This is a genomic window from Metasolibacillus sp., from assembly GCF_025291715.1.
Classification (GTDB): Bacteria; Bacillota; Bacilli; order Bacillales_A; family Planococcaceae; genus Metasolibacillus; species Metasolibacillus louembei.
Map to the genome: position 1 here is coordinate 1 of NZ_JAMBIZ010000025.1, position 54,216 is coordinate 54,216.

At 38.5% G+C, this 54,216-nt stretch carries 66 protein-coding genes, 1 pseudogene and 1 riboswitch; of the genes and pseudogenes, 23 read left to right on the plus strand and 44 right to left on the minus strand.

Features of this window, described 5'->3' with window-relative positions:
• Positions 1-309 precede the first annotated feature (309 nt).
• Positions 310-1,719, plus strand: coding sequence for a VanZ family protein (locus tag M3Z76_RS14170; RefSeq protein ID WP_293928468.1), 1,410 nt, complete (start codon positions 310-312; stop codon positions 1,717-1,719).
• Positions 1,720-1,832: 113 nt separating this feature from the next.
• Here M3Z76_RS14170 and M3Z76_RS14175 read toward each other — a convergent pair whose 3' ends face one another.
• Entirely contained in the window at positions 1,833-3,536 is a 1,704-nt protein-coding gene (locus tag M3Z76_RS14175; RefSeq protein WP_293928466.1) for a putative bifunctional diguanylate cyclase/phosphodiesterase, read from the minus strand.
• A gap of 450 nt (positions 3,537-3,986) precedes the next feature.
• On the opposite strand from M3Z76_RS14175, the gene M3Z76_RS14180 reads away from it, so the two are divergent.
• Entirely contained in the window at positions 3,987-4,142 is a 156-nt protein-coding gene (locus M3Z76_RS14180; RefSeq protein WP_293928465.1) for a transcriptional regulator, read from the plus strand.
• Between the two features lie 42 nt (positions 4,143-4,184).
• Here the strand turns inward: M3Z76_RS14180 and M3Z76_RS14185 are convergent, their stop codons facing one another.
• From M3Z76_RS14185 to M3Z76_RS14220, 8 genes and pseudogenes are all read right to left on the minus strand, one after another.
• Entirely contained in the window at positions 4,185-5,135 is a 951-nt protein-coding gene (locus M3Z76_RS14185; protein WP_293928473.1) for a tyrosine recombinase XerC, read from the minus strand.
• Between the two features lie 13 nt (positions 5,136-5,148).
• The gene (locus M3Z76_RS14190; RefSeq protein WP_293928464.1) at positions 5,149-6,096 is read right to left on the minus strand and encodes an MFS transporter; all 948 of its coding nucleotides are present in this window, start codon (positions 6,094-6,096) and stop codon (positions 5,149-5,151) included.
• A gap of 58 nt (positions 6,097-6,154) precedes the next feature.
• Complete coding sequence (locus tag M3Z76_RS14195; protein WP_293928462.1) at positions 6,155-6,607, minus strand: DinB family protein; 453 nt, start codon at positions 6,605-6,607, stop codon at positions 6,155-6,157.
• Between the two features lie 159 nt (positions 6,608-6,766).
• The gene (locus M3Z76_RS14200) at positions 6,767-7,186 is read right to left on the minus strand and encodes a hypothetical protein (protein WP_293928460.1); all 420 of its coding nucleotides are present in this window, start codon (positions 7,184-7,186) and stop codon (positions 6,767-6,769) included.
• A gap of 287 nt (positions 7,187-7,473) precedes the next feature.
• A pseudogene (locus M3Z76_RS14205) lies at positions 7,474-7,887 on the minus strand (DNA alkylation repair protein); the annotation flags it as partial.
• 12 nt (positions 7,888-7,899) lie between these two features.
• The gene (locus tag M3Z76_RS14210; protein WP_293928459.1) at positions 7,900-9,630 is read right to left on the minus strand and encodes a SulP family inorganic anion transporter; all 1,731 of its coding nucleotides are present in this window, start codon (positions 9,628-9,630) and stop codon (positions 7,900-7,902) included.
• Between the two features lie 24 nt (positions 9,631-9,654).
• Positions 9,655-9,981 (minus strand): ArsR/SmtB family transcription factor, encoded by a 327-nt coding sequence (locus M3Z76_RS14215; RefSeq protein ID WP_293928458.1) that lies wholly within the window; start codon positions 9,979-9,981, stop codon positions 9,655-9,657.
• A 137-nt stretch (positions 9,982-10,118) separates the two neighbouring features.
• Positions 10,119-11,261, minus strand: coding sequence for a 3-phenylpropionate MFS transporter (locus tag M3Z76_RS14220; RefSeq protein WP_293928456.1), 1,143 nt, complete (start codon positions 11,259-11,261; stop codon positions 10,119-10,121).
• Positions 11,262-11,343: 82 nt separating this feature from the next.
• On the opposite strand from M3Z76_RS14220, the gene yeiL reads away from it, so the two are divergent.
• Positions 11,344-12,012 (plus strand): transcriptional regulator YeiL, encoded by a 669-nt coding sequence (gene yeiL / locus M3Z76_RS14225; RefSeq protein ID WP_293928454.1) that lies wholly within the window; start codon positions 11,344-11,346, stop codon positions 12,010-12,012.
• 26 nt (positions 12,013-12,038) lie between these two features.
• On the opposite strand, the gene M3Z76_RS14230 is transcribed toward yeiL, so the two are convergent.
• The 6 genes from M3Z76_RS14230 to M3Z76_RS14255 form a co-directional block, all read right to left on the minus strand.
• Complete coding sequence (locus tag M3Z76_RS14230; protein WP_293928453.1) at positions 12,039-12,530, minus strand: hypothetical protein; 492 nt, start codon at positions 12,528-12,530, stop codon at positions 12,039-12,041.
• A 70-nt stretch (positions 12,531-12,600) separates the two neighbouring features.
• Positions 12,601-12,912, minus strand: a complete 312-nt coding sequence (locus M3Z76_RS14235) for a DMT family transporter (RefSeq protein ID WP_293928452.1) — start codon at positions 12,910-12,912, stop codon at positions 12,601-12,603.
• On the minus strand, positions 12,912-13,244 hold the full coding sequence (locus M3Z76_RS14240) for a DMT family transporter (protein ID WP_293928450.1): 333 nt from the start codon (positions 13,242-13,244) through the stop codon (positions 12,912-12,914). The genes M3Z76_RS14235 and M3Z76_RS14240 overlap by 1 nt, the downstream gene beginning before the upstream one ends.
• 48 nt (positions 13,245-13,292) lie before the next feature.
• Positions 13,293-13,398: riboswitch (guanidine-I (ykkC/yxkD leader) on the minus strand.
• A gap of 36 nt (positions 13,399-13,434) precedes the next feature.
• Positions 13,435-13,827 (minus strand): hypothetical protein, encoded by a 393-nt coding sequence (locus tag M3Z76_RS14245; protein WP_293928448.1) that lies wholly within the window; start codon positions 13,825-13,827, stop codon positions 13,435-13,437.
• Between the two features lies 1 nt (position 13,828).
• Positions 13,829-14,686, minus strand: a complete 858-nt coding sequence (gene ant(6) / locus M3Z76_RS14250; RefSeq protein ID WP_293928446.1) for an aminoglycoside 6-adenylyltransferase — start codon at positions 14,684-14,686, stop codon at positions 13,829-13,831.
• A gap of 30 nt (positions 14,687-14,716) precedes the next feature.
• Positions 14,717-15,592 (minus strand): tyrosine-type recombinase/integrase, encoded by an 876-nt coding sequence (locus M3Z76_RS14255; RefSeq protein ID WP_293928445.1) that lies wholly within the window; start codon positions 15,590-15,592, stop codon positions 14,717-14,719.
• 225 nt (positions 15,593-15,817) lie between these two features.
• On the opposite strand from M3Z76_RS14255, the gene M3Z76_RS14260 reads away from it, so the two are divergent.
• On the plus strand, positions 15,818-16,612 hold the full coding sequence (locus M3Z76_RS14260) for an enoyl-CoA hydratase/isomerase family protein (RefSeq protein WP_293928443.1): 795 nt from the start codon (positions 15,818-15,820) through the stop codon (positions 16,610-16,612).
• Between the two features lie 3 nt (positions 16,613-16,615).
• On the opposite strand, the gene M3Z76_RS14265 is transcribed toward M3Z76_RS14260, so the two are convergent.
• Positions 16,616-17,422 (minus strand): hypothetical protein, encoded by an 807-nt coding sequence (locus M3Z76_RS14265; protein ID WP_293928441.1) that lies wholly within the window; start codon positions 17,420-17,422, stop codon positions 16,616-16,618.
• 199 nt (positions 17,423-17,621) lie between these two features.
• Between M3Z76_RS14265 and M3Z76_RS14270 the strand changes: the two genes are divergently transcribed.
• A complete protein-coding gene (locus M3Z76_RS14270; RefSeq protein ID WP_293928439.1) occupies positions 17,622-18,239 on the plus strand; it encodes an S-layer homology domain-containing protein in 618 nt (205 codons plus the stop codon).
• 248 nt (positions 18,240-18,487) lie between these two features.
• Complete coding sequence (locus M3Z76_RS14275; protein ID WP_483310172.1) at positions 18,488-19,624, plus strand: aminotransferase class I/II-fold pyridoxal phosphate-dependent enzyme; 1,137 nt, start codon at positions 18,488-18,490, stop codon at positions 19,622-19,624.
• A gap of 41 nt (positions 19,625-19,665) precedes the next feature.
• Here the strand turns inward: M3Z76_RS14275 and M3Z76_RS14280 are convergent, their stop codons facing one another.
• The 3 genes from M3Z76_RS14280 to M3Z76_RS14290 all read right to left on the minus strand — a co-directional run bounded on the left by M3Z76_RS14280 (position 19,666) and on the right by M3Z76_RS14290 (position 22,287).
• Positions 19,666-20,061, minus strand: a complete 396-nt coding sequence (locus M3Z76_RS14280; RefSeq protein ID WP_293928437.1) for a DUF4830 domain-containing protein — start codon at positions 20,059-20,061, stop codon at positions 19,666-19,668.
• Positions 20,051-21,277 (minus strand): AI-2E family transporter, encoded by a 1,227-nt coding sequence (locus M3Z76_RS14285; protein WP_293928436.1) that lies wholly within the window; start codon positions 21,275-21,277, stop codon positions 20,051-20,053. Before M3Z76_RS14285 ends, M3Z76_RS14280 begins: the two co-directional genes overlap by 11 nt.
• 71 nt (positions 21,278-21,348) lie before the next feature.
• A complete protein-coding gene (locus tag M3Z76_RS14290) occupies positions 21,349-22,287 on the minus strand; it encodes an LCP family protein (protein WP_293928435.1) in 939 nt (312 codons plus the stop codon).
• Between the two features lie 165 nt (positions 22,288-22,452).
• On the opposite strand from M3Z76_RS14290, the gene msrA reads away from it, so the two are divergent.
• From msrA to M3Z76_RS14315, 5 genes are all read left to right on the plus strand, one after another.
• Positions 22,453-22,971, plus strand: a complete 519-nt coding sequence (gene msrA / locus M3Z76_RS14295) for a peptide-methionine (S)-S-oxide reductase MsrA (RefSeq protein WP_293928433.1) — start codon at positions 22,453-22,455, stop codon at positions 22,969-22,971.
• Between the two features lie 95 nt (positions 22,972-23,066).
• Positions 23,067-23,780, plus strand: coding sequence for an AzlC family ABC transporter permease (locus tag M3Z76_RS14300; RefSeq protein ID WP_293928472.1), 714 nt, complete (start codon positions 23,067-23,069; stop codon positions 23,778-23,780).
• Positions 23,777-24,103 (plus strand): branched-chain amino acid transporter permease, encoded by a 327-nt coding sequence (locus tag M3Z76_RS14305; protein ID WP_293928431.1) that lies wholly within the window; start codon positions 23,777-23,779, stop codon positions 24,101-24,103. The genes M3Z76_RS14300 and M3Z76_RS14305 overlap by 4 nt, the downstream gene beginning before the upstream one ends.
• Positions 24,104-24,114: 11 nt before the next feature.
• Positions 24,115-24,609, plus strand: coding sequence for a hypothetical protein (locus tag M3Z76_RS14310; protein ID WP_293928430.1), 495 nt, complete (start codon positions 24,115-24,117; stop codon positions 24,607-24,609).
• Positions 24,610-24,682: 73 nt separating this feature from the next.
• A complete protein-coding gene (locus tag M3Z76_RS14315) occupies positions 24,683-24,868 on the plus strand; it encodes a MafI2 family immunity protein (protein WP_483310173.1) in 186 nt (61 codons plus the stop codon).
• 69 nt (positions 24,869-24,937) lie between these two features.
• On the opposite strand, the gene recQ is transcribed toward M3Z76_RS14315, so the two are convergent.
• The 3 genes from recQ to M3Z76_RS14330 all read right to left on the minus strand — a co-directional run bounded on the left by recQ (position 24,938) and on the right by M3Z76_RS14330 (position 28,827).
• Positions 24,938-26,707: a DNA helicase RecQ gene (recQ, locus tag M3Z76_RS14320; RefSeq protein ID WP_293928471.1), complete on the minus strand. Its 1,770-nt coding sequence runs from the start codon at positions 26,705-26,707 to the stop codon at positions 24,938-24,940.
• Between the two features lie 29 nt (positions 26,708-26,736).
• Positions 26,737-27,591: a hydroxymethylglutaryl-CoA lyase gene (locus tag M3Z76_RS14325; RefSeq protein ID WP_293928427.1), complete on the minus strand. Its 855-nt coding sequence runs from the start codon at positions 27,589-27,591 to the stop codon at positions 26,737-26,739.
• A 69-nt stretch (positions 27,592-27,660) separates the two neighbouring features.
• Positions 27,661-28,827, minus strand: a complete 1,167-nt coding sequence (locus tag M3Z76_RS14330; protein WP_293928425.1) for an MFS transporter — start codon at positions 28,825-28,827, stop codon at positions 27,661-27,663.
• A gap of 174 nt (positions 28,828-29,001) precedes the next feature.
• On the opposite strand from M3Z76_RS14330, the gene M3Z76_RS14335 reads away from it, so the two are divergent.
• A complete protein-coding gene (locus M3Z76_RS14335; protein WP_293928423.1) occupies positions 29,002-30,606 on the plus strand; it encodes an ABC-F family ATP-binding cassette domain-containing protein in 1,605 nt (534 codons plus the stop codon).
• A 77-nt stretch (positions 30,607-30,683) separates the two neighbouring features.
• Here the strand turns inward: M3Z76_RS14335 and M3Z76_RS14340 are convergent, their stop codons facing one another.
• Complete coding sequence (locus tag M3Z76_RS14340; protein ID WP_293928422.1) at positions 30,684-31,322, minus strand: NAD(P)-dependent oxidoreductase; 639 nt, start codon at positions 31,320-31,322, stop codon at positions 30,684-30,686.
• A 180-nt stretch (positions 31,323-31,502) separates the two neighbouring features.
• Here M3Z76_RS14340 and M3Z76_RS14345 point away from each other — a divergent pair, with 180 nt between their 5' ends.
• The gene (locus M3Z76_RS14345) at positions 31,503-31,934 is read left to right on the plus strand and encodes an Rrf2 family transcriptional regulator (protein ID WP_293928421.1); all 432 of its coding nucleotides are present in this window, start codon (positions 31,503-31,505) and stop codon (positions 31,932-31,934) included.
• A 122-nt stretch (positions 31,935-32,056) separates the two neighbouring features.
• On the opposite strand, the gene M3Z76_RS14350 is transcribed toward M3Z76_RS14345, so the two are convergent.
• Positions 32,057-32,257, minus strand: coding sequence for a cold-shock protein (locus tag M3Z76_RS14350; protein ID WP_004225195.1), 201 nt, complete (start codon positions 32,255-32,257; stop codon positions 32,057-32,059).
• Between the two features lie 267 nt (positions 32,258-32,524).
• Between M3Z76_RS14350 and M3Z76_RS14355 the strand changes: the two genes are divergently transcribed.
• From M3Z76_RS14355 to M3Z76_RS14365, 3 genes are all read left to right on the plus strand, one after another.
• Positions 32,525-33,127 (plus strand): hypothetical protein, encoded by a 603-nt coding sequence (locus M3Z76_RS14355; protein ID WP_293928417.1) that lies wholly within the window; start codon positions 32,525-32,527, stop codon positions 33,125-33,127.
• Between the two features lie 504 nt (positions 33,128-33,631).
• Positions 33,632-34,159, plus strand: coding sequence for an AAA family ATPase (locus M3Z76_RS14360; RefSeq protein ID WP_293928416.1), 528 nt, complete (start codon positions 33,632-33,634; stop codon positions 34,157-34,159).
• Positions 34,160-34,285: 126 nt separating this feature from the next.
• Entirely contained in the window at positions 34,286-34,441 is a 156-nt protein-coding gene (locus M3Z76_RS14365; protein ID WP_293928415.1) for a hypothetical protein, read from the plus strand.
• Positions 34,442-34,877: 436 nt separating this feature from the next.
• Here M3Z76_RS14365 and M3Z76_RS14370 read toward each other — a convergent pair whose 3' ends face one another.
• On the minus strand, positions 34,878-36,299 hold the full coding sequence (locus M3Z76_RS14370; protein WP_363319895.1) for an SgrR family transcriptional regulator: 1,422 nt from the start codon (positions 36,297-36,299) through the stop codon (positions 34,878-34,880).
• Positions 36,300-36,387: 88 nt separating this feature from the next.
• Here M3Z76_RS14370 and M3Z76_RS14375 point away from each other — a divergent pair, with 88 nt between their 5' ends.
• On the plus strand, positions 36,388-36,909 hold the full coding sequence (locus tag M3Z76_RS14375; protein ID WP_293928413.1) for an MFS transporter: 522 nt from the start codon (positions 36,388-36,390) through the stop codon (positions 36,907-36,909).
• Between the two features lie 4 nt (positions 36,910-36,913).
• Here M3Z76_RS14375 and M3Z76_RS14380 read toward each other — a convergent pair whose 3' ends face one another.
• The 5 genes from M3Z76_RS14380 to M3Z76_RS14400 form a co-directional block, all read right to left on the minus strand.
• Complete coding sequence (locus M3Z76_RS14380) at positions 36,914-37,615, minus strand: class I SAM-dependent methyltransferase (RefSeq protein ID WP_293928411.1); 702 nt, start codon at positions 37,613-37,615, stop codon at positions 36,914-36,916.
• A gap of 325 nt (positions 37,616-37,940) precedes the next feature.
• On the minus strand, positions 37,941-38,420 hold the full coding sequence (locus M3Z76_RS14385) for an SRPBCC family protein (RefSeq protein WP_293928409.1): 480 nt from the start codon (positions 38,418-38,420) through the stop codon (positions 37,941-37,943).
• 88 nt (positions 38,421-38,508) lie between these two features.
• Positions 38,509-38,709, minus strand: a complete 201-nt coding sequence (locus M3Z76_RS14390; RefSeq protein ID WP_004230088.1) for a cold-shock protein — start codon at positions 38,707-38,709, stop codon at positions 38,509-38,511.
• 242 nt (positions 38,710-38,951) lie between these two features.
• On the minus strand, positions 38,952-39,239 hold the full coding sequence (locus M3Z76_RS14395) for a DUF1033 family protein (protein ID WP_293928393.1): 288 nt from the start codon (positions 39,237-39,239) through the stop codon (positions 38,952-38,954).
• 63 nt (positions 39,240-39,302) lie between these two features.
• Positions 39,303-39,773, minus strand: a complete 471-nt coding sequence (locus M3Z76_RS14400) for a hypothetical protein (RefSeq protein ID WP_293928392.1) — start codon at positions 39,771-39,773, stop codon at positions 39,303-39,305.
• A gap of 118 nt (positions 39,774-39,891) precedes the next feature.
• On the opposite strand from M3Z76_RS14400, the gene M3Z76_RS14405 reads away from it, so the two are divergent.
• Entirely contained in the window at positions 39,892-40,515 is a 624-nt protein-coding gene (locus M3Z76_RS14405) for a CGNR zinc finger domain-containing protein (protein WP_293928391.1), read from the plus strand.
• A 42-nt stretch (positions 40,516-40,557) separates the two neighbouring features.
• On the opposite strand, the gene M3Z76_RS14410 is transcribed toward M3Z76_RS14405, so the two are convergent.
• The 4 genes from M3Z76_RS14410 to M3Z76_RS14425 are packed head-to-tail and all read right to left on the minus strand — an operon-like array spanning position 40,558 to position 42,642.
• Complete coding sequence (locus tag M3Z76_RS14410; RefSeq protein WP_293928390.1) at positions 40,558-40,893, minus strand: hypothetical protein; 336 nt, start codon at positions 40,891-40,893, stop codon at positions 40,558-40,560.
• Positions 40,894-40,911: 18 nt separating this feature from the next.
• On the minus strand, positions 40,912-41,364 hold the full coding sequence (locus tag M3Z76_RS14415) for a sugar nucleotide-binding protein (protein WP_293928389.1): 453 nt from the start codon (positions 41,362-41,364) through the stop codon (positions 40,912-40,914).
• Positions 41,361-42,002: an HAD family hydrolase gene (locus tag M3Z76_RS14420; RefSeq protein ID WP_293928388.1), complete on the minus strand. Its 642-nt coding sequence runs from the start codon at positions 42,000-42,002 to the stop codon at positions 41,361-41,363. The genes M3Z76_RS14415 and M3Z76_RS14420 overlap by 4 nt, the downstream gene beginning before the upstream one ends.
• Before the next feature lie 16 nt (positions 42,003-42,018).
• The gene (locus M3Z76_RS14425) at positions 42,019-42,642 is read right to left on the minus strand and encodes an NUDIX hydrolase (protein WP_293928386.1); all 624 of its coding nucleotides are present in this window, start codon (positions 42,640-42,642) and stop codon (positions 42,019-42,021) included.
• 82 nt (positions 42,643-42,724) lie between these two features.
• Between M3Z76_RS14425 and M3Z76_RS14430 the strand changes: the two genes are divergently transcribed.
• Positions 42,725-43,414 carry an aspartate/glutamate racemase family protein gene (locus M3Z76_RS14430; protein WP_293928384.1) on the plus strand — a complete coding sequence of 230 codons (690 nt, stop codon included), beginning with the start codon at positions 42,725-42,727 and terminating at the stop codon, positions 43,412-43,414.
• Between the two features lie 29 nt (positions 43,415-43,443).
• Here M3Z76_RS14430 and M3Z76_RS14435 read toward each other — a convergent pair whose 3' ends face one another.
• Positions 43,444-43,827, minus strand: coding sequence for a VOC family protein (locus tag M3Z76_RS14435; protein WP_293928469.1), 384 nt, complete (start codon positions 43,825-43,827; stop codon positions 43,444-43,446).
• 62 nt (positions 43,828-43,889) lie between these two features.
• A complete protein-coding gene (locus M3Z76_RS19840; RefSeq protein WP_483310171.1) occupies positions 43,890-44,030 on the minus strand; it encodes a hypothetical protein in 141 nt (46 codons plus the stop codon).
• 184 nt (positions 44,031-44,214) lie between these two features.
• Between M3Z76_RS19840 and M3Z76_RS14440 the strand changes: the two genes are divergently transcribed.
• Positions 44,215-44,838: a class I SAM-dependent methyltransferase gene (locus M3Z76_RS14440; RefSeq protein WP_293928383.1), complete on the plus strand. Its 624-nt coding sequence runs from the start codon at positions 44,215-44,217 to the stop codon at positions 44,836-44,838.
• Between the two features lie 150 nt (positions 44,839-44,988).
• Here M3Z76_RS14440 and M3Z76_RS14445 read toward each other — a convergent pair whose 3' ends face one another.
• The 8 genes from M3Z76_RS14445 to M3Z76_RS14480 all read right to left on the minus strand — a co-directional run bounded on the left by M3Z76_RS14445 (position 44,989) and on the right by M3Z76_RS14480 (position 50,904).
• Entirely contained in the window at positions 44,989-45,306 is a 318-nt protein-coding gene (locus M3Z76_RS14445; RefSeq protein ID WP_293928382.1) for a hypothetical protein, read from the minus strand.
• Positions 45,307-45,315: 9 nt separating this feature from the next.
• Entirely contained in the window at positions 45,316-46,041 is a 726-nt protein-coding gene (locus M3Z76_RS14450; RefSeq protein ID WP_293928380.1) for a hypothetical protein, read from the minus strand.
• Positions 46,034-46,744 carry a hypothetical protein gene (locus tag M3Z76_RS14455; protein WP_293928378.1) on the minus strand — a complete coding sequence of 237 codons (711 nt, stop codon included), beginning with the start codon at positions 46,742-46,744 and terminating at the stop codon, positions 46,034-46,036. The genes M3Z76_RS14450 and M3Z76_RS14455 overlap by 8 nt, the downstream gene beginning before the upstream one ends.
• A gap of 101 nt (positions 46,745-46,845) precedes the next feature.
• The gene (locus M3Z76_RS14460) at positions 46,846-47,391 is read right to left on the minus strand and encodes an NUDIX hydrolase (protein WP_293928376.1); all 546 of its coding nucleotides are present in this window, start codon (positions 47,389-47,391) and stop codon (positions 46,846-46,848) included.
• 56 nt (positions 47,392-47,447) lie between these two features.
• Positions 47,448-48,872 carry a S26 family signal peptidase gene (locus M3Z76_RS14465; protein ID WP_293928374.1) on the minus strand — a complete coding sequence of 475 codons (1,425 nt, stop codon included), beginning with the start codon at positions 48,870-48,872 and terminating at the stop codon, positions 47,448-47,450.
• The gene (locus tag M3Z76_RS14470) at positions 48,859-49,380 is read right to left on the minus strand and encodes an RNA polymerase sigma factor (RefSeq protein WP_293928372.1); all 522 of its coding nucleotides are present in this window, start codon (positions 49,378-49,380) and stop codon (positions 48,859-48,861) included. Before M3Z76_RS14470 ends, M3Z76_RS14465 begins: the two co-directional genes overlap by 14 nt.
• A gap of 150 nt (positions 49,381-49,530) precedes the next feature.
• Complete coding sequence (locus M3Z76_RS14475; RefSeq protein ID WP_293928370.1) at positions 49,531-49,740, minus strand: hypothetical protein; 210 nt, start codon at positions 49,738-49,740, stop codon at positions 49,531-49,533.
• 273 nt (positions 49,741-50,013) lie between these two features.
• Entirely contained in the window at positions 50,014-50,904 is an 891-nt protein-coding gene (locus M3Z76_RS14480; RefSeq protein WP_293928368.1) for a 3-hydroxyacyl-CoA dehydrogenase, read from the minus strand.
• A gap of 337 nt (positions 50,905-51,241) precedes the next feature.
• On the opposite strand from M3Z76_RS14480, the gene M3Z76_RS14485 reads away from it, so the two are divergent.
• The 3 genes from M3Z76_RS14485 to M3Z76_RS14495 all read left to right on the plus strand — a co-directional run.
• Complete coding sequence (locus M3Z76_RS14485; RefSeq protein WP_293928366.1) at positions 51,242-52,957, plus strand: methyl-accepting chemotaxis protein; 1,716 nt, start codon at positions 51,242-51,244, stop codon at positions 52,955-52,957.
• Positions 52,958-52,974: 17 nt separating this feature from the next.
• The gene (locus tag M3Z76_RS14490) at positions 52,975-53,253 is read left to right on the plus strand and encodes an acylphosphatase (RefSeq protein ID WP_293928364.1); all 279 of its coding nucleotides are present in this window, start codon (positions 52,975-52,977) and stop codon (positions 53,251-53,253) included.
• Positions 53,254-53,494: 241 nt separating this feature from the next.
• Positions 53,495-54,216: IS110 family transposase (locus M3Z76_RS14495; RefSeq protein WP_295656797.1), on the plus strand; the 722-nt coding region annotated here is incomplete at its 3' end.

The following is a 54,216-nucleotide window of genomic DNA, read 5'->3' on the forward strand; positions in this document are numbered from 1 at the left end:
TTGAACCGCCGTATACGGATCCGTACGTACGGTGGTGTGAGAGGACGGGAGTTAATCGCTCCCTCCTACTCTATTTTTATATAGATGTAGCTTTTTAATAAAGTTTGATTGCAAATGCTGATTTTATACAGAAGGAAACCAACTGTTTTGAAACAAAGTTTAATCAAAACAGTTGGTTTTCTATTTGTCTAGGCGAATAGCAACCATCTTTTTGAAATCCTTCATAAAATCTTAAGTTTTACACTAAAAAAACCTTAAGAACTTCTTGCTACAATGAACAAGTCAAATCATTTAGGAGGTTACGTTATAATGGATTTAATTAGTATAGTATTCGGTCTTTTACCATATGTAAAATATTCTATTTTTATCATCGCAATTTTGATGATTGGCTACTTTGTATATAGAAAATTTTATCAAAGAAAGTATCCAATACGTTTTTCTAAATTTGTTTTCATCACCTTACTTATTTGTTGGTTCATTGTTGTACTTGGAATCACTACTCTCAGTCGAGGGGCAAGGTATACAGGACAGATTAATTTTGATTTATTCACCAGTTATATAAATGCATGGAATGCTTGGTCGCTGACTGAATTTCAATTAATCATCTTTAATATGTTAATGTTTGTACCGCTAGGTGTGCTATTACCATTGATTCATCATAAAAACAAATCATTTTGGCGTGTGCTCGTCATATCAATTATTTTCACGGCTTGTATTGAACTGTCCCAATTGATTACAGGTAAAGGGATTTTTGAATTAGATGACCTTTTGCATAATACCATTGGGAGTTTAGCAGGATACTTTATTGTGATGGTATTCATTTTATGGAACGAACAACGAAAATTAACATTCATCCCGATTGTGAAAGCTATTTCTATTCCACTAGTTTTTATTGCTTTATTTGGCGTGGCAAATGGTGTGTATACCGCACAGGAATTTGGAAATCTGCCATTCAAACCTGCACAAAAACAAAATATGGAGCACATCAAAATGGAACTGGAAACGGAGCTTTCCAATAAATCACTTAACGCATGCGTTTATTACAATAAAGATGTGAATGATGTAAAAAAGGGAAATTTAATTGCTCAATCTATTGCAAAACAATTTAATTTGCAACAACAAGGTGGCATGCGGATTGATGGGGATAATCGTATATTTACATTTCAAGACGATGAAGGGAATGCTTATTATTTAACGTATTTCATGTCAAATGGCTCTTGGTCTGTATCATTAGATAATATAAATGATGCCCCTTTAAAAGTTGATATTAAACAACAGAAGCAACTTTTAGAAAATTGGTTAAAAAATGAAGGACTACTCCCTAATAACGCTATCTATCAGCAGCAAGATGAACGTACAATTCGTTGGGATTTAGCTGAACCAGAGAATTTACAATCCACATGTGAAGATTTCTCTAAAGGTCTGGTTATGATTAGTTTTTTTAATCAGCCAGTACCCGACATCTTATTTGATATTAGTGACAATGAAATGGTTGCGAAAAAGCAATTAATTTCACAACAGCAAGCATATAATGCATTGGTAAACGGAGAGTTTAGCACGTACCAGCCTTTACAAAAAGGTGATACATTAACGATAAAGAATGTTCGCTTAACCTATACTTATGATACAAAAGGTTATTATCAGCCTGTATATGTATTTACATGCAATGTAAATGATCAGGACTACCTAATTGAAGTTTTAATATCAGCTATTCAGTAAATAAGATTGTTTGGTAAGAAAAAGAAGGGCAGTCCAAAAATAAGCAAGTCCCATATATTAGATATGACTCGTATATGGGACTCTTTTTATTTTTAAAAATAGAGTGGCTGCTTTCATTTTTGCTTTTGCGCTGCTAGTAATGCTGTTAAATTTTCTACTGTTAACGGTTTACTGAAGTAATATCCTTGCACAGATTGACAATTATGCTTTTTCAATATGTCGAGCTCTTCAGATTGTTCAACACCTTCAGCAACAACATTTAAATTTAAAGCATTTGCTAATGAAATAATCGCTGCAACCATCGATTCACCTGAAGGCGTCGTTCGGATGTTTTGAATAAATGTACGATCGATCTTTAAGGCATCGAATGGAAACTGACGCAAATAGCTTAATGAGGCATAGCCTGTACCAAAGTCATCTAGCGATATGGCAATGCCCATTTTTTTCATCTCTTTTATTTTTTCAATGAGCTCATCCGTGTAATCCATCATCGACATTTCAGTAATTTCAATTTCTAAATGCTGCGGGTTTGCCTGCGTTTCATCTAATATTGCTTCTAATCTTGGAATAAAGGTTGCTTCTGCAATATGAATCGGCGAAATATTGACTGCAACGCGTAAATGGCTATTGTAGGCTTCGTTCCATTTTTTTATTTGCGCAGTTGCTTGTTTTAAAACCCATTCCCCAATTGCAGATATTAAACCACATCGCTCAGCAAATGGAATAAATTGATCTGGTGGGATAAAGCCTAATTCGTCATCATTCCAACGTATAAGTGCTTCCATCCCTGTCATTTTATTATCCTGCAAACTATACTTCGGTTGATAATGAAGCTCGAAAGCATCATCTCGAAGCGCTTGGTGTATTTTTGTTTCAAGATGCAGTAAGCGGTCATCGACACCTTTCATGTTTGCTTCAAAGATAACATAATTATTTCTGCTTTTTTGCTTAGCTGCGTACATCGCAATATCTGCGCAACGCAACAATTTTGATATTGTATTACCATGGTCAGGGAATATACTAATGCCCATGCTAACGCTAATGTAAAACTCATAATCATAAAAATTAAAGCTCTCTTTGCAAATATTGATAATGCTTTGTGCGATTGCTTTAATTTGTGAATCATCTTTTAAAAGGTAGACAAACTCATCTCCGTTTAATCGGAAAACCGCATCTTTTTCTGTAGCAATACTATTTAACCGTTTCGCAAATTCCTGTAGGAACATATCCCCTACTTTGTGGCCAAGGCCATCATTTATATTTTTAAAGCGATTGATATCGATGAAAAAAAGTGCAAATTTCGTTTGATTTCTTTCAGCGATTTCTATTTGCCTTTCCAATGTATTTAAAAGGCTACGACGGTTTGGCAAGCCTGTCAAATCATCGTGAAAAGCAAAATGCGTATACTTTTTTATATTTTTTTGGGCGGTAATATCTGTGCGTATCGAGATATATTGGTATGGCTTCCCCTTGTCATTTAAAAACGGAACAATTGTCGTTTGCACCCAATAAAGCGTTCCATCCTTCGCCCTATTACAAACTTCCCCGCTCCATGTGTCCCCTTTGCTAATTGTGCGCCATAATTCTTTGAAAAATGCTTTTGGATGATGACCAGAGTTTAAAATGCGATGATCCTGTCCAATTAGTTCTGCACGACTATATTGGGAAATTTGACAAAATCGATCATTAACATTTGTAATAATTCCACGCCCATCTGTTACAGCTACGATAGCTGATTCATCTAATGCGGCTTTAATATCCTTTAGCTCATCATACGTAAGCTCCATATTCGTTAAAATATGAGAGTTATTCATCATTTAACTTTCTCCCTGTTCATAAATTACTCTTACAAATCAATTACATCTTCGTGTAATTGCTGTCCAGATTTTCGAAAAAATCTGTGACATCCGCCGGAGAATTAACTTGCTTCAGCAAGGGGCTTGAATCCCTTTTGATTGAATTATCTTCTTTTGTAACAGAAAATCGTGCTGAATCGAGTTAAAATTTAGCTAAAATGCACTATCTATAAGTATAATCTATTATCTTTGTTCTATTCAATAGTGATTTTATCATTAGCGCTACTTATTAGAATATGACATTCTTCACATTCGTCATATTTATTTAATGAATACATTTTACGGATAATAATATTATGTAAACTATATAATGCGGAATTTTCTGAAATAAATAGGTTGACAGGCAAAGGATTTCTGTACTATATTAATATCATGAAATTAAATCTGTTATATTACAAAGGAGTGTTGTTTATGTCGATGTATCGTGAAGGCTATGAGCATTACTTAGAAAAGTGTGAGCAATTCGGTGTTGAGCCTGTCAATTTTCACTTTTATTTATTGCAATTATCACAAGAGCAGTTAGCATCCTTTACAGAACAGGCACGCACAGTGCGAGCGGGTATTTAATATATGAAGAAAAAACATAAATAACCAAACTTTATGAGTGGTTCATAAAGTTTGGTTTTTGTCATTTAGTGGATTATTTTTCATCACTTCTTGAATTTGCTCGTCCTCAATATGCGTATAAATTTGTGTTGTTGCTACACTGGAATGCCCTAATATATGCTGTAGGCTGCGAATATCAGCGCCTGCACGATACATTAATGTGGCGGATGTATGGCGCAGCTTATGCGGTGTGAGCTTTTCCTTATTTAGTGTGGCTGTATTCAACTGTTTAACGATTTTCGCAATCGATTGTCTTGCAAAGCGTGTTCCCTTTTGCGATACGAAAAGCGGCTCAGCCCCGTCCCCTTTATAGGTATGGCGTTTTGGTAAATATGCCTGCAAGGCCTCATAGCAGCTTTCGTTCATAAATACAGTACGCTCCTTATTACCCTTTCCGATAACTGTAATATGACGTCCTTGAATCGATTGCAAATTTAAGGAACAAAGCTCGGTAACGCGAATACCTAAATTTAAGAAAAACATCATCATGCAATAATCACGTTCGCTATAAGGCTGTGCTGTTGTTGCTGCAATAAATTGGCGTGTTTCCTGTAAATTTAAATAAACAGGCGTTTTCCTTCCGATTTTCGGTGTTTCTAGCTCATCTGCTGGATTATCCTCTATTAAACGACGCTTGCCCTTTAAGTATTTGAAAAAGGATTTTAATGTCGCGACTTTACGCGCGCGTGCGGCTGGCGAATTTCCTCGTTGTACCTCGCAATATTCCATAAATAAATATAAATCCTCGAGCGTAATTTCCTTAATCATTTCGATTGTCACATCGGAAATATTAATTTTTTGTAAGTCTGTTAGCGTAATATCCTGCTCGATTGCCTTTAAAAATCGAAAAAACAGCACTAAATCATATTCGTATTCTTTGCGTGTTCGCTGTGATTTTCCTGTAATCGTTGTTAAATATATTAAAAAATCCTTTAAAATTTTCGGGAGCACAATCTTCACCTCCCTTTCAGTATACAGCACTTCGATGCTTGATGTAATAAACCCCGTATAAAAAGGCTAATCCCCACAGCAAACAAATGCCTAATAATACAAGCATTCGCAATGAAATGATTTGTGTAGCAATACTTAGCAACAGCAAAATAGTGATGGTTGTAAATGCTTCAAGTAAGCTAAAAATAGCAGTAAATCGACCTAACATCGCTGCTGGTAACGCTTGTTGAATATAGGTCATAAAACCGACACTTACAAAGCTGTTTGCGAAGGATAAAATAAAAAATCCAAGTGCGGCCATCCACCAATTTTGTGCTAGTCCATAACATAAATAACCGACGCTACAGCATAACACGCCATAAAAGATAGCGTTTAACGGCTTAACGAGCCATTTCATATTACAAATCGAACCGGCAATAAAGCCGCTACCCGCGATGCTGACTAATAGTCCATATGTGCTTTCTGACATTTGCAATGTTCTAGTCACAAATGCTGCCTCTAATGAATCGATAGCTGTTAAGCAAACAATGAAAAGACCGTTCAAAATAAAAATAAAGCTAATCGAAAGATGCTTGTGGGCATATAGATAGACGATGCGCCAATCAGCTTGAATCGTTGCAAACGTAACTCGTTGTTGTATGCCTGTCTCGCTTATATGAGGGCATTTTCCGAGAAGTAATGCAGCAATTATTAATGCGGTACTATTCATGACAATCGCTAAATGGGCTGTACCGATAAAGAAAAACAGGCCCGTAATCATTGGACCTAATATAAAGCCGGATGATTGTGCCATGCTTCTCCAGGCGTTAAAGCGTTGTTGCTCATTTTCAGAAATTACTTTCGTTGAATAAACAAAGATGGCATTTGTATAAATCGCTGTAAATATTTGAATGAAAAACGTGAGTACATAAATGATTAGCATATTTACAGCTTTAATGATTACATATTGAAACAGTGCGGACAATTCGTGCTGTTTTTAATTATTTAAAAAGTTCCCAAATTGATATTTGGGAACTTTTTTGTTATATTACTTCTTTTATTTGCGCTATATGATGTAAATCATGTGTCATCAGCCCTTTAAAATAACTAAATAAAGTTAGTTGGGATTGATGAATTGTTATTTCAGTTTCCCAAAGCGCATCTGGTATTTCAGTTAATCGTTCAATCAATTGAGTTCGACCACACAAAAATGCATCAAGTACGACAGCGGCTTCCTTTTTACGGGTGGATGCTGCAGCTTGTTCATTGAACACAGTCACATCTGGTCCAGCCGGAAAAGTGCCCCCGCCAACGAAGTATGGTATTCTTTCATGTAATACAAATTCATCCCACGCAATCAAATGACCGATTATCTCTATAATCGACCACTCCCCTTCAGTGATAGGTTTCCGTAACACCTCCTCGCTCAACGCACGCAGTGAAGCGACAAATTCCCCGAATTCAAGATGATGTGCAATTATTTTAGTTTTCTCCATACATTCCCTCCTAAAAGAACATTTGTTCCGTATTTGTAAAAACGCATTTTAACGAAGTGAAAATCGGTCTTACGTACAATGATACATCTCACTTCGTCTGAGAGCCTTTTTAAAGATAGGCAATTTTCATTAAAATATAAGCAATATCTCACCTATTTATCAAGAGGAATTTTCCTCGCTCTCAATTAAAGAGACTTTACTTGTCGAGGGGAAATATTGATATTTCCAATAGTTTTTAATTTTATTCCCCTCTAATTCTAATACCTTAACCAAAGTAATGAAGTATTCGGCAGTAGAAGCCTCTACTTCTGTAAATTCATTATTCTCTGATTTACCAGGACGATATTCTATTTGCGAAAAATAGGTCACTGTTTCATTTTTTTCTTTAATCGTAATCGTTTCATCAGGATTAAGTTCAGGGAATTCAGGATGCTTCTTCAAAGCAGTTAAAAGCATTTCCTTATCATAGTTATGAAGCGATTCACTTATTTCAATATTTGTCCCCTTTGAGCTTTGTGGTAAATTACAGCCTGATAAGATAAGAGTTGCCATTGAAAAAGCAATGATCTTCTTATACATGAGTAGCCTCCTACTATTTTAAATTTTATAAGATAAATACTATTTTTCCGTGTTAAAATGAAGCGAGTCATGTATTGAAAGGGGCCTTCAAAATGAAAAAACAAACAATCGTCATTTCTGCTATGTTATGTATTGCAGCAATACTCGATATTATTTATAAAGGGTTATTTTATAAAATGCTCAAAAAATTTTGCAGGTAATTAAGAAAAGCCTAATTTCCAATAAAAAGAAATTAGGCTTTTCGATTATTTTTTCGCATTAAACCTTAATAATTTTTTCAAAGACAACTAATTAGTATGTCGTTTATTAACTTCAATTGTAATAAAATCTGGTAAATAGCTAGGGGTACATCCTTTGGCTACCATTTCATCTTTGTACAGACCCGTTTGCTCACCAAGCTTCATACAACGCGCACGATTCTTTTCATCATAAACACCTATCCAGCCTGCGGTGAAATTCATAGCCCATTGAACTTCTGGCTCTTCCTGCGCAATAGTAGCTTCTATTGCAGCTAGTAAGTTTGCAGTGTTATCAGGTGGTGTTTGTCCAGTCCATCTCAATCGCGCTTGATAATATCAGAAAGTCCGTCTTTGCAGAGCAGAAGGGCTATTTTCCCACGTCTCTATCAACGCAATTTTTTGTTTGTCTTTAGTGAGCTGATTAGCCATTAACCAATCCATTAAGTTATTTCGTTCATAGAATACTAAATGGTCTTAATCTGGCAATTCCCATTGCACCACTCCTTTTGTCAATTGTGCACACTCTCGAAAGGCAAAGTGCTGACAGCCAATGCATTTTGTGTTATCTAAATAGCGTAGTGCGACATCAATTGCCTGACCTGTATGCTCAAAGAAGTACTGTTTGCCAATTTTATCATACAGGCCACTTTTTTTCATGGCTGACTGCAAACGTGGTGATAGACCAGTCACAAGAATGGTTCCCTTAAACTCCTGAACAATATTATCGAAATAAGCCTCACCTGTTGTATCCATAAATGGCACTTTGCTCATACGTAAAATTAATATGTTTGGCTTAGGCTCAGCTGTTGACAAAATCGTTTGCTCAAACATTTGTGCTGCACCAAAAAACAGTGGGCCTTCCATTGTATAAATGCTGATTTGCGGGCAGTCATGCATCGTATTAACGACGTATGGCTGCATCTTTTCATTTTTTCTTGAATGGTCTGGCAACACTTTGAAAATTGTAGGGATATCAATCATTTGCTTTGTAAATAAAATGAGCGCAAGCACTAGGCCTACTTCCACCGCAATCGTCAAGCTCGTAAACACCGTTAATAAAAAGGTTACGATTAAAACGAGCGAATCTGCTGATTTTAATTTTAAAATATGCATAAAATGATGACGCTCACTCATATTCCATGCTACAACCATTAAAATTGGCGCCATGCTTGCAAGTGGAATGTGCGATGCATATGGTGCGAACAATAATAGGACAAGCAACACAAAAATGCCATGGACGACACCTGATATCGGCGATGTCGCCCCACTCTTAATATTTGTCGCTGTTCGTGCAATCGCCCCTGTTGCAGGAATTCCACCAAACAATGGTGTCACGATATTCGCTAAGCCTTGCCCAACAAGCTCTTTATTGCTGTTATGCCGCGTTTTTGTCATGCCATCTGCAACGACTGCCGATAACAGTGACTCAATGCCACCAAGCAACGCAATGACAAATGCTGGGCCAATTAAACGTTCGATGCGTTCCCATGTGATGTCAGGTAGCTGAAACTGTGGCAATGTATTCGGAATCGCTCCATAGGCTGTACCAATTGTTGGTACTTGCCCAGCAAAAAAGACAATGGCCACAATTGTAGAAATAATGATACCAACCAAAGAACCAGGTATTTTCGGTAAAATTCTCGGCATTATTAAAATAACTGTTAAACAAATGAGGGCAATCACTACATTATATAAATTAATTGTGGCAAAATGCATAACAAGCTCTCGCATATTTGCAATAAAATTTTCGTGCTTTTCAATTTCTGTTAGCCCTAAAAAATTGGCGATTTGCCCTGTAAAAATAATGACTGCAATACCTGCTGTAAAGCCAATTGTCACAGGGCGTGGGATAAATTGAATTAAGGAGCCTAATTTAAAAAAGCCCATTAAGCATAGCAGCAAGCCAGCCATAAGTCCTGCGAGCAATAAATCCTCATAGCCATATGCTAAGACAATGCCTAGTAAAATCGGAACGAAAGCCCCTGTCGGTCCGCCAATTTGATATTTTGAACCACCAAATAATGAAATGATAATGCCCGCAATAAACGTTGTGTAAATTCCATATTCAGGCTTGACTCCCGATGCAATAGCAAAGGACATTGCGAGTGGAATTGCGACAATGCCTACAATTAGTCCAGATAAAAGATCTTTTCGAAAATCCGCTAATGAATATCCTTTAAACCTTCCCATTTGCAGCTTCTCCATGCTCAAACCCTTCTTTTCTATTTATTATTCCTCATCTAATTCCTCTAGCATCGTAATTGTATCGATAAGGTGGTTATTAAAAATTTTCCTTGCAACAACGAGCAAATCTAAAATCATCGGGTCTCTCAAAGAATATAAAACTCGTTTGCCATCCTTCACGCCAACTACAATATTTTTAGCCCGCAAAACACTTAGCTGCTGCGAAATCGCAGAGCCTTCTTTTTGGAGTGCATCTTGAATTTCCTGTACACTCTTTTCACCTTCTGCAAGTAGCTCAAGGATATGTATACGTAAAGGGTGTGATAATGCTTTAAAAAAATCGGCTTTAAATTGCTGGAGCTCTCCTCCCATCAAACCTCTCCTTTCTATATATACATATTCAAAACTTTGAATATGTATATATAATACGCCTGATTTTTTTAATTTTCAATATAGAAAAGAGAGCGCCCGAAAAGTCATTTCGGGACGCTCCCTTTTTAATCAAAAATTTATTTCTTCTTATTTAAATACAATGCTAAAACAAGTGCAGGTATCGTACATACAACCATTCCTAAAAAGGCGAAGCGCGGCTCGATTTCGTATAAATAACCACCGAGCAATGTTAAAACCGCAGTGCTCCAGCTCATCGCAAAAGCATTGTACATGCCTTGTGCATTTGGAATTTGTTCCTTCGGCAAGTGCTGTGTGAAAAACAGCACGACAGCAAAATGCGCTAAAGCAAATGATACAGCATGTAATGTTTGCGATAAAATAAAGACAGGAATTGTTGGTATAAGTGCAACCATTAGCCAACGCACCGTTGAGCCAATTGCGGCAATGGTTAGCAATGCGGCTGGTTTCCATTGTCCAAAAAAGCGATCTGATTGAGCGAAAAATAATATTTCTACAAAAACACCGATATTAATAATCAAACCAATATAATATTTTGGTACATGGAGCTCCTGCAAATAAATATAGCCGTAACTATAATAAGAAGCATGTGCGCCTTGTAATAAAATTGCAATAAGCAAGACAATTAAAAAATTGGGTGTTTTGAACAATTGCTTCATTGAAAGATTGCCAGCTTTTGCTCGTAGCGGCTTCTCTAATAAAATCGCTGGTGCTTGTCGCATATTTAATGCAAACAATAAAATCAATCCACCAAGCAATAGCCAAGCAATTGTACTATCACCGAATTTTCCCGTTATGACACTGACGATGAGCACCATCACGACAAAGCCTACAGATCCATAAGAACGGCTTTTTCCATAATGCAATTGTCCATGTTGAACAAGTATTCCTGCCATGCTATCGATTGCTGGCATCAATGCAGGAAAGCAAAAGCTGAACAATAGCGTAACCATGAATAAGCTAATAAAGGAGCTTGCAGGAATAAAAAATAATACGGTGATGATGGATGCTGCTGCTAATATATCTACTACACGCTTGCTGCTCCATTTGCTTGAAATATACGGAAAGGCAAACATAGTTGAAATCCCTCTTGCTACTAATCCAAAGCTCATAATAAGGCTTGCCTCTGCAACTGTTAAGCCCTTTGCTTCTATTAAAAATCCTGTCCAATATGGTAAAAAGATGCCCCATGTCATATAAAACGTAAAGAAATTTTGTGACATCCAGCGTTGATTATTCATTGTATATCCCTCCATCTGTCTTGCATCATAGCATGCTTTCTTTTAAAATAATGTGAGATATCTCATATTTAGGTGGTTTACGATGCAAATTTTACAAAATGAAGAGAAAAAATATTATATTGAGCAATTTCCAATTCATCATTTATTTTCATTCGATATTACAAATTTAGTGGAAGTACATCGCTTTGAACGTGGAAATTGGATTATTAAGGAGGGGCATTTTCCACAGTATTTATATTTTCTTGTAGAGGGAAAAGCAAAAATTTACATGACACAAGAAAATGGAAAGGTCGCATTAATTAGCTTTGCACAGCCAAATGCCTTTATTGGTGAGCTAGAGCTACTTGATGAAAATTATTATTCCAAAGGTGTTCAAACGATGAATTCTACTATTTGCTTAGCACTGCCAATAAGCAAATGTAAAAAAGAGCTGCTATCAGATGTTGTATTTTTACGCTATTTATCGACGTTTTTAGGAAATAAAACATCAGAAATGACCGCTAAGTTTTCGAAAAGCCTTGCCTATCCGCTCGAAAATCGCCTTGCAGAATTTATCGTACTGCTAGCAGATAACGGCATTTATAAAGAAAAGCATACGGAGGTATGTGATTATTTAGGTGTTTCCTATCGCCATTTATTACATGTGCTATCGCAGCTTTGTGCACAAGGCTTGCTAGAAAAATGCGGCCGCAGCTATAAAATTATCGATATGGACGAATTAAAAAAGCGAGCGATAACAGCCTCTGTCTAGGTCGTTATCGCTCACTCTATTGAATATTACGCTCTTTTTTTCAAATAAAAAATATCTCGATCATGCTCAGCGATTTTTTGAGCAAAGTACTCTAAATCATCCTTGGTCGCTACTTGCTCAAAGCGCATCATCGTTTCAGCATGATATTCAGTCAATCGGCCTGTTTGCTCATAAACAATATGCAGCTTCGCCTCGATACCATCTAAGCGATCATTTGTTTTTTGCTGTTCAGCCTTCAGATTTTGCACATCCGCTTTTACTTCTTGCATCTCAATCTTTAAGCTTTGCACATCTGCTTTCACTTCTTGCATTTCAGTCTTTAAGCTTTGCACATCCGCTTTTACTTCTTGCATTTCAGTCTTTAAGCTTTGCACATCCGCTTTTACTTCTTGCATTTCAGTCTTTAAGCTTCGTACATCTGTTTTTACTTCTCGCATTTCAGTCTTTAAGTCTTGTATGCTACCTTCCATACCTGTTACTTTGTGTACGAGTAATTCTAATAGTTGGCGATCTGTCATTTAGTTACTCCTTCCCTCGGTTCTTTGTACTTAAATTATAGCATATGCTCAAGTGATTTTCATTAAGCCTTTACATCAATTTCAAACCAATTGTTGCACCTAAAATCATCGTAATAAAGACAATACGTCGCCAATCCTTTGATTCACCAAATGCGATCATGCCAAGGATAGCGCCACCAGCAGCACCGATTCCTGTCCAAATCGCATAGGCTGTTCCCATCGGTAATGTTTTCATGGCAATTGCTAGCAAGCCGAAGCTCGCCGAAAAGGCAATAATCATATAAACAAAGGAAGCAATATCGCGTTTTTGATACATGCGTCCCATCATAAAAACACCTAACATTTCACACAATCCTGCTAAAATTAATACAATCCATGCCATTATGCCTGCTCCTCCTTTTCACCAGATACGAGTTTTAAGCCGATAACTCCAGCTAATAAAATAGCGATTAGCACCAATTTCCCTACATGCACAGGCTCACCAAAAATGATCATATCCGCTATAACCGTCCCCGCTGTACCTAATCCAACAAACACTGCATACACAGTGCCAACAGGCAGCTTGCTTCCTGCATGAATCATTAAATAAAAGCTCACAATAATACATACAATCGTTAACCCCCATTCAAGAGGTGTCGTAGCATGCTTTAAGCCAATAACCCAACCTACCTCAAAAACTGCTGCAATAATTACTTGAAGCCATGTTAAATTCATCGTAAATTCCTCCTTAAAAATGACAAAAAGCCAGAGAGAATGATTGCATTCTCCCAGGCTTTTATCCTTCCGTGTAACACACATATGCTGTGTGCGCCTTCTCTCGGACCAGACTAGCAAAAGCATCTGCTACGGAACCCTAGAAAGCTTGATAATTTATTATTTCACAGCACCGCAAATTTTGCAAGCTCTAGACAAAAATATGAATTGTATCTCCGTTACGTTCAATTTTCCAGTTTGATGAAACAAGTGCTGCAATTTCCTTTTCTGTCTCTACATTCGCTGGTACATTATAAGCACCAAACTCCTGTAATTCGTACTGACTCTCATCAATACCGAAGCGCATACGTAAAATATTTTTCAAGCCATTAATTGTTAAAAATTTCACTTGATAGCTTGTTGTATAAGCTTCTTTGAAAAGCGCTTTATCTGTATCATACAGCTGCTGTAATAGTGAGAAATCAGATTGCATCTCTTCAAATAATGATAAATCTTTGTTTTCAAATTGTGCTGCTACTTGTTCATAGCTGTAATTTGGTCGTAATGATTCAATTAAATATGCTTCCATTAATGAGATAGCCATTTTAGTTATTCCCCTTTTTATATGTATTGTCAATCCAGGCTGTAATGTTTTTATCATAGCTTGGATACGCATAGCCAAGCTTTTCGGCTACTTCGTGAGAAATATCGCGGAACATGTCACAGCATAGCTCAAAAGCAAGCCATGTTTGTTCAATTCCAGCTGTTGTGTAGGTACGAAGTAATTTTTCATAGACTTCGGGCGCTAGATGCTGCTGAATAAATTTATAATTTTTCCCAACACTAAATGTAAAGCCTTGGCGAATACCGATGTCCCATGACATCATGCGCAGCAGCTCTTGTCTTATGTTGTTATGCAAGTGATCTATTGCAAATAAAAACTCATTGCGGCGCAAGCCTTTTGCCACATATGTCGCAACGCTCCAAAATTCATTGCAGCAATCATCAAAGCTGCGTGCAGACGGTTTTTGAATCCAGTATTTTTCGTCTGTCGCAATAACCTCCTGCGAGATTCGCTTGTCCTTATCCAGTAGCACCTCCACTAACCCATCTGAGCTTTGAAAATAATTTTTGAGCTCTGTTAATGGGATTAAGCTTAAATCGATTTTAATTCCATCTGCAAAATATAAAATATAGGTAAACCAATTTTCAAAATCTGGAGGGAAAAGCTCCATGTCTTCGGGCTTTTGGACAAAAACAAGCTCACCAAAGTGCTGTAACCAATCATCATTTTCTAAGTAGCTATCCATGCTTGTGACAAAAAAGCTAATATCGTAATCTTGATAATGATCTTGTGGAATATTGCGATTCGTGCGTGAGCCCTCTAGCACCGAAATACGAATGCGTTCATCCTGTGATGCGAAATCTGAAAAAAGCTGAAACATTTCTACCTCTGATCGCATTGTACCGCCTCCTTTTTTAATTATAGCATTTTACTCGGGTTTTTCCATCCGTGTTGCTCGTTCTTGCAGCACACCTTTTCTTGCATAGCCGTATTTTTCATATAAATCCTCCAATTCTTGTTGCTCCTTTTTCATATCCTGTTGAATCGCTGTATAGCGCATATTTGTCGTTGTAACGGCAAAGCCTACTTGCTGTGAGACGTAGGCAAATAAACGCTCTATTGTTTTTACAGTAATTGGATCACCCTGTTTATTGCCCAAGCCGAGCCAAATATAATCTACTTCCTGTGCAATCGCAAAGCGCTCGCTCGTTTCTTCTTTATAAAATTGTAGTACATCCAATAATGCTTGTGGCAACGGTAAATCGCGATAGCTACGCTTACTTAATATACGAACAAAGCCTTCATGGATATGTGACCATTTCATGCGCACAACCTCACTCGATTTAATGCCAAGTGTTGCAATAACACGCATAATCGTATAATTGCGCAATGCCATCCAACGAATTTCGTCCTCCTCTGCCGTTTCATAGGAAATAAGCCACACATGTAATGCTTTACGCATTTGGAATGGAGATAACGTTTGCAGCACCTTTTTTTCAAAGGGAATTGGGCTGAATAAATCATCAGCAAGTGTAGGAATCACATCGCGCGCTTGTAAAAAATGAACGAAGCTTTTTAAGCTCGCAAGCTTGCGATTGACACTTTGTAATGAGCTGTAATGCTCCAGCAACCATTGTCTATATGCTTGTACAACCTCTACTGTTAATATTTCATATTGCTGTTCTTTCATAAAATTTACGAACTGTGCACTATCTAAGCTATATTGCTTCACTGTATAATTAGATTTTGACTGACTAACCAAAGCTGCTTGAAAACGTTTAACGTAAATCGAATAATCTGTCATGCTCAGCACTCCTTATTAATTTGGCGTGAAGGTACTTTTTTTATTAAAGATTTGGTGCGTGTGCTATCTTATTTTTACTAAATAAAGTGTCGTATAATATGCTATTTATATTCAACGAAAAATAAGAATGTTTGTTCTTATTATAGCGAAACAGTCATTTTTATTCAACTCGGTGCACTTTTGTGGCATACTTGCAGTAATTCAAAAGAAAATGGAGGGCTTTTTGTGCAAATACAAACAGTACGCTTACATGAGGAAGACGCAAAATTGATTTATCAAGAAACAGCTAGCCTTGCGATTATTACTATCCATCGGCCACAAGCTAAAAATGCATTAACAGCAAATATGTGGCGTGAGCTCGCCTCCCTTACCTTACAAGCTTTGCAAAATCCGAAAAATAAAGTGCTTATTTTGCGTGGAGCTGGTGAAAATTTTTCAGCAGGCTCAGATATTAAAGAATTTCATACGATGTCGCTGGAGCAGGCAGAGCAAGCCTTTGTTGAAATGGAGCGTACTATTTCGACAATTGAAAGCTTACCACTTCCTGTTATTGGGGTCATTAATGGACCTGCAATGGGTGCAGGCTTAGAGCTTGCACTTGCTTGCGACATTCGCATTGGCTCAGATAAAGCGAAAATGGGCATTCCCGTTGGAAAATTAGGCATTATGCTAAACAATCGTTTTGCTAAGCGTCTTGTAAATCTTGTTGGTCCTTCTGCAACAAAGGATTTCGTTTTCACAGGACGCACCTATAAAGCAGAAGAAGCCTTTCAAGCAGGTATGTTAAATTACTTAGTCGCTGAAAAGGATGTAACAAAATTTATGATTCGCTTAGGAAAGCTTGTAGCAGGCATGTCTCCTGACTCCTTACAGGCGGTCAAAGCAGCGGTACAACAATGCACAGAATCAACCCCTGCTTTATGGCAAGGTACTACTCCGTTTGTTTCGCCCAATGACTTTGCTGAAGGCGTGCGTGCATTTGTTGAAAAGCGCCAGCCGAATTTTACACGCAGCAACTAAGGCTTATATTAGTTTCAGCCCTTTAATCGTAAAATGAATATACTCAGGCTCCAGCTCAAAGGTTTGTACAAATGCTGTTGCGATTTCCTGCTGTAAGCCTTGCAGCTCTTCTATTATATTTGTATGAATCGAGGCCTTTAAAATGATATTGACAGTAATTTTAGGCATCGTAGCCACATTAAATGCTAGCTTTTCTACCTGTGCGATAATAGGGCTCTTACTCATTACATGCAATAACACATCTCGATATACTTGCTTATGAATGGTGATTGTTTCATAGTGAAAGTCAGGCTGAACGATTGTCGTTTCTCCGACTTTCACTCGATTGTTGACAAAAATCGCCCGTCCCTTTCGTACTAAGCGCTTGAAAAAATTTTGCTCTACTTGCTCATATGGAATTGGCATCACATGCTGTCCCTTTGTTTGTCGAATAAAGCGAGCAATTTGAATTTCGCGTGGAGAACGAATATGCTGTACTTGATAAAATTGAGTAATTGGTCCAAGCTCTAGCTGCTCCGCAATTTTTTTCGTCATTTTATCTGATGTCCCAATAATTAAGATGGACGAAGGCTGCACCTTTTGAATAGCTGCTTGGACTTCCTGACGATGTGCTGGATCTTCAAAAATGGCACGACGCACAGCTGTTAATGTGTTTTTTTCAAATTTAGCACTAATGCCAGCCTGTTTTTTGCCATGAAGGATGAATAAACCGTCATCAATAATTCCTTCGATTCCTTTATCATAAGCAAATTGCAGCGCAGAGGTACTTTTTCCTGTACCACTTGGCCCACTTAATGAATATACTTTCATCTTTCTCTCCCCTTTTCTTATAGTTAATATACACTTTTTTTGAGCGAGAAAAAACTAGTACTTATCTGCCATCTATCTAGCATGAAAGTTGTATATTGACAAGATAAGTGGAAAATAAAAGGGAAACAGTTTATGATAAATAATGTAGCTTCCGTCCAGAGCAAATGATCAAATCAAATATGAGAGAGGTAATAACAGAATGAAAAAAACAAATTTATTCATTAGCGCAACGATTGCCATCGCAGCTGTAAGCGTAGCTACACCATCGTCAACAATGGCTGCTAGTCAAACATTTAGCGATGTTTCACCTAAACATAATTACTATACAATTATTCAAGAAATGGCGAAGAAAGAAGTCATTACAGGCTATCTAGATGGCACATTTAAACCAAATGAATTAATGACACGCAAGCATGCGGCCGCTTTAATTAGTCGCGCCTTCCCTACGCTTCCAACCGAATATGAAGGCATTTCTTTAACGGATGTTAGCAAGGATAACCCATATTACAAAGATATTCGCCGTGTACTGGAAGCAGATATTATTCAGCATGCTGATAATTTTGATTTTCGACCGAACGATATTATTACAAGAGGAGAAATGGCACGTGCTTTAGCAATCGCCTATAAGCTTTCTAGCAGCGAGCAAAAAAGTCCACTCATTGATGTATCGCCTAAAGTCGCACCATTTGTCGATGCACTCTATATAAACAATATTACAACCGGCTATGAGGATAAAACATTCCGAGAGGATAAAGGGTTGACACGCGCTCACTTTGCCGTATTTATGTATCGTGCAATGGAAGTAAATAAAGATTAATTTATGCCAAGCTGTTATCTTTAATGATGACAGCTTTTTTCATGTCCTATTGCGCAATACTAATGTGTTCTTAGCTTCGAGTATTAGTGCTGAGTCGAGAATTCTCAGATTGTTCTGTATACAATAGCAATAACTTTAATATTTTTTTCTGAATTATTAAAATACATTTACTATATGTTATGTTACAATAAAGTGTACTTTTTAACAGATTAGGAGTGTTCTTTTTGATTATCGAAGCATCATCAAAAATGTCGCTTTTTACAGAGGCGATTTTTGGAAAACTAAAAGCATTTGCTTTACAGCAACAACAAAACGGACAAGAAATTATCGATTTAAGCTTAGGAAGCCCTGATATTCCACCTGCTCCTATGCTACTTGAAAATATGGCCAAGCTTACGGCTAACCCACAATCTTATGGCTATACGTTGACAGGTGTTAAAGCTTTTAACGACGCTGTCTGCCGCTACTACGCAAGAGTCAATGATGTGCTGCTTGACCCCGAAACGGAAGTGCTACAAACAATGGGCTCACAGGAAGGCCTAGTGCATCTACCAATCGCTTTTTGCAACCCTGGTGACATTATTTTAACGACAAATCCTGCCTATGTTGCTTACGATGCAGGTATCCATTTAGCTGGTGCAACTCCCTACTATATGCCACTCACAAAAGAAAATGGTTATTTACCAGACCTAGCAAGCGTTCCAGCAGAAATTGCGGAAAAAGCAAAGCTGCTTCTTTTAAATTTACCTGGTAACCCTGTGCCCGCAATGCCCTCTAAACAGTATTTCGAGGAGGTTGTAGCATTCGCTAAAAAATACAATATTATCGTCTTACATGACGCTGCCTATTCTGAATTTTACTTCACAGGCGATGCACCAATGAGCTTTTTAGCAACACCTGGGGCCAAGGATGTAGGCTTGGAAATCAATTCTTTATCGAAAAGCTTTAGCTTAGCAGGTGCTCGCATCGCCTATATTGTTGGTAATGCTGAAATGATTCGCATTGTTAAGCAATTAAAGTCGAATTTAGACTTCGGTATTTTCGAGCCTGTTCAATTAACGGCCGCGCTTGCTTTAGACAATGCAGAGGAAATTACAGCAAGCTTACGTACAACTTTTGCAGAACGTCATCAAATATTAATGAACGGACTACAACAAATCGGCTGGGAGGTGGCTCCTTCCAATGGTGGTATGTTCGTTTGGGCTAAATATCCATATGCAATGACAAGTGTAGACTTTGCATTTAAAGCAATTGAGCAGGCTGGTGTTGTGATGGTGCCAGGCACTGTCTTTGGTACAGCTGGCGAAGGCTACGTGCGTCTAGCTCTTGTTCAAAATTCAGCGCTACTTGCACGTGCTGTAGAGAAGCTACAGACAATTAAATAAAGATAAAATAGGACTGCTGACACGTATAGTCAGCAGTCCTGCTATATTTTCTTATCCTCTTGTAATCGTTCTTTATCCTCTAAGCGAAAAATACCCGGTATCCAATTTGGCAAAATGCCATGACCACCAATGATTTCCCCATTACATTCATAAATAACTGCCTTAAGTCGCTCGCGCTCTGTGTCACGTTCCTTTAACAAATAAAGAAATTGTGTTACTTCCTCCCCTTCATATTCTCGGAAAAAGAAGAGCGCATTCGCTTCATAATTAACAAGTAATTCCTCAGGCATTTTCAGCACAAAGGTTTCTTTTGCTAGAAGCTTTTTCGCATGCCAGCCGTATTCGCTTAAATACTTATTATGCTGTTCATTTTCTTGTGCACTACAGGCCACTAGTAACAAAATGAGCGAAATAAAATATATCCCTTTACTCCTCATACATATGCTCGTCCTCTAGCTGAAAGCGATTATAGCGCTGCTTAAACACACGGTAAATATGTGTCACTAACACTTTAATGAGCGCATATGTTGGGAGCCCTAAAATAACACCTGGTACGCCAAACAACGAGCCAGCTGTTAATAAAACAAAAATGATTGTAATCGGATGGATGCTTAATGATTTGCCCATAATTTGTGGCGAAATAAACTTCCCTTCGATTAATTGCACAATTGTCCAAACGGCTGCTAGCTTTAAAATCATATAAGGTGAATCGGACACAATTGCAATAATCGCTGCTGGTGTAATCGCAATAACGGGACCTAAATATGGTACAACGCTTGTTACCATCGCCAATACACCGAGCAGCAATGCATAATCTAAGCCGATAACGAGAAAGCCGATTGTCACCATTGCGCCGATACAGATGGACACTAAAATTTGCCCTTGAATATATGAGCTAATTTGCTTGTCCATGTCGTGTAGCACATCTCCTACAAATTTACGCATGCTTGGTGGCGTATTACGCAAAATAAACTTCGGCATTTTCTCGCCCTCATACAGCAAATAAAACAAAATAAACGGGACGATGACTAACGACAGCACTAAGCCTGTTAGTGCGGAAACAAAGCCCGTAATACCCGTCGCTACGCTTGTCGCAAAGCCTGTTGCAAAATCCTTTACTTGTGTGACAATATCCTCTGTTAAGTTGGTAATCATTTTATCGTATTCAAGATTAATCATTGAAAAATAGTCACTTAAACGCGAATTGTTTAGCCATGACACAATATTTTCAACAAATGCCATGAAATAAGCTGGAAACTCATTCATTAAATTTGTAAACTGATCGCGTAAAAATGGATAGATAAGGACAATCGTTAGCGTTAAGGCACCGATTGCGACAAGATAAATAATTAAAATCGCCCATATTTTTGAAATCTTCCATCTCATTAATAAACGCAAAAATGGTCGTGTTAAATAATATAAAATAACGCCAAGCACCCCTGGTAAAATAACGACCTCAAACAATACGCGTAGCGGCTGGAAAATAAACGCAATTTTATCGTAAATAAAAATGACACAGCCAACAATTAACAGAATGAGCAGGAAGAATAATAAATTTTTCCCACCTAAAAACCGAATAAAACGTGTTGAAAAGAAATTTGATGTTTCCTGCGGTAGTTGCTTATTTTGTGTTCTTGCTTTGCTCTCTTCCAAAAAACCACCTCTGCCAATTGTCAAATTTTCTGTAAAGCTATTGTGCTGTCATTTTATCATGAATTATCAGTTTATTTCATCTGTAAAAACTCATGTAACAACGCTTTATTTTGTTCTTTATCAATTTCTAACACAGAGCCTGCATGCTGATAGGCATTAAATGTATATGTCCCTTCAGCAGGAAGCGTCATTTTTTCAATATCTACACCGCCACCTGTAGCAACAGATAGTGCCATTTTCAGCTCCTCAGCAGACGTTAAATCTGTCGTGATATAGCCTTGTGCAGCACCGACAAATTTCGGCAAATTTTTGGCATTACCTATTGAAAATAGCTCATTTTTTAATGCATCCATTACCTTTTGCTGACGAGCCACACGCCCAAAATCACCTTCTGCATCTTGGCGGAAACGCGCATAGCCAAGCAATTCCTTGCCGTTTAACTGCTGTGTCCCTTGCTTTAATGACACCCCAATAAATGCTGACATATCCTTTTCAACATCCACTGTAATCCCATCTGGTGCTAACACATCAATCATTGCCTCAAAGCTTTTAAAATCAATCATCGCATAATGGTGAATTGGTACATCAAACATCGTATTTAATGTTTCCTTTAATAGCTGCACACCACCTAAATAATAAGCTGTGTTTAGCTTGTACGATTGATAGCCTGGAATATCTGCATAAATATCGCGCATAAACGACACGAGCTTCATATCGTTCGTATCTCGGTTCCACGATAATAGCATCATCGTATCTGTGCGTGATTTCTCCTCCCCTCGGCTATCGACACCTAAAATTAAAAAGTTTTCAATTTCCCCATTTTTCGCATCTGCCGCAAAATCCTGTGCTGGTGGCTTTGTTTCGCTTGCTAGCTTTAGCCCACTGCGATATTGCTGGATACTATAAGCAGCCCCTGCTAATAAAATAGCGAGGAGGGCAAGAAAAATAAGTCTCCCCTTTCGAAATTTTTTCCGTTGATGACGTGTTTGTCGTTGTTCGTGCTGTTCCATAAAATTCTCCTTTTACCGATTGTATCAGTACGATTATACTATTTTTCCCACATATTATATATGTAATTATTATTTTAGACGATTGTTGTGGAAGAAAGTTCAAATATGTTGTCGTTCGTTTTTGCCACATGATACAATACAGGCTAATGACAAGGAGGAATGACAATGGAAAAAGCAACATTTGCAGGTGGCTGTTTTTGGTGCATGGTAAAGCCATTTGACCAATGGGACGGCATACATAAAGTAACAAGCGGTTATATGGGTGGTCATGTAGAGAACCCAACATATGAAGATGTCAAAGGTGGCAAATCAGGACATTTAGAGGTCGTACAAATTGAATTTGACCCTAGCATTTTTAGCTATGAGCAGCTACTTGAGATTTACTGGATGCAAATCGACCCAACAGATGCAGGTGGTCAATTCCACGATCGTGGCGAATCGTATACAACGGCGATTTTTACGCATAGCAAGGAACAGCAGCTTATCGCTGAAAAATCAAAGCAGGCACTTGCAGCAAGTGGTCGCTTTAAAAAACCAATTGTGACGGTTATTCGAGATGCGGAAACTTTTTACGTCGCAGAAGATTATCATCAGGATTATTACAAAAAAGAGACTGCGCATTATAAGGAAGACCGTGCCAAATCAGGGCGCGATGAATTTATCGATACACATTGGCAAAAGTAAAGGAAAGCTGTAATCAGTGGAGATTTAGCACTTCCCCACTGATTGCTAGGTTTTGCGGTATAACAACTGTCCGTTCATATAGTACAAAGGAGTGAATAAATCTGAGTAGCGCAACACGTGCTGCGCTAAAATTTGCGTTTCCTCAAACGATTCCAATTTTAGCGGGCTTTTTATTTTTAGGCATCGCCTACGGAATTTTTATGAATTCCTTAGGCTTTCATGCGATTTACCCAATTTTAATGAGCCTCTTTATTTTTGCAGGCTCGATGGAATTTGTTGCAGCCAACCTGCTGCTTATTTCCTTTAATCCATTGAGCGCATTCTTTCTGACGCTCATGGTTAATGCAAGGCATTTATTTTACGGTATCTCAATGCTTGATCAATATGGAAGAGCTGGTCATAAGAAATGGTATTTAATTTACGGTATGTGTGATGAATCCTTTGCCATCAATAGTACATTAAATATTCCGAATCATCTGGATAAAGGAAAAGTCATGCTATTTGTAACATTACTTAACCAAATTTATTGGGTGGCTGGGGCAACGATTGGTGGCGTTTTCGGCTCATTCATCACCTTCAATACAGAGGGCTTGGAATTTGTCATGACAGCACTTTTTGTTGTGATTTTCCTTGAAAACTGGCTAACTACTAAGCAGCATCATAGCGCTCTAATCGGTCTTGCATTATCGGCACTTTCACTCGCCATTTTCGGCGGTGAACGCTTTATCATTCCTGCGATGCTAGCAATTTTAGGTGTTTTAACGCTTCTTCGTCCATCATTACAAAAGGAAAAGAGGACTGCCCTATGACAATTGCACAGCAAATTATTACAGTCGGTGTGGTGGTGCTTGGTACGATGTTGACGCGTTTTTTACCGTTTTTCATTTTTCCAGCCAATAAGCCAACACCTGCTTATATTCAATATATCGGAAAAGTATTACCTGCTGCCGTTATTGGTATGCTTGTTATTTATTGCTTTAAGGATGTGCGCTTTTTATCAGGACATCACGGATTACCTGAAATTTTAGGGGTACTCGTTGTCGTCTGCTTGCATCTTTGGAAACGCAATATGCTGCTATCCATTGCCGCAGGTACTTGTTTTTATATGATGCTTGTGCAGCTTGTCTTTTAGGAGGACATGTCTTGAAAAAATGGCTTGTACTTGTTGTTGCCCTCATCTTACTAGTTGGCTGTCAGAAAAAGACGGAGAACGTTCTCCCAGAAGAAATGCCTGCCGATTTTAATTTTAAAGTGCAATTTGGCATAAACAAACGAAATAGCATCAATACGTACGACAATACAGTAACTAAGGATTTAATTGTAGATGGCACAGCTTCTACTGCCCTGCAATTAACAGAAGATGACATGCGCGCTATTTATGAAGAAATGAAGGAGATCCATATCGGTACGCCAAAAAAGCTGATTCCTCAATCCACTTGTAAGCAAATACCTTATAGTGAGGACGAATGGCATATTACCATAGATGGACAAACATTTGATTATAGTGTTTCACAACAGTTTTGCGAGCTGACAAAGGATGGCAAGAAGCTTTTAGCTTTGCGTGAACAAATATGGAGCATCGTGCGCGAAAAACCAGCCTATCAGGAATTACCAGAGGCTCGCGGCGGGTATCAATAACGGCTTGTTGCCCTAAAATACTCGTAGCCAAATTTATCAAGCGATATGAAAGGAATATGTTTATGCAAAAGGTATTCGCTCGCGTAGTAATCAAAAAGAGGAAGAAAAAAATCTATTAACTACTGTGACAACAGAAGTGATTGCAGATTTTCCTGTCATTACTGTATGTGAGGAGCAATTTATTCATCATCCATCACCTATCAACTTTACAAATGATATGTACTATGATTGGCCGTATGCAAGAACCGATATTGTCTAAATGAACAATAGCCTTCAAAATAGTTATTCTACTATTTTGAAGGCTATTTTATTAGTTTACATAATAATATTATACGTTAGCTGTTTCGAATGTCACAATCGCTTCAATGAACTGTGCTCCATACTTTTCAAGCTTGCTTTCTCCTACACCGCTAATCGCTAAAAATTCTGCGGCATTTTGCGGGCGCTTAGCACACATATCATGCAATGTTTTATCAGAGAAAACAACGAATGGTGGCACGCCCTCTTGTTTAGCAATCGCCATACGGACAGCACGCAGCTCCTCGAATAACGGATCTTTATCGTGCACGACTTGCTGTACAACAGCTTGTCTACGATAAACACGTACATTGCCTAGCAGTACCTCTTTTCCGCGCTCTGCCACAAAGATTGTTGGAAACTGCCCATTGCTTACCGCAATTAGCTGCTCTGCGATTAAAAACTCAATAAAGTTAGCAATATCCTTTGCTGACATCGCCTTTAAAATGCCGTATGTCGGCAATTTATCAAAACGAAACTCTGTGACCTTTTTATTGCGTGAGCCTGCCAGCACTTGAGCGGTAATCGTTTTACCGAATTTTTGCCCCATACGCACGATACAAGACAGCACCTTTTGTGCATCCTCTGTGACATCCTCTTTCGGTCTTGCATCTGCACAATTGCTGCATTGTCCACATCCCTCCGCATTTTCCTCGCCAAAATAGCTAATGATATATTGCTGTAAGCAGTTTTCTGTATGACAGTAATCAACCATTTGCTGCAGCTTCGTCAGCTCCAATGGAATGCGTGTGCGATCCTGTGCTTGGTCAATTAAAAAACGCTGTGTTTGCTCATCGCTAGAGGCATACAACAAAATACATTCACTTGGCAAGCCATCTCGTCCTGCCCTACCTGCCTCCTGATAGTAGCTCTCCATATTGCGTGGCATTTGATAGTGCAGCACGAAGCGCACGTTCGTTTTATTAATGCCCATGCCAAATGCATTCGTTGCAACCATTACTTGTGCTTCATCCTGTAAAAAACGATTTTGCTCATCTGCGCGCGACACTTCATCCATGCCACCATGGTATTTGGCAACACGCACGCCCATTTTGCTAATTTGTTCATATAAAGAATCAACCGCTTTACGTGTTGCTGCATAAATAATGCCCGCTTCAGATTGGCTATTTTTCAAGAATTGCTTTACATAGGCATCCTTGCTAATACCCGACTGTACTGAAAAGCGCAAATTGCTACGTGCAAAGCCTGTAATAAAGGTATGCTCCTCTTGAATGGCGAGTATCGAGCGAATATCATCACAAACGGTTGGCGTTGCTGTTGCCGTTAATGCTACAACGGTTGGACGCTCCGCCCAGAGCTGTAGCACATTTTGGATATTGCGATAGCTTGGTCGAAAATCATGTCCCCATTGCGAAATACAATGTGCCTCATCAATGGCAATTAAAGGTACTTTAATCGTCGCCAAGGTTTGACAAAAATAATCATTATCTAAGCGCTCTGGTGCAATATATAGCATTTTAATGCGACCGTTGCGCACATCGCGCAGCACGTCCTGCACTTCCTCCATCGATTGTGAGCTATTTAAAAAGGCTGCTGGCACACCACTTGCGACAAGCATATCTACTTGATCTTTCATCAGTGAAATGAGCGGCGATATAACAAGCGTCGTTCCCTCTAAAGAGAGAGCCGGAATTTGATAGCATAGTGATTTTCCACCACCTGTTGGCATAACAACTAATGTATCAATACCATCCAGCACTTGAGCGATGGCTTGCTCTTGCCCTTCTCGAAATGATTCATAGCCAAAATACGTTTGTAAATGTTTTTTGGCTGCTTGCATTTTCAAAACGTTCAATTCCCCCTTTTAGTTTACATAATAATATTATGAGCGAAATTGCTCGCTAATTGTAATTTTTCCTCATCAATGCCTGTAGCAATATCCATTTTATGCATCAGCTCAACTAGCTTATTTGTTGAAATATTACCTGTTGCCCCAGGTGAAAATGGACAACCCCCTAGTCCGCCAACCGAGCTGTCGAAGGCAGTAATGCCCGCCTGTAGCGCAGCAATCGTATTGGCATAAGCAAAGCCATTCGTATCATGGAAATGCGCAATAAATTTCAAGCTTGGAAAATCCTCACGCAATTTTGCAAAGCGCTCATAAACCATTCTCGGCGTCGCCTGTCCATTCGTATCCCCAATCGAAATTTCATCCACTCCATGCTCTGCAAAATGGCGAACGACACGTGTGACCTGCTCATAGGAAATAGCTCCTTCATATGGGCAGCTAAAGCACATTGACACATAGCCACGCACAAATAAATTGTGCTGCTTTGCTACTTGGAACATGTCTGCACATTCCTGCAAAGAATCCTCAATTGAGCGACGAATATTACGTTCATTGAATGTTTCACTTGCGCCAACAAACACTGCGATTTGCTGCACCCCAGCAGCTAATGCAAGCTGCAATGCCTTCATATTCGGTGTCAATACAAGAAAATCAATGCCTAAGCTTTTCGAGAATGCCACAATTTCCTGCGCATCCGCCATTTGTGGGACAGCTTTCGGATGCACAAATGAAGCTGTTTCAATGCGCTTCACACCCGTTTTCACCAACTGCTCAATCAATTGCTTTTTTTGTGCTGTTGGTACAAATTTAGCTTCGTTTTGCAAACCATCCCTCGGTCCAACCTCTGTAATCTCAATCATCTTTGGAAAATACATCTATCTCCCACCCCTTATTCGCATATACTATTACCTTACCTGAAAAACTGTAAAGACGTCAAAGTAAATTCATGCATTTTTCCCTGCACGACGAATCGCTAAAACAGCACAAAATAATGCACAAATTAATATAACAAACATGACTTTCGTATAAAAATGACTTTGTAGCATGTCATAAACAAAGCCAATCAATAATGGCATAATCGCACTCATCATAAAGCCACCTGACATGACCATGGAGCTCCAAGCGTTCGCTTCCTGGTTATTGCGTGCTTCATTTAATGGTAATGTTAAGGCAAGTGGGAATAAGCCACCTAATGTCACCCCTAATAGCATGGCCCCCACCCAAATAGCGACAGTCGCATTCATAAATAAGCAGGCAGCGCCTACTCCGCCGACTGTTAACAGCACAAATAACCACATCATTGGATTCGGATACTTTGCCAGCACGCTTGGCAATAATGCGTTGGTTGTCAACTGTACAAGTGACATTACCGTTAACACCGTTCCTGCTGTTACGATAGAAAATCCTTGTGCCATCGCTACAGGCGCTAACCAAGTCGTTAATGAAAAGAACAGCGATGCTTGTAGACCAAAGAATAGCAAGAGCAGCCATGCTTTTTTCGTTCTCCAAGGATTGCGCACCTCTGGTGACAATTGCGCAAAAAGTGTCACCCCTTCCTCACGCTTCAATGCGACAAGCCAAATAATAATCGCTGCTATGGCAAGTGCACTCCACACACCTAAGGCGATTGTCCATTGACCGAAATACTCATAAAAAATAGCTGTAAAGCCCGCACTTAAAGCCGCACCTGTGCCCATCGCTAAAGAATAAATGCTGACAACGGTTCCGACGTTATGTGGAAAATACATTTTAATAAAGGTATTCAGCATGGGGCTAATAATGGCAATCGCAAAGCCTACTAGCAAGCTCGTTATAAGCAGCATGCTATAATTCGTGACAAACATCCGAGCAAATGTAGCAACACCAATCAGGGCAATCAGTAGCACAATGGAGGATCGATAGTCAAAGCGGCGCTGCATCGGTACAGCAAGCGGCGCAAACAGCCCCATACAAAAAACAGGAATCGCTGTTAACAAGCTGACCTGTGTTCCTGAAATATGTAAATCTGCACGAATCGTATTTAAGACAGGACCAATTGATGTAATCGCTGGTCGTAAATTAAGCGATACAATAAAAATGGCAATGATGAGCAATAGCTTTTTATGTTTCATTCAAAATTCCTCATTTCTTTGGTAACTTCCTTTAGTAAGTTAAGCACAAATTTTTCACAATTTCTATATCGTATTTCTTCATTTCCTTTATGGAGAAGTTACGCTATAATAGAAAGTATTGTGTACAAATAAGAGCATATTTGCTCGTTGTTTAATTTGAAGGAGGAAGCTTACATGATTCAAGTAAGTGGCGTTGGTTTACGTTATGGTGATCGTAAACTATTTGAAGACGTAAATATTAAATTCACACCAGGTAACTGTTATGGCTTAATCGGTGCAAACGGTGCTGGGAAATCAACATTTTTAAAAATTTTAGCAGGTGATATCGAAGCGCAGGAAGGCCATGTATCAATGGGCAAGGACGAGCGTTTATCGGTATTAAAGCAAAATCACTTTGAGTACGATGAGCATACAGTGTTAGACACTGTTATTATGGGAAACAAGCGCCTTTATGAAGTAATGAAGGAAAAAGACGCAATTTATGCAAAAGAAGAGTTTTCTGATGAAGACGGCATGCGTGCAGCAGAGCTTGAAGGCGAATTCGCTGAAATGAACGGCTGGGTAGCAGAGTCAGATGCCGCTACATTATTAAACGGCTTAGGCATTGGCGATGACCTGCACTATTCAAAAATGGCAGACTTAGAAGGCTCTGATAAAGTCAAAGTATTGCTTGCACAAGCATTATTTGGTGAGCCAGATGTTCTATTACTAGATGAGCCTACCAACCACCTTGACTTAAAGGCAATTCAATGGCTAGAAGAGTTTTTAATCAACTTTGAACATACAGTAATCGTTGTATCGCATGACCGTCACTTCTTAAATAAAGTGTGTACGCATATCGCAGACCTTGATTTCGGTAAAATCCAATTATACGTAGGAAACTACGATTTCTGGTATGAGTCAAGCCAATTAGCACAAAAAATGCTATCTGACCAAAATTCGAAAAAAGAAGAAAAAATTAAAGAATTAAAAGAATTCATTGCACGCTTCTCTGCCAACGCATCTAAATCGAAGCAAGCGACTTCTCGTAAAAAAATGTTAGACAAAATTGAGTTAGACGATATTCGCCCATCTAGCCGTAAATATCCGTTTATCAACTTCCAAATCGGACGTGATATCGGAAATGACGTATTAACAGTTGATGGTTTATCTGCTTCATTAGATGGAGAAGTATTATTCAAAGACCTGCGCTTCTCAATGAACAAAGATGATAAAATTGCCTTTTTAGGTAGCCCAAATGCGAAAACGGCATTATTCGATATTTTAACGGAAAATGCGGAGCCAGATAGCGGCACATTCAAATGGGGTGTGACAACATCACAAAGCTATTTTGAAAACGACCATGATAAATACTTCACTGGTGATGAAAAAACATTGGTTGATTGGTTACGCCAATATTCACCAGATGACGAAACAGAAAGCTTCCTACGTGGCTTCTTAGGTCGTATGCTATTCTCTGGTGAGGAAGTGAAAAAATCTCCTGCTGTGTTATCAGGGGGAGAAAAGGTTCGCTGTATGCTATCAAAAATGATGCTAGCGAATTCTAACGTAGTTATTTTAGATGAGCCAACAAACCATTTAGACCTTGAATCCATTCAAGCGCTAAACGAAGGCTTAATTCGCTTTAAAGGTGCGATGCTGTTCACATCACATGACCACCAATTCATCCAAACAATCGCTAACCGCATCATCGAAATTCGTGAGGACGGGTCGATTTTAGATAAGCAATTAACATATGATGAATTCCTTGAGTGGAAGGAATCACAAGGGTTGAAGTAATCCACCTAAAAAAGAGGCTTCTCATTGTCAGAGAAGCCTCTTTTTCCTGAAGATAATCAAACCAAACCTGTCTATACTTACTGTGCTTCGCCAACAACTGTAAAACGCTCATTGATATGCTGAGGATTTTCAATTTCATCCACTACCGCAATCGCATAATCTGCATAGCTAATATAGCTCTCGCCTTTCGAATTAACCAAAAGGTGGTCTTTTCCAGATTGGTATGCACCCGTTCTCTTTCCTTCTGCATCAAACATGGCAGATGGGCTAATAAATGTCCATGTAATAGTAGCCGTTTCCTGCAACTCTTGTAAATTGCGTCCTTGCCCTTTCGCAGTCGGGGTAAATATATCTGGAAAGTCAGGTGTTTCCATGACCATAAGCGTTTTGTTTTCATCTACGTAAAGGCTTCCTGCCCCACCTACAATAATTGCTCTTGTATCAGTTCCTTTTAGTGCCTCAATTAGAGCATGCCCTGCATCAACATGCGCCTGCTCCTCACCAAGGGGCGCACCGAATGCATTCACAACTACTTCAAATTCTTTCACATCATCAGATGTCAAATCAAAAATAGTTTTTTCCATTACCACAATATTTTTATCATCAATTTTTGAAGCATCTCTTACAATAGCCGTTACTTCATGTCCACGACTAACAGCCTCTTTCAAAATAAGACGTCCAGCTTTACCGCTTGCGCCAATGATTGCAATTTTCATGTTAAGATCCTCCTAAGAATAAAATAACTTGTAACCATACAAGTTACCTGTAATCATATTAATTACATTTAAGGCATATGTCAATACTTTTTTTATTGCTACTACAATTGAATTATACTTGTAATAAAATGAATTACAGGTGTATTATTATGTTACATGTATACATGAAAGGTGATTAAAATGTCAATTAGTAGTCGATTTTCTGTAGGTATTCATATATTAGCTCTTATTGAAATAAATAAAAGTGGGATAAGTACGTCAGAGTTTTTAGCTGGAAGTGTCAATACAAACCCTGCTGTCATCAGAAAAATTATGGGGATGCTTAAAACTGCGGGCTTAGTAAATGTTCGACCTGGTGTTGCAGGAGCTGAGCTCGCGAAAGAATTATCTGAAATTACATTGTTTGATGTTTATAAGGCTGTAAATGTTGTACAGGAGAAAGAATTATTTACTGTACATGATAGTCCAAATCCTGAATGCCTCGTCGGTAGGAACATCCAAAATACTATTGAACCATTATTCGCATCAGCTCAATTGGCGATGGAAAAGGTTTTAAAAAGTCTTACTTTAGAGGATGTTGTAAAGGATATTGCCACGAAAGAAAATATCTAATCTGTTACAAGAGAAACTTCATACCAGTTGCCCTAAAACCTGTGGCAACTGGTATGCTCTCTTTAATACGCTCTGCTCACAAATAAAAAAACCACTCAATTAAGAGTGGTTTTCTTCGTAAATTATAGTTTTACGATGTTAGCAGCTTGAGGTCCGCGTTGGCCTTCTTCTACTGTGAATTCAACTTTTTGGCCTTCTTCAAGTGATTTGAAACCTTCACCTTGGATAGCTGAGAAGTGAGCGAATACGTCTTGACCGCCTTCTACTTCGATGAATCCGAAACCTTTTTCTGCGTTAAACCATTTTACTGTACCTTGTGTCATTTGAATGACCTCCATTAATTGTATTAAATAAAATCTTATTACTCGAATCGAAAAAAAATCACATATTACAAAAAGTATCTATCAAAACACGATTACTCTTTGTAATATGTGATTTCATGTCTTCTTTTACAGTTGATTTTATTAACTTAATCTTAAAACAATATCCACCATTTGTCAAGCACAAAACGAATATAATTTATTATTAGCAGGTTTATGCTCAAAGAAAAAGTGGTAAAGTGTTAAAAACCCCAAAAGGAAGTGGTAAAAATGCGTTACTTCTTTTTGTTTTGCACCATGCTATTTTTAGCGAGCTGTAGCAATGAAACACAGCCAATTGAAAGCCCACCTACCGAAAAGCAAACAAATGAATTGCAGCTCTTTTTTAAAGAAGATGGCTCTACCGCATTTTTTGAAGGTGAAGGCAATGAATTTGCTAGCTATACGGAGCAAACATTTTGGCTTAGCTCTGATTACGTCCATGTCCGCATTGATAATGGCGGTGCTACTATTAATAAAGTGTATCGAATTACAGGTACAGCAATCGAATTAATATTTCAGGAGGTGGAGGATGTCGCTCAGTTCGATGAGGCTGCACTCGACACATACCAAGTGATTTCAACGCTCCTAAAAGCCCCAATTGATATTGGACAGTCTGAGGATAATTGGACAATTACCGACACCTCTGCACCAATAGACACACCTTATCGCACCTTTGACGATGCGATTGTCATTGTGAAAGAAGTTGAAAATATAACTGAAACAAACTATTATGTGCGCGGCTATGGATTAGTGAAAAGTGTTACGGAAATGGTGGATGGTGATGAGGCATTTGTTGTTTCTTCTACGTTGAAAGAGCTTGAGGTTGAATAATAAATTGTTTAAGAGAGCTGACGAGCAGAAGGTCAGCTCTTTCTCATTGCTATTTGCATATTTGCTGTTTTTTCTCGTATGATATTTTGAAAATGCTGGATGAATCATAATTATTCTACAATCATTAACACTAATTGAATCCAAAGTAGCGAGGTTATCCAGCTATATTACCTCACAGTATTTTCAATATACACTATAAGAAATTGTTATTTTTACAGATAACTGTATAATAATCATGACTATATAAAAAGGAGCATCTATTTGAAAAATACAAAGCTCAGAATCATTTGGATGATTCCAAATATATTTTGTTACCTCATGTTACTAGGCTTTGCAACCTTTGTCTTTATAAACGCAGAAGGATTAATGGCCATTGATAGGCTTACAATATGGGTCATTGCATTATTCGCGTTATTATTTGTTTCGTTATTTGGAAGTTATCGAATTTGGACTTGGATCAAGGAAGGCAAAATGTAATCTATTTATTTTAAAGGAGCTTAGAAAATGATTATTATGATTAATGGCGCATTTGGTGTAGGAAAAACAACCATTGCCACAAGGCTACAAAATGAAATTGACAACAGCATGCTTTATGACCCGGAGGAAGTTGGCTATTTGCTGCGCAATGTGGTGCCTCTCGATATTAAGAAAATGGAATCCCCTACCGGTGATTTTCAAGATTTAGCATTATGGAAAGAGCTAACGGTTGAGATGGCACAGCATTTGATGAAAAATTATCAGCGTCATCTTATTGTGCCGATGACCATTCGCAAATTTGACTATTTTCAATTTATTTATGACGGCTTCAAACAAATTGATGAAGCTACCTACCATTTTTGCTTATCCGCAAGTAAAGAGACCATTTACGAAAGGCTTAGACTGCGTGGTGAGGAGGAGGGCAACTGGTGCTTCCAGCAAACGGACAAATGCTTGAAGGCCTATCATACATATGATTTCAGTGAATATATCGATACTGAAAATATGATGGTAGAGACCATTGTACATACGATTAAAGAAAAATTGGTCTTGTAGTGAAAGCCTTTTGCTTTTGCCATGCATGTGCAAAATGCTATTGTATCAATTTCAATCGGCTTCAATAAGTGCTTTTACACGTTTTGCCTAGCTAATTATTTTGACGTTTTTAGGAGGAGTTTCCCTTTGCATATTGGCTTAATTATTATTTTAATATTAGTGTTTTGTATTGTTCTATATATCATTATTGAAAAAGCGGTTAGTAGAGGGATTGATATTTCTGAAACGAATGAATTGCTGCGAAAAATTTCAAAGCAATTGGAGGAGCAAAATAAAAAATAGTGGTGCAAAAGAAGGAGCCATGTTCAAAAACAAAAGCCTTCCTTCACCTCACTACTTTGCTCTTGATTTACTATATAAAAAGCAAAAGACTGCTGCTAGCCTTTTGCTTTTTTGCCTAGTTACCAAACAAACCCTACTGGCCAAGTGGCAACTTTATAGAGACCTGCTAGGTTATGGCGCTCCGCCATTTTTTCTAACAGGTCGACTGTTTGCTGATAGGTATCGTTATTGATTGCCTCAAATGGCTCGTCAATTTGGATATAGCCAGACGTCAGCTCAGCTAAATGAAAGGCGTACTGAAAAATGGATTAGCTTAGGGTTAATAATGATGCTTTCAGATATGCCTATTTTATTTGTGCTGTCCTTTTTTATCGTTGGGCATCTACATAACGACGCAGTTGCTGGAAGTATGGCAGCAATTATTTATAGTTTCATTTTATTTTGGAATAGGGTGATTTTGCTTATTAAAGGGTTTCTCACTAAGCATGCTTTCACTGACCCAGCATTTCGTTAAGTTTGGATAGCCATAAATTACTTCATCGCTTCTTTTAAAATTGCTAGGATAATATATTTCACGAAAAGAGGTATACAGGGGCGTATGCCATGTGTTATCTAAACACATGGATAACGGGTGCCCTGTGTCCTGTTCTAAAATAAAGGATGCTCCAGGATATTCTCCTATAAGTAATACATCCATTTGTTCAAATAAATTAGCAATGACACTATCATCCATTTTCCGCTTGAATACTTCCACTTCTACCTCTTGCTTTTCAAAAAACGCTTGTAAAGCCTCCACAAATTTAGGTTTATTGACAATATAGCCAATCCGTAATTTTTCTATGTTAATAGGTTGTAAGTTTGGCACATTTTCATGCGCGTATGAAATTTTTAATGGATCTACTTGTTCGATTTGTTGTGCGAATTGCTTTAATATACCGAGAATAAAAAGGCGCGCTTCTTGTCTTTGCCAATTTCGAGAATGGGGATTTAAGTATGCAGAGACAATGCCACCTAGCTCTACGTGGCGTTGATATTGCTGCTGCATTGACCATTCTAGCTTTCTTTTTAATGTTGAGGGAATCGTTACAAATTGAATATTGGCAATTAGAGCTTGTGCAAGATGATACTGCGTATTTGCAGTTAATTGCACTACGCCTTTCATATTTTGAAGCGTTTTATAGGCGCCTGTTCCAATGTTTTTTGCAAAAGGATGCTGTAAGCTAAAGTCCAATTGAGAAAAAAGTGTGAGCAGCTCCTCTTCCTTGCCATTATAAATCACTTCAAAAGTTGTGCTTGTTCGCTTTTTAATATGTATGACTTTGCGATAAAAATAGCTGTATTTCTCCAGCTCAAATGTTGCTGTAAACGATTGAATAATCTCCTCTACCTTCACTTTCTCACTATTGTGCCAATAAATAAAGGGACGAACATAAAAAATAAAACAATCTTCAACTTGCTCCCAATGATGAACTATATCTCCTTGAAATTTATCTTGCTGCTGCGTTACAAGACGACTATAAATATGTGATAGCACCCAGCCGCTTTCCGTATCTATATAGTGATGTGGATGAAGATTGAGGCTTTTGCTATAAATAGGTATTGTCAGCATCGGGTCCATTGAGTGCGTATTTAGTAGTAGCTGCTCTGTTAATAGTGTCGCTACTTTTTGCTGAAATCCATCTGAGAAGTAGGTCATCTGAATAGCTGCCAGCATGTTGAAATCTTTTTGCTCAAATGCTTGCTTCAATAAAATCAGAAGCTGGTGTTCTACATCCTTTTGCCAGTGAATTGTTGATAGATGCCCTCTCCCTTTTCCTGCATAGTAACAAATCCAGCCCTCCTCCTCCCATTTTTTCAATTTACGTACTACTTGCTTTGGACTTAGCTGTATTTTGTGGCTTAAATCATCAATAGATAGCTGATCATTGCGCAATGACCATAGTAATATGATGATTGGTCAATTAACTTATCATACAACAGTCGGGTTTTTAGCAGCTTATACGTATGAGATTTTACAGTCTACAGCACCGGTTTATGGATTGCTTGAAATAACATTATCCATCAGTGGCGTGTTAGCAGGGCTGCTCGGCGCAAAATATATGAAACAGTTTAAGCAATTTTCTCCAATCATTCTCATGGTAGGGTTAATGCTTTGTCTGCTTTTATTGGCATTGGCGCCAAACATTGTTTTTGTCGTAATTGGCTGTGCTGGGATTGGCTATAGTACAACGTGGCTACGGACAACCTTCCAAGCAATTCAGCAACTAGCTACCGTCCACAAATATCACGGTAGAGCGGCGAGCATTCGCATGTTTTTTAATCAAGGTAGTGTTGTTTGCTTAACACCGCTTTTCGGTATACTCGCTGAGCGTTATTCCATTCATTTAGTCTTTTTCATATTAGCAAGTATCGGCGCTGTTGGCTTGTTTCTTTGTACGATGCGGCAAATACGTGAGCAATTTAATTAAGGTTTTACTTTCTAAAAATCCCTACAATGAACCCGTCCAAACCAAATATCGTGCTTGGCTGTTGGATGGCTTTCATTGGGCGAATTTCAATTGCTTGAAAATCATTAAAAATTACTTGCAGCTTTTCCTGCGTATAGCTGAGTCCACCTTGCAAGCTCCTTTGCTGATAAACTTCCCAATCTGACATTGTCGAGCCGCCATATGCACCATGTTCAGCAAAGCAATTAACCGCAAAATAACCGCCCTTTTTCAACGCTTTTTGCACAATCTCAACATATTGCACACGGCGATGTGGAGCAATATGGTGCAGGCAGCCTGCATCATAAATAACATCATAGTGGTTTTCCTTAAGGGGTAATTCAAACAAATTCGCCTGCTCGAATTGAATGTGGGCTTGTGCCTCTATAGCTCGCTCCTTTGCCCATTGCAAGGCAACACTGGATAAATCCACTGCACGCACATCAAAGCCTTGCTTTGCTAAGTAAAGAGCATTTCGTCCAGCTCCACAGCCTAGCTCTAATACTTTTCCCTTGTGCAATATGCCTTGCTCCACATATTGTACTAAATTTTCATCCGGTGCATTGACGAAAAACGGCACTTCCTTTTCTCGATTTGTATAAAAGTCATTCCAAAATGTAGTTGGCTCTCGCAGCATGTCATCAAGCATTGTCATCACATCGTCCATTGTTGTTATAAGCTTTGTCATCAACAGTTCATCCCCTTCTATCATTTAAGTATAGAGAAAGGGGCTTTAGGCTATGTTACAGCACGATTAAAATGGATTTAAATATGAAAAAAATGATGGTGGTAAAGTATTATAATTAGCCTGTTTTTGGTTGTTAACAGCGCATTATACATAGAACAAATACGAAGTTGACCTGCTATACTCATTTTTTAAAAAGCGCATAGAAGTGATTGTCAGTATGCTAGTGATGTGCAGTACTGTTACAACAGATGTTCAATGTTACAAATATTACAAATCGATGACAGCATTTCTGCATAAAAAAGAGCATACAAATTGTACGCTCTAGCTAGACATTTAGTAATTTCGTATATGCTTCGTAAAACTCTTTCCAATCCTCTGTCGGAAATTCCTGTTCACGCTCTCCTCGCAAAACCCCTGCGAATAGCTGCAAGCATATATGCCAGCCAGCTAAATCCTTTGCGTTATGTGCAGTTAACTGCCAAATGCTTTCTGTTAAAGTTAGCATCGTTCCAGTTTCGCCAGGCTGTAGCTCGAAGCGCACATGGTCTTTGCCCCAATTGAAGGCGAATGTCTTAAATTCCTCATAATCAGTAATTTTCATTTCAATAAAAGCGTCTGTGTCATCTAACATATGAAAATGCATTTTACCATTTTTACGTGCGTCTACGATTTCTAAATTACGCATCCACTGCTGTAAATAATGATTTTCCGTTAGCACCGCCCATACTTGCTGCACACTGCTGGGAAATGAACGTGTGAATTGAGCGATGGTCGCATTTGGTTGCTGTGAAATAGTAGCTAGCATTGTTTTGCCTCCTTCATATTCGATGTAAAAAAGCACTTCCCATTACAGGAAGTGCTTTTGATTAACGATTTACATTTAATTCTAAGAATTAAAGTTTAGTTACGTTAGCAGCTTGTGGTCCGCGGTTGCCATCTACAACTTCGAATTCCACTTTTTGACCTTCGTCAAGAGTTTTGAAACCTTCGCCTTGGATTGCAGAGAAGTGTACGAATACGTCGTTTTCGCCTTCTACCTCGATGAATCCGAAGCCTTTTTCTGAGTTAAACCATTTTACTGTACCTTGTTTCATTTGAGAAAACCTCCAAAAAATAAAGTGAACAATATGGAATTGTTTACCGAAATAAAAATTCACATATTACAAAGAGTACCGTCATTTACACCGATCACTCTTTGTAATATGTGAATCCATTGTATCCGGTCAAGCAATTTTATTGTTATCCTTAGTATACCATCATTTTACACTATGTCAATTTATTTTCTTAAATTTTTTTAAAATTTTCGTTTATTTCTGTTAATTGCAAAAAGCCTTTATTATTCTGGCTTTACCTTGATTAATCCGTGATAAATTTGCGCATCCTCATCGCATGCCTCACAATATTCGCATTCATTTTCTGTCCAAAAGGCAAAATATGCCTCTTGCTTTTTGGCTTCTTTTTCATATTGCGCACGAAACTGCTGCAGCATTTGTTGAAAAGCACTCTCTAGTGCCTCTTCTGTCTCGTAAAAGTATGTCTCCTGAATGGTTTCTTCCCAGCCTTCAAATTGCCACCATGGCTCATAATCAGCCTTCATATAAATAATTTTGTACAGAATAGACACCCTTTCATGCATTTACATAACTGTTATTTTAATTGTATTGCAAAAGGATGTCTAATGAAAAGGTCACTGCGCCTTTATAATCTTTAACATTTGTCGGATCGCTCCAAGGTGATAGGCTGAATGCGCTAAAGAAGGTATCACCACATTGGACAGAACTTCGTTTTCTTCAATTGCATCAATCGCCTGTAAAAGTACTTGATATTCATTGTGCAAATCTTTTTGTATTTGAGCCCATTGTTCTTCGTCTACTGCTTGAATCTCCCAGCTTTTCTCCCATTCCATTTTTGGCTGCTTACCAGTATTTAATATGCCATTCGTTCCCCACATATGGTAACGAATATGATCTGTATGTGCCGCTAATGTTGTGCCATGGATGAGCAATGAAGCTTCGTCGAAAGTGCTTTCCTCTAATACACCAAAGATGCCCGAATTCGGCTCAGGGTTAGTGAACCAGCTGCCTTTCACTGGAATTGGTGGACCTTCAAATGTTTCCTTTATCATTGCTTTCACTGAATTTCTTAATGTTTCGTCCATGTTTTTTCCTCCAATCATTTTATAACCTTCTAAAAATATTTAGGTGGTTATATCATAAAATTTTTGATTCTAACTGTCAATCCCTTTTATAATAGTTATGATAAGGAGGGCATTAAAGATGTCTAAAATAAATACCAATGCTGTCACTTTTATTGGTGAACGCTTATGTTTAAATTTTACCAACACCGCTAGCTGGCATAATAGAGAGCAGCCAATTGAACAGCTCGTCAATTACGAAACGCTTGTTTATTGGAGCAGGCAGATGGAAATTATCACAGCTACTCAAGAAAAGCATTTACTTGAGCAGGCCGAAATTTCACCAATTGAGGCTGAAAAAACGCTTGCACATGCGATAGAACTGCGAGAAGCGATGTTCCGCTTATTCAAAGCAATAGCTACGAATCAGCAGGTCAAGCCTTCAGATTTAGCTGTTTTAAATAACTATGTCAATCAGGCATACAGCTTAGTTGAAATTGTCCCAAAGGATAGCGGATATGCTTTCACATTTCAAAAGGGGCAGCAGAAAATGGATTGTATGCTGTGGCCCATTGTCCAGTCAGCGGTTGACCTTTTACTTTCAGAGGATCTAAGCAGAGTGAAACTATGTGAAGGAGAGCCCTGTGGTGTATTATTTTGCGATGTTAGCCGAAATAAAAGTAGACGTTGGTGCTCAATGGAGGATTGTGGCAACAGAGCAAAGGCTCAACGTCATTACAACAAGAAAAAAATCCAGAAAACATAGCAAAATGGCTCTAGTTATCGAGTGAATAACTAGAGCCATTTTTCAAGCTGTTAAAGCAGCAACAATTTGCGCGTTTGTGATATATAAATCACTTGGTAGACGATTTGGTTGCTCTGTTTTTAAGCCAAAGTAATAGGTGCTTTCTGCATTCTCATATGGCACAGGCTCCAGTGTCGCTTGTTCAGGTAACAGTTGCTCATAGAAGGCACTGTCCGTCAGCATATCTGTTGCACCTAAGTGGATGATGCCCGTTAGGTCATTTTCCATAATATAGTGCAATTGTTTCGCAAGCTGTGTGTCTAATAGGAAGCTCCATTGCAAATTACTGTAAGGCTTAATTGGTTTGTTTGCTGCAATGTCCCCCTGTAGCTTGCGCAAGCGTGGACAATCCTTGCCCTATATTCCTGGGATACGCACGATGCAACAGCGCTCTTGTAAGCTTTCTTGCAGCATCTTTTCACAGGCAATTTTAAACTTGCCATAATCTGATTTTGAAATTGGTGTATCACTTTCTATATGATGTCTCGTCAAATCGCCATCAAAAACATTGGTAGTGGATATAAAATAAAGCGGTGTAGCGCTATGCTGCAAGAATTCAGCCAATGCTTTATGCAGCGCAAGCTGTTTCCTATAATCTCCCTGCAAGCCTGACACAACAATATCTGGCTGGACGCTTTGGAGAATATGCAACAATGTCTCTAGTTCTAAATCCAAGTAAAATTGCTTGTGCTCTGGCAAATTCACCGAGGAGGAAAAATATGTACCATAGACATCAAAATCATGGCGACATTGCTCCACTAAAGCTCTCCCTACAAGCCCGCTTGCCCCTAAAATTAATAGCTTTTTCATGCCAAGCCCCCTATCAATTTTTTAAATTGTGTAACATCCTTTACAATATGATGTGGCTCTGCCGTAAATGCTTGCGTTTGATAATCTGGTAGCCAGTGCACCCCAACTGTTGTTACATTTGCCTGTAAGCCTGCCACAATATCTGCCTCACTGTCACCTACAAATATGGCTTCTGTTGAATCAACCGCTAATAAAGCTAATGCCTTGAATAAGCCCTCTGGTGCAGGCTTTGGCTCGACCACATCATCCCCTGTAATCATGACAGCAAATAGGCCGTCCATCTGTAACGCCTGTAAGGAAATATCTAAGCTTCTTCTTGCCTTTCCTGTGAAAATACCTAGCTTCATTCCTGATTTTTCCAAATTCTGCAAGAGCGCTGCAATTTCATCATTTGGCTGGACAAACTGCGCATGACTCTCTGCGTACTTTTCATAATACAGTTCAATCGCAGCTTCTTTATTTGGATGCTGCAAATTCGCTTGAATAATACCTGTTTCAGAAGGTCCAAACATTTGGACAATTTCCTGTGCAGTTAGCTCCTTCCCATCGAATTGTTGAAAAACGCTTTGAAAGGCGTAAAAGCAAATCGGCAGGGTATTGGCTAATGTTCCATCAAAATCGAAGATAATTGCTTTCATTTTTATTCCCCCTATTTTAGTCGAAATATGCCTCTTTATTTGGATTGAGCTGATATTCAAACATTAATTTGATTTGCTCTAATGTATTTCTTCTACTCGATAGGCTTAAATCCTCTATTTGCTGGAAATTAAAAAAGGCAACATCCTCTGTTTCCAAGCCTGTGCTGATTTCGCCACTTAGAACTTCGCATTGGATAAATATTTTATAAATATAGGAAAACTCTGGCGCAAAATTATGCTTATATTTGTCCATAACAGCTAATATTTTTACTGGCTCTACCATCACACCAGCCTCTTCCCTTACTTCTTTTACTGCCACCTCACCTGGAGTTAAGCCAATATCCGCCCAGCCCCCAGGTAATGCCCAGCAATTATCGCTTTTTTCTTTTACTAATAACAATTGGTTTTGGTCATTGAATACGACTGCACGGATATCTGTTTTTGGTGTGGCATAGCCCTCTTCAGCAGAGAAAATCATATTAATTTCTTCATGCTTAAGCGTTGTTAATTGTGCGATTAATTTTTTCGTGATTGTCTCTAATTCTATGTAGCGTTCTTCATCATACGGGTCTTTTGTGTAGGCTAATCCTGTTTGGGTAATACCTCTCATTTGATTCAATAGTTTGATAATTTCCTTCATAGCCAATCCCCCTTTTCTTTTAGGACGTGTACTTTCCGTTCCTAGTTTCGATTATAATAAGTTTACTAAAGGAGGAGATGGCATGAAAGCAATCGGGTTAATTGGAGGTATGAGCTGGGAATCGTCAGCGCAATATTATCGCCTTATCAATGAGGAAGTAAAGCGCCAATTAGGGGGCTTGCATTCTGCGAAATGCTTATTGTATAGCGTAGACTTTCAGGAAATTGAGCATTACCAAGCAGCAGGGGCATCGGACAAAGCAGGTGATACTTTAGCGAATGCGGCGTTATCCTTGCAAAATGGAGGTGCAGATTTCATCGTCATTTGTACAAATACAATGCATAAAGTCATCGACCAAATCGAAGAAAAAATTAACATCCCGATTGTGCATATTGCGGATGCCACAGCCAAGCAAATTCAACAGGCAAAGCTCAAGACGGTCGGTTTATTAGGTACAAAATATACAATGGAGGAAGACTTCTATAAAGAGCGCATTGAAGCAAATGGTATTCATGTATTGATTCCATCTGCACAAGAGCGGGAGCGCATTCATCAAATTATTTTTGAGGAGCTATGCTTAGGTATTATTGAACCTGCGTCTCTTGCATTTTATCAAGAGACTATCTGTAACCTAATCGCAGCAGGTGCTGAGGGCATTATATTAGGCTGTACCGAAATTGGTTTATTAGTCAAAGAGGGCGATGCAGATATTCCTTTATTTGATACGACCTTGATTCATGCATTAGCAGCAGTGAATCGAGCATTGCAATAAACTGGATGGGCGTGTGACACGCCCATTGCTCAAGCATGTATGCCAGTAGAGTTCATTAATACAACCCTCCAACCATCAGGGTCTTCAAATGTGATACCTAATGCATGCCAATACGGATTTTCTGGCACAACAGACTGATAGCCCATGATATGCAATCTATTGGTTATTTCCTGTATTGTCTCAAGGCTAGGAATATAGAATACTAGTAAATTATCTTTAGTTGGAGCTGGGCATGGACTACCATTGATATGTTGAGTAAACTCTAAATGGTAATCAAATTCAGGTAAGCCAATCATCACCCCATCATATCCTGCATGTCCTTCAAAAGAGCCGATTTTTCTTAACCCTAGCCCTTCACAATCAATTACGCCTTGGCGTAATTGCGTCGGGATTTTGCATTGTGCAAGCACAATGGACTCCTTTCAAAATCCCTGACATCCGCCGGAGGCTTTATTAGGATTCAGTGCGTGTTTGGTCACCCACTGAATGTAGAGTAATCTATATATTCATCGCACCACCTATAGAGGGGGGCGTTTTCTACTGAATCATGATAAAAGCGCACTACTTCGTTAAGCTGGTTTGTAGGACGCGCTATTCTTACTTGAGCTATTTGCATAAACTAATCCCCTTTGGTTATATTACCATAAAAGAAAAATATGGAATTATAAAATTATTATTGATACACTAGAAATCGAGATAATTTTCAAAATTATCAAAACTACTAGTGAAGGAGTGCTTACGATGACAACACCATTCAACATTCGTTTAAATAAATATACTTATAACAGGAGGATTCTTTTATGTTAGACAAATTAGGCTTTGACCATTGGGCAGATTATTACGAAAAAACGGTATCGGAGGCGGAAGCAAGCAATCGCTATCCTTTTGCGGGCTATGATAGTTTGCTCGCTATGATTTGTGAGCGCATCGCACCTAATCATACGATTTTAGATGCAGGTGTCGGTACAGGAACACTTGCGAAAAAGCTGTATGATGTAGGTAATCCCGTTACTGCCTTTGATTTCTCGCCTAAAATGGTTGCTGCTGCAAAGGAAAAAATGCCAAATGCCCATATTTTTGAATGGGATTTAGCAAAAGGTATGCCATCAGCACAGCTTGATTCACAATTTGATGCAATCATATGTACATATGTGTTGCATCATTTTACAACTCAAGAAAAAGTAACGCTTATTGAGCAAATGTGCGAGTATTTAACAGCGTCAGGCTGTTTATATATTGGCGACATCTCTTTTATGACAGCGGAGCATCTTGAAACATGCAAGCAGGCGCATCTGAACAGCTGGGATCACGATGAATTTTATTTTGTCGAACAGACAATTTATCCAATGTTAATGGAGAAATACAATGTTCAATATGAGCAAATCTCTCATTGCGGTGGACTATACATTGTGTCACTGAAATAATTCGTTGAGCGAATTTGAGCATTGGATGAGCGAATTTCTCTGTTCGTTGAGCGAATTTAGCCATTGGATGAGCGAATCACAAACTAGCCCTGAAAATTTTCGATTTTCAGGGCTTTTTTCTAATAATATGAGCCTTGTCTGCGATGGTCACTACCGCCAAAAATGAATACAATAAGCAAGCCTATTATAAGAAGTCCTGCCATTTTTTGCAGTAAATAAAAAATGAAAATAAGAGAAAATAGCGAAGGTAGGCCTTATCCAAACAAATGCCATAATAGCAAGACCAAGCAAAGACATTAAATTTAGCAGGATAGTTGCATATTCTGCATTTTGCAGCAAGCCTAGCACACCATCGAGCGACACTACCTCCAGCTTTTGATAATTGGCAATTGTCACAATGCCTACAACAATAAACAAAGCAGTCAACAAAGTTTTTACTGGTTGAATACGCAATGTTTTCATCATCATATATCCCTCCTATTCTAGCAATTCCTCCGTAACGCTTATAATATAATGAAACTGATTTGTGCCAAAGCCTGTTGCGTAACCATGCTGGTCAGCTTCGTGAGGCACTGCTTCTTTATAAACATATTTTGCATAAAATTGAGGTGGTTCCTGATAAGTAAATGTGTTAAACCAAGATGGCTGCGCTTCAAATTGATACTGATTTAGCTGATGAAGCGTTTCACTAAATGCTTGCGACATTGGCTGTACGCCATAATGTTGATTAAGATGAAGCGTTTCCTTCAATTGAATTTGTGGAACGTAGTGCTGATGACCATTGCTGACAAAAGCGTTGCGCTTCCTCAATAAATAGATGTCCACGCTGTCAATCGCATCCTTTGGGAAATGCCAAACGAATACAATGGAACGAGGATCGTTCGCATCCAGCTGCCAGCCATGCATAAATGTACTACTCCCAATGCGAACATAGTCGATTTGCCACTTTCCCTTCCTCCATTGATACAAAAGAGAAGCTTGTTGGCCATCTTCAGCTAAGATGGGGACAAAATAATGGCTGTCATCAACTCGGATAATATCTTCAACCGATTGAACTGTGATAGTAGGCTCAAATTGTTTGAGCTGCTGGATGATTTCGGTTTGTTGCACAAAGGCCTGTGGCTTGGAAAGATAAAATCTGTAGGCAGCAAAGCTGATGATTAATAAAAGTAGTACCATTAATGCAACACGTTTTTTAGTCATCTGTCTTCCCCCCGCCAATCATTGAATCTTTCAAATAAAAGTAAAACTGCTTCCCTTTATTTATCACAAGCAAACCTTTGCCATTTGCCTCTACAAAAATAGTAGGCTGTATGCCACTGCCCTGTTTAGCTTGTGTGTCGAGAAGTAGGTAAGGGAATTTTTCTTGTACTGGTGTCGTTTGCTCAAATACAATTTCATTGTACCAATCAAACACATCATAGGACTCACTAGGAACTGCTATGATCCCCTCAAAGCTTTGTGGTAAATGAAGCTTTGGCGATGCTTGTGCAGATGGATGAACCGCTAGCAATTGTGCATCCTTTACATCAGCTAAGTAGGTTGATAGTTCATCTGTTGGATAAAAGAAGCTGCTAAGCAAATGGTTCAGCAAAAATGATAGTACAAATAAATAATTCGCAAAAAAGCCAAGCCATGCAAATTTTCGATACGTTGCCCAGCTCCCACGATGACGTAAAATGGCCAATAACACCCACAACCCTAAAGGCAATACCGCGATTTGGACTGGCTCATCGAAAAGCGTCCACGTCAGGGATAGGGAAGATAAACCAACGAACACTGCAATAGCGGATTTCCAAATTTTGGGTTTATGCTCCTGCTTTTTATAAATTTTAATCATAGCTGCGATAATCACTAGCCAGCAAATGATTGTGAGCAACCATTCTATAATGCTTATATTCCACAAAAGTAATACCCCATTTCATAGTAAAACTAACCTAATTATACCAGATTTTATTTATTTAAAAATGGCTATTGAAAGCTTCTTTTCAATAGCCACATTTTTATTTATTTGCCTAACTGTCTTCTCGCTAAATAATAGGCGTTCACAGTAAATAATTGGGTGTTGATTTGACTGTTTTGTACTAGTTGCTCGAATTCATCAAAATTCAATAAAACAATTTCGATTTCTTCCGTATTATCTAGTTGCTGGTCGCTTGCTTGATATGCATCAACAATTAAAAATGTAGCTATTTTATTCGTTTGCGTGGCAGGATTAACAAAAAATTCCCCTAGCTTCACAGGCTGTATATCTGATGTATAGCCTGTCTCCTCGCGCACTTCGCGTAAAATGCCCTGTTCGAAGGTTTCTCCGTGTTCCATTTTCCCTGCGGGTACTTCCACAAAAAAATCATCTGCTGCATAGCGATATTGCTTTACGAGGACGATTTGCTGCTCCTTTGTTATGACAACAGCATTGACCCAGTCCGCATATTCATTAACATAATAGTCTTGAATGACAAAGCCATTCGGTAACTCACACCGATCCTTTCGCAAATGACCAAAGTTTGATTGATACACATACTCAGAGCTTTGCGTAATCCATTTTTTCACAGACTTCTCCTCTTTCTATCAGACAATTTTCATTTATCATACTATATTTCCATATATTAATAAATCGGTCGAGTAAACGCTGGTTGCCAAATACTCTTTGCATTTTTGCGCATGGTAATAGTCGTTTCCTCCCCTGTCATAGGAGAAAAGAATGTAATAATGCCTGTGTCCTCAGATTGCGCTGTAAATGTACCTGCTTCTAAGCCAGCAAATGCCCTTGCACTGCGTAAACGCTCTATTTCCTTTGTAAAATAAGCTTCGCGGACAAGCTGTGCCTGTTCAATATACTTTCTGATTTCCTTTGTTTCGCGATTGTCCACCGTTGTAAATAAAGCTTTATACATGGCGAAATCTTGCTGCATCTCTGCTACGACATAAATTTTGGCAATGCTTATTGGGTCAATATTGCGGAATAGCTCTAAGTTATGACTTGCTTTGAAGTCATCATATAACGCTTTTTCCTCTAAGCTTAATTCAAATGTTGGCTCAACCTTTGGCACACCGATGACTTTGCCTGCAAGCTGTTGCTCAGAAATCGTGGTAATTGTATGACCATTTTCATTATGGTAGACAATCAATTCATCTTGCTTTGCCTGCAATGTTTGATTTGCAAAGCCTAGCGTATCGTTCCCATACGTATGGAAAAAATAACTATTTTTCATTGGATTATCTAGCATTTCTAAGTCAATTTTTTGATGTAAATTATGCATTGGAAAGGCTTTATCATTTACAAGCACTTTGCCCTGCTCCATTGTGACCTTATCTCCTGCCACCCCTAAAACGGTCGATGCGATAAGCCCATCATTGCTATAATAAGCAATATAGTCACCATGCTGAATTGGCGCTTTCTCATCAATAATGAGTGTGCTGTTAAACATCCATGCATCACCTAAAAGGTGGCTATATTGCACATCTATCCTTTGCCCATCTTGTAAAATCGGCAGCAAACCTTCTTTTTCCTTCATCATAAAATTTACCTTGCTAGCCCCACCATTTTTCGAAATTACCGAAAAATGATATTCTCCAAGAGCAACCGTAGTCAAATCATCAATAATATAGGATTTCATCTCGTTTGGTGCTAATGTACCTGCATACCACACATCATTATTGGGCTTATAAATTTTCCATGTGAAGATGTTTTCCCCCGTGTTCTCTACTGTAAAAACTATTTTTTGATTGACTGCTTGAATGTCAAAATAACTGTGCAGTTCTCCGTTGACTAATGGGGCATTGTGAAATTGTGCAAATATGACTACTGGCTTTTGATCTACAACAGCTAGAGTCTTATTGTCGGCGATTCGCTCGACATTCGGCTTATATAAAATAAAGGCTAAAAATACTGTGATAATTGCAACAGCGATATAAATAGGCGCTAGTTTTAATTTATCGCGCGGCTTTTGCACAATACGTTCCTTTATTTCCTTTGTAAAAGGGGCTTGGCGTTGAAGGTTTTCATGCAATTGTTGTTTAAATGGATTCATAGTGCATCCTCCTTAAATATTGATAAATTTCCTCTAATTGTGGGTCATTTTTTAAAATTTCACGTGCACGACGCAATTTTGTACGCACTGTATTTTCAGATTCATTTAATATTTGAGCGATTTCCTTTACTTCAAATTCCTCATAATAATGCAAAATAATGATTTCGCGATAATGCAACGGTAATTGCAGCACTTTATCTAGCAATGTTGCATAGGATTCTTGCTTCATATATGTATCTTCAATCGATGGCTCCTTTTTCTCTTTTTTTAATAGCAATGAATGCAGCAATTTTTTACGCTTCATTTTTCTTAGCTCGTCATAGCAACGATGAATGGCAATTTTCGTTAAATAAGTTTTTAATGAGGACTCTCCACGAAATTTTTCATGCTGTCGCATATAGGTCAATAGCACGTCCTGGGTAATTTCCTCTGCCAATTGCTTGTCTTTGACGTATAAATAGCTCATATGGTATAAATATTCGCCATATTGCTCAACGATTTGCTCCATACATCACACCTCCTTCTTTACTTGCTTAGACGTTTGTTAGCTGTAAAATTGTTCAAACTTCATCTAAATGTCAAAAAAGAAAGTCACCTGTGTCGATGCAACAGGTGACTGGATATGCTATAAAAATGGGACTAGAAGATTTATCAGCTTCTACTGTTTTTCACATGAGATCATTTGGTTTGTCGCTGTTTTTGTAATCGTCAATGTATTGTTTTTTGTCCAGCTTTGAAAACATTCTTCGATTAACCGTTGATTTGTCTTATGTATATTCGCCAAATCAATCAATTGCAATGCTGTATAGCCTATGATTAGTGCACTTGCCAGTATCGTGATTGCTACTTTGAATTTCGTCTCCTTCATCAATATGCCCCTTTTCCTAAGCTAGATATTTACATTACATTGTAAATTATCACCAGATGAAATACAATCTTAAATAAAAAGGGGCCGACCAGAAAATGAACTTTCTGGTCGGCTCCGCTTTTTTACATAGTCAATTTTTGATTAACATTGTGCTCCTACGGTGGTCACAATAGAGCTTTTCTGCGACGAGTAACCGCAGGAGCAAATTGTCACCATCCTCGTCGCAAAGGGGGCGTCCCAAAATGACTTTTCGGACGCCTCCTTTCATCCATATTATTTTAAGAAATCTGGTTGTTGGTAGGCTGGGTTTGGATATTTGTAGAAGCCCTCCCCTGTTGCCACGCCTAGTTTACCTTGATCGATTAATTCTGTTTTTAATTTTTCAGCGATTAATTTTGACACTTCATCGCCTTGTTCAGCTTTTGCTTTCGTTAAGTTATAAGGTGTTGTCATGCCAATAATATCTAAGAAAGCGAATGGTCCAACTGGCGCACCTGTTGAAATCATCCAGTTTTTATCGATTGCATGTGGATCAGCTACTTCGTTTGCCCATAAATACTGAGCCGCATTTAAAAATGGCACTAATAGCGTATTTAAAATGTAGCCTGGTTGTTCTTTATGAAGGCGGAATGTGACCATATCGATTGTTTTCGCAAAGTCTTCTACTAAGTCTGCATATTTCGCATCTGTACCCGCATGTCCCATTACTTCCGCGATATTGTTTTTCCAAATTTCATTGGCAAAGTGCAATGCTAAAAACTTCTCAGGACGACCTGTGTATTCAGCAAATTGGCTTGGTAGCATTGTCGATGAGTTGGAAGCAAAAACCGTTTTTTCTGGTGCTACTTTGCTTAATTGCGTATAGAAGTTTACTTTAATTTCAACAACTTCAGGTACTGCCTCGATGATTAAATCCGCTTCTTTCACTGCCTCCGCTAAATCTGTGCTATAAGAAAGGCTAGCAAATGCTTTGTCAGCACGCGCTTGATCGTTAAAATATTCCCCGTAAACAGCTGTTAATTTTTCAAAACGCTCTTTAGCTGCTGCTAATGCTTGGTCGTTAATATCGTATACTGTGACATCATAACCAAAAAATGCTGTTTGAAATGCGATTTGGCTACCTAATACACCAGAGCCCGCAATTGTAATATGTTTGAATGACATATAAAACATCTCCTTGTAGTTGAATTAATCTTATTGTACATCTTCTTACACGTAAATTTAACCTATAACAATAGGTTTTTCCTCAATAAATAGACATACATTTGTAGGTTTAATTACATCTTGCTACCCAACATAAATTTAGTATGCACTTCCGATTTTTATATCATACGCATTGCCTTTGTTCCCTATTTTACAGTTGTCTATAAATACTACCATTGTTAAAAAAGTTTTCATTATTCTGTCTATTATTCCCTTCTTCTCTATGATAAAATAGTCGTGATGTGTTTTTTACAAAAGGGGCTTTTCTCATATAAAAATGGCAACGGGAGTGATTTTTTTGTTTACGGTATTCAAACGAAAAGAAAATGTTCAGGATTTTTTTACAAGAGGTACGGATTTACAAGTGACTGGACGTTTCTATGATATTCTTGCTTTCAATCATTTTTCACAGCAGGACCAACAAAATTTATTAAAAATTTCACAACATATTCAAGATGCTACCCCATCGTTAGAGCAATTTTTAGTGCGACATTTAGATGAAATTGCGCCACCGACTGGACATTCGGTATCTAGCCAACAAATTGCTGCGTATTTACAGCGCTTTTTTAATGCCGAGCGGGATAATGACTATGTCAATCAGCTTATTAAATTTTTTAATATGCTACGTGAGCAGCGCTTTGAAATAGGCAAATTAGTTGTTGTTTGGAACCAATTATCATTTTATATACTGTCACATGTATTACATAAGCAATCTGCTGGAAATGAATTTTTTAAAACGATGGCAGCGGCGATTAATATTGAATTGCAGCTTTTAACAGAGGTTTGTGCTGAGCGTTTTATGGAGGATGTTATTACAGAGGTGGCTACATTAACAGATGCACATGCGCGCATTATGCATATGAAGGATTTAGTAATAAGCTTAAATAATCAAACGGAGGAAATTGCCTCCTCTTCTGCTGGGATAGAGGAGCTGACATCTTCCATTGCTGAGGTTGCCCGCACTTCTACGCGCATTGCCGAAAAGACAAGCGAATCTGTTACTTATGCAGCAAAAGGTCAGCAGGCTATTGAGCATGCCTTACAGGAAATTTTCACGACAGAAGAAACATTTACGACAATTGTTGATGGCTTTACTAACTTGCAAAAATATGTGGATGATATCGAGCAAGTTGTCATTTTAATTAATCAAATTGCGGACCAAACGAATTTATTAGCGCTGAATGCATCGATTGAGGCAGCACGTGCAGGCGAGCATGGCAAAGGCTTTGCAGTCGTTGCACAGGAAGTGCGCAAGCTAGCTGAGGGAACGGTATCTGCTTTAGGGGAAGTCTCTCATAATGTCCATGCATTGAAATCATATTCAAATTCCGTTTCACAATCGATTAAAGAAACGACGCTGACGATTAAAGAAGCAACTACTGAGGCGAAACAATCATTGCCACTTTTAGCCTCCATTGTAGAAGCAATTGAAGGCATTGATGCGGATGTGACAAATACTGCCGCTATTTCACAGCAACAGGCAGCAGCACTTGATGATATGTCTGCCCGCATTGCAGATATTGCAAGCATTCAAGAGGATGTTCAAAACTTTAGTGATGTTACATCACAGGATATTCATTATTTAGGAAAGGAAATTAATCGTTTCCGTTCAGAGCTAACAAGCAATTATAATGTGACATTATCCAGTATTTCATTATTACAATTATCGAAAGCCGACCATATTTTATGGAAATGGCGTGTTTATAATATGTTCTTAGGCTTAGAATATTTACAGCCAAGCGATGTGTCCTCACATAAAGAATGCCGTCTTGGCAAATGGTATGCAGATGAGCAAACACAGCGTCGTTTAGGCTCACATCAATCATTTATCGAGCTAGATTACTACCATGAGCAAGTTCATCTATTTGCGAAAAAGGCTGTAGAGGCGTACAATAATGGTAATATCCAAATTGCGGATGACTGCTTACAAGAAATTAATCAAGCGTCAGAGAAAGTGCTGCATTATATTAATGATTTAATTGCAATACTTTCGAAGGAAAGACAATCTATTTAAAGGAGTGTCGATTCACGATGAAACGTGCACGTGTGATATTTTCTGGAGATGCTACTGGAACGGGACATCGCTTTTTTGTTAAACAAAAAGCACTTGAGCTTGGCTTAAAAGGTTATTGCGTATTAAATGAACAAAATAATATCGAAGCCGAGATTGAAGGCACTACTCCCGCTGTAGATGAATTTATTCAATTTGTTCAACAAGGTGTGAGCCTACAAGCGCAATCAAACCGTTTTACATTGGAAGTTTTTGATGACTTAAAAGGCTATAAAACGATGAAAACAGATATTATATAAGCTTCGGTTTGTAGACAAAGTCAGCAAAGGCTTTGTCTACATTTATTTTCATCCTTTTCAACGTTAAAATTTGAAGGTGGATGAAACTTTTTGTCGGCTAGCTCGTATTTAAGTAGTAACAATCTATTAAGGAGCATTCCTGTTAAAAGGATTTTCAGGGACTTGAAATCCAAAAAGCCCTCTAGTATGATGCATGAGTGTCAACGGTCATTGACCCAATACATCTACGAGAGGACTACTTATGAATTCTAATACGAACCATAAAATTAATCAAGTAACGGAAAATACACTCGTCATCGGCATTGATATCGCCAAACACAAACACTTCGCTTGTGCTATCGATGATCGAGGTCGGGTGCTCCAAAAATCATTTTCAATCGCCCAATCACATATTGGATTTGAAGCCTTTTATGAGCGGCTGCTTGCGTTAAAAGCTGCTCATGAAAAACAGGAGATTCTCGTTGGTTTTGAGCCAACAGGACATTATTGGATGAACCTAGCGGCGTTTTTAACGAACTACGGCATCCCGTTTGTGATGGTCAATCCAATGCACGTCAATCGTTCCAAGGAATTAGACGACAACCTACAAACAAAGAATGACCAAAAAGACGCACTTGTCATCGCCCGTCTCATGCGGGATGGTCGCTTCAATTATCCACGTATTTTGGATGGAGTGGAAGCAGAATTACGCAACGGCGCAACAGTACGTTCAAAGATTCAGGAAGATTTAAATGCCCTACAAAACCGCATAATTCGTTGGCTAGATCGCTTTTTCCCTGAATTTACACAAGTCTTCAAAAGCTTCGGGAAAATGGCCTATGCGGTGCTTGAAAAAACACCTTTACCAACTGATATTGTAGGCAAACAACCAGAAGAATTATTATTTTTATATCGCCAAGTAGACGGTATGCAAAGTCCGCAGCTACCAAAGGCCAGACAATTAGTCGAGATTGCGCAGTCATC

Bases quoted from the DNA above. Each gene is read 5' to 3' on its own strand.
- M3Z76_RS14170 (WP_293928468.1), top strand. From the start codon at position 310: ATGGATTTAATTAGTATAGTATTCGGTCTTTTACCATATGTAAAATAT.
- M3Z76_RS14175 (WP_293928466.1), bottom strand. From the start codon at position 3,536: ATGATGAATAACTCTCATATTTTAACGAATATGGAGCTTACGTATGAT.
- M3Z76_RS14180 (WP_293928465.1), top strand. From the start codon at position 3,987: ATGTCGATGTATCGTGAAGGCTATGAGCATTACTTAGAAAAGTGTGAG.
- M3Z76_RS14195 (WP_293928462.1), bottom strand. From the start codon at position 6,607: ATGGAGAAAACTAAAATAATTGCACATCATCTTGAATTCGGGGAATTT.
- M3Z76_RS14200 (WP_293928460.1), bottom strand. From the start codon at position 7,186: ATGTATAAGAAGATCATTGCTTTTTCAATGGCAACTCTTATCTTATCA.
- M3Z76_RS14210 (WP_293928459.1), bottom strand. From the start codon at position 9,630: ATGGAGAAGCTGCAAATGGGAAGGTTTAAAGGATATTCATTAGCGGAT.
- M3Z76_RS14215 (WP_293928458.1), bottom strand. From the start codon at position 9,981: ATGGGAGGAGAGCTCCAGCAATTTAAAGCCGATTTTTTTAAAGCATTA.
- M3Z76_RS14220 (WP_293928456.1), bottom strand. From the start codon at position 11,261: ATGAATAATCAACGCTGGATGTCACAAAATTTCTTTACGTTTTATATG.
- yeiL (WP_293928454.1), top strand. From the start codon at position 11,344: ATGCAAATTTTACAAAATGAAGAGAAAAAATATTATATTGAGCAATTT.
- M3Z76_RS14230 (WP_293928453.1), bottom strand. From the start codon at position 12,530: ATGACAGATCGCCAACTATTAGAATTACTCGTACACAAAGTAACAGGT.
- M3Z76_RS14235 (WP_293928452.1), bottom strand. From the start codon at position 12,912: ATGGCATGGATTGTATTAATTTTAGCAGGATTGTGTGAAATGTTAGGT.
- M3Z76_RS14240 (WP_293928450.1), bottom strand. From the start codon at position 13,244: ATGAATTTAACATGGCTTCAAGTAATTATTGCAGCAGTTTTTGAGGTA.
- M3Z76_RS14245 (WP_293928448.1), bottom strand. From the start codon at position 13,827: ATGGCTATCTCATTAATGGAAGCATATTTAATTGAATCATTACGACCA.
- M3Z76_RS14255 (WP_293928445.1), bottom strand. From the start codon at position 15,592: ATGACAGATTATTCGATTTACGTTAAACGTTTTCAAGCAGCTTTGGTT.
- M3Z76_RS14265 (WP_293928441.1), bottom strand. From the start codon at position 17,422: ATGAAAGTATATTCATTAAGTGGGCCAAGTGGTACAGGAAAAAGTACC.
- M3Z76_RS14270 (WP_293928439.1), top strand. From the start codon at position 17,622: ATGAAAAAAACAAATTTATTCATTAGCGCAACGATTGCCATCGCAGCT.
- M3Z76_RS14275 (WP_483310172.1), top strand. From the start codon at position 18,488: ATGTCGCTTTTTACAGAGGCGATTTTTGGAAAACTAAAAGCATTTGCT.
- M3Z76_RS14280 (WP_293928437.1), bottom strand. From the start codon at position 20,061: ATGAGGAGTAAAGGGATATATTTTATTTCGCTCATTTTGTTACTAGTG.
- M3Z76_RS14290 (WP_293928435.1), bottom strand. From the start codon at position 22,287: ATGGAACAGCACGAACAACGACAAACACGTCATCAACGGAAAAAATTT.
- msrA (WP_293928433.1), top strand. From the start codon at position 22,453: ATGGAAAAAGCAACATTTGCAGGTGGCTGTTTTTGGTGCATGGTAAAG.
- M3Z76_RS14305 (WP_293928431.1), top strand. From the start codon at position 23,777: ATGACAATTGCACAGCAAATTATTACAGTCGGTGTGGTGGTGCTTGGT.
- recQ (WP_293928471.1), bottom strand. From the start codon at position 26,707: ATGCAAGCAGCCAAAAAACATTTACAAACGTATTTTGGCTATGAATCA.
- M3Z76_RS14325 (WP_293928427.1), bottom strand. From the start codon at position 27,591: ATGTATTTTCCAAAGATGATTGAGATTACAGAGGTTGGACCGAGGGAT.
- M3Z76_RS14330 (WP_293928425.1), bottom strand. From the start codon at position 28,827: ATGAAACATAAAAAGCTATTGCTCATCATTGCCATTTTTATTGTATCG.
- M3Z76_RS14335 (WP_293928423.1), top strand. From the start codon at position 29,002: ATGATTCAAGTAAGTGGCGTTGGTTTACGTTATGGTGATCGTAAACTA.
- M3Z76_RS14340 (WP_293928422.1), bottom strand. From the start codon at position 31,322: ATGAAAATTGCAATCATTGGCGCAAGCGGTAAAGCTGGACGTCTTATT.
- M3Z76_RS14345 (WP_293928421.1), top strand. From the start codon at position 31,503: ATGTCAATTAGTAGTCGATTTTCTGTAGGTATTCATATATTAGCTCTT.
- M3Z76_RS14350 (WP_004225195.1), bottom strand. From the start codon at position 32,257: ATGACACAAGGTACAGTAAAATGGTTTAACGCAGAAAAAGGTTTCGGA.
- M3Z76_RS14355 (WP_293928417.1), top strand. From the start codon at position 32,525: ATGCGTTACTTCTTTTTGTTTTGCACCATGCTATTTTTAGCGAGCTGT.
- M3Z76_RS14360 (WP_293928416.1), top strand. From the start codon at position 33,632: ATGATTATTATGATTAATGGCGCATTTGGTGTAGGAAAAACAACCATT.
- M3Z76_RS14375 (WP_293928413.1), top strand. From the start codon at position 36,388: ATGATGATTGGTCAATTAACTTATCATACAACAGTCGGGTTTTTAGCA.
- M3Z76_RS14380 (WP_293928411.1), bottom strand. From the start codon at position 37,615: ATGACAAAGCTTATAACAACAATGGACGATGTGATGACAATGCTTGAT.
- M3Z76_RS14385 (WP_293928409.1), bottom strand. From the start codon at position 38,420: ATGCTAGCTACTATTTCACAGCAACCAAATGCGACCATCGCTCAATTC.
- M3Z76_RS14390 (WP_004230088.1), bottom strand. From the start codon at position 38,709: ATGAAACAAGGTACAGTAAAATGGTTTAACTCAGAAAAAGGCTTCGGA.
- M3Z76_RS14400 (WP_293928392.1), bottom strand. From the start codon at position 39,773: ATGGACGAAACATTAAGAAATTCAGTGAAAGCAATGATAAAGGAAACA.
- M3Z76_RS14405 (WP_293928391.1), top strand. From the start codon at position 39,892: ATGTCTAAAATAAATACCAATGCTGTCACTTTTATTGGTGAACGCTTA.
- M3Z76_RS14415 (WP_293928389.1), bottom strand. From the start codon at position 41,364: ATGAAAAAGCTATTAATTTTAGGGGCAAGCGGGCTTGTAGGGAGAGCT.
- M3Z76_RS14420 (WP_293928388.1), bottom strand. From the start codon at position 42,002: ATGAAAGCAATTATCTTCGATTTTGATGGAACATTAGCCAATACCCTG.
- M3Z76_RS14425 (WP_293928386.1), bottom strand. From the start codon at position 42,642: ATGAAGGAAATTATCAAACTATTGAATCAAATGAGAGGTATTACCCAA.
- M3Z76_RS14430 (WP_293928384.1), top strand. From the start codon at position 42,725: ATGAAAGCAATCGGGTTAATTGGAGGTATGAGCTGGGAATCGTCAGCG.
- M3Z76_RS19840 (WP_483310171.1), bottom strand. From the start codon at position 44,030: ATGCAAATAGCTCAAGTAAGAATAGCGCGTCCTACAAACCAGCTTAAC.
- M3Z76_RS14440 (WP_293928383.1), top strand. From the start codon at position 44,215: ATGTTAGACAAATTAGGCTTTGACCATTGGGCAGATTATTACGAAAAA.
- M3Z76_RS14445 (WP_293928382.1), bottom strand. From the start codon at position 45,306: ATGATGATGAAAACATTGCGTATTCAACCAGTAAAAACTTTGTTGACT.
- M3Z76_RS14450 (WP_293928380.1), bottom strand. From the start codon at position 46,041: ATGACTAAAAAACGTGTTGCATTAATGGTACTACTTTTATTAATCATC.
- M3Z76_RS14465 (WP_293928374.1), bottom strand. From the start codon at position 48,872: ATGAATCCATTTAAACAACAATTGCATGAAAACCTTCAACGCCAAGCC.
- M3Z76_RS14470 (WP_293928372.1), bottom strand. From the start codon at position 49,380: ATGGAGCAAATCGTTGAGCAATATGGCGAATATTTATACCATATGAGC.
- M3Z76_RS14475 (WP_293928370.1), bottom strand. From the start codon at position 49,740: ATGAAGGAGACGAAATTCAAAGTAGCAATCACGATACTGGCAAGTGCA.
- M3Z76_RS14480 (WP_293928368.1), bottom strand. From the start codon at position 50,904: ATGTCATTCAAACATATTACAATTGCGGGCTCTGGTGTATTAGGTAGC.
- M3Z76_RS14490 (WP_293928364.1), top strand. From the start codon at position 52,975: ATGAAACGTGCACGTGTGATATTTTCTGGAGATGCTACTGGAACGGGA.